46 protein-coding genes are annotated in these 57,543 nt (G+C 64.3%); 18 read left to right on the top strand and 28 right to left on the bottom strand.

The window, feature by feature from the left end; genetic code table 11:
• Nucleotides 1–166: 166 nt before the first annotated feature.
• The 14 genes from KA184_02750 to KA184_02685 form a co-directional block, all read right to left on the bottom strand.
• Entirely contained in the window at nucleotides 167–2,398 is a 2,232-nt protein-coding gene (locus tag KA184_02750; protein MBP8128473.1) for a hypothetical protein, read from the bottom strand.
• Nucleotides 2,395–3,636: a Gfo/Idh/MocA family oxidoreductase gene (locus tag KA184_02745; protein MBP8128472.1), complete on the bottom strand. Its 1,242-nt coding sequence runs from the start codon at nucleotides 3,634–3,636 to the stop codon at nucleotides 2,395–2,397. The genes KA184_02750 and KA184_02745 overlap by 4 nt, the downstream gene beginning before the upstream one ends.
• A gap of 166 nt (nucleotides 3,637–3,802) precedes the next feature.
• Complete coding sequence (locus KA184_02740) at nucleotides 3,803–4,642, bottom strand: TIGR00730 family Rossman fold protein (protein ID MBP8128471.1); 840 nt, start codon at nucleotides 4,640–4,642, stop codon at nucleotides 3,803–3,805.
• 77 nt (nucleotides 4,643–4,719) lie between these two features.
• Nucleotides 4,720–6,675 carry a hypothetical protein gene (locus KA184_02735; GenBank protein MBP8128470.1) on the bottom strand — a complete coding sequence of 652 codons (1,956 nt, stop codon included), beginning with the start codon at nucleotides 6,673–6,675 and terminating at the stop codon, nucleotides 4,720–4,722.
• Nucleotides 6,676–6,767: 92 nt separating this feature from the next.
• The gene (locus KA184_02730; GenBank protein MBP8128469.1) at nucleotides 6,768–7,148 is read right to left on the bottom strand and encodes a hypothetical protein; all 381 of its coding nucleotides are present in this window, start codon (nucleotides 7,146–7,148) and stop codon (nucleotides 6,768–6,770) included.
• Between the two features lie 37 nt (nucleotides 7,149–7,185).
• Nucleotides 7,186–7,707 carry a hypothetical protein gene (locus tag KA184_02725; protein MBP8128468.1) on the bottom strand — a complete coding sequence of 174 codons (522 nt, stop codon included), beginning with the start codon at nucleotides 7,705–7,707 and terminating at the stop codon, nucleotides 7,186–7,188.
• Nucleotides 7,708–7,807: 100 nt separating this feature from the next.
• A complete protein-coding gene (locus KA184_02720; GenBank protein ID MBP8128467.1) occupies nucleotides 7,808–9,547 on the bottom strand; it encodes a thermonuclease family protein in 1,740 nt (579 codons plus the stop codon).
• A gap of 2 nt (nucleotides 9,548–9,549) precedes the next feature.
• Nucleotides 9,550–10,236, bottom strand: a complete 687-nt coding sequence (locus KA184_02715; GenBank protein MBP8128466.1) for a hypothetical protein — start codon at nucleotides 10,234–10,236, stop codon at nucleotides 9,550–9,552.
• A 5-nt stretch (nucleotides 10,237–10,241) separates the two neighbouring features.
• A complete protein-coding gene (locus KA184_02710; GenBank protein MBP8128465.1) occupies nucleotides 10,242–10,658 on the bottom strand; it encodes a hypothetical protein in 417 nt (138 codons plus the stop codon).
• A gap of 85 nt (nucleotides 10,659–10,743) precedes the next feature.
• Complete coding sequence (locus tag KA184_02705; protein MBP8128464.1) at nucleotides 10,744–11,796, bottom strand: hypothetical protein; 1,053 nt, start codon at nucleotides 11,794–11,796, stop codon at nucleotides 10,744–10,746.
• Nucleotides 11,797–11,811: 15 nt separating this feature from the next.
• The gene (locus KA184_02700) at nucleotides 11,812–12,192 is read right to left on the bottom strand and encodes a hypothetical protein (GenBank protein MBP8128463.1); all 381 of its coding nucleotides are present in this window, start codon (nucleotides 12,190–12,192) and stop codon (nucleotides 11,812–11,814) included.
• A 72-nt stretch (nucleotides 12,193–12,264) separates the two neighbouring features.
• Entirely contained in the window at nucleotides 12,265–12,969 is a 705-nt protein-coding gene (locus tag KA184_02695; GenBank protein MBP8128462.1) for a hypothetical protein, read from the bottom strand.
• Between the two features lie 28 nt (nucleotides 12,970–12,997).
• The gene (locus tag KA184_02690) at nucleotides 12,998–13,705 is read right to left on the bottom strand and encodes a hypothetical protein (protein ID MBP8128461.1); all 708 of its coding nucleotides are present in this window, start codon (nucleotides 13,703–13,705) and stop codon (nucleotides 12,998–13,000) included.
• A 28-nt stretch (nucleotides 13,706–13,733) separates the two neighbouring features.
• Nucleotides 13,734–15,029, bottom strand: coding sequence for a hypothetical protein (locus KA184_02685; protein MBP8128460.1), 1,296 nt, complete (start codon nucleotides 15,027–15,029; stop codon nucleotides 13,734–13,736).
• Between the two features lie 333 nt (nucleotides 15,030–15,362).
• Here KA184_02685 and KA184_02680 point away from each other — a divergent pair, with 333 nt between their 5' ends.
• The 6 genes from KA184_02680 (at nucleotide 15,363) to KA184_02655 (ending at nucleotide 24,996) form a co-directional block, all read left to right on the top strand.
• Nucleotides 15,363–16,781, top strand: a complete 1,419-nt coding sequence (locus tag KA184_02680; GenBank protein ID MBP8128459.1) for a glycoside hydrolase family 28 protein — start codon at nucleotides 15,363–15,365, stop codon at nucleotides 16,779–16,781.
• A 205-nt stretch (nucleotides 16,782–16,986) separates the two neighbouring features.
• Entirely contained in the window at nucleotides 16,987–17,868 is an 882-nt protein-coding gene (locus KA184_02675; GenBank protein ID MBP8128458.1) for a DUF115 domain-containing protein, read from the top strand.
• A gap of 4 nt (nucleotides 17,869–17,872) precedes the next feature.
• Entirely contained in the window at nucleotides 17,873–20,272 is a 2,400-nt protein-coding gene (locus KA184_02670) for a glycosyltransferase family 4 protein (GenBank protein MBP8128457.1), read from the top strand.
• Nucleotides 20,269–21,498 (top strand): glycosyltransferase, encoded by a 1,230-nt coding sequence (locus KA184_02665; protein ID MBP8128456.1) that lies wholly within the window; start codon nucleotides 20,269–20,271, stop codon nucleotides 21,496–21,498. Before KA184_02670 ends, KA184_02665 begins: the two co-directional genes overlap by 4 nt.
• Before the next feature lie 84 nt (nucleotides 21,499–21,582).
• Nucleotides 21,583–23,388 (top strand): oligoendopeptidase F, encoded by a 1,806-nt coding sequence (pepF, locus tag KA184_02660; protein MBP8128455.1) that lies wholly within the window; start codon nucleotides 21,583–21,585, stop codon nucleotides 23,386–23,388.
• A 69-nt stretch (nucleotides 23,389–23,457) separates the two neighbouring features.
• On the top strand, nucleotides 23,458–24,996 hold the full coding sequence (locus tag KA184_02655; GenBank protein ID MBP8128454.1) for a DUF2961 domain-containing protein: 1,539 nt from the start codon (nucleotides 23,458–23,460) through the stop codon (nucleotides 24,994–24,996).
• Nucleotides 24,997–25,015: 19 nt separating this feature from the next.
• Here the strand turns inward: KA184_02655 and KA184_02650 are convergent, their stop codons facing one another.
• A complete protein-coding gene (locus KA184_02650) occupies nucleotides 25,016–25,585 on the bottom strand; it encodes a thioredoxin family protein (GenBank protein MBP8128453.1) in 570 nt (189 codons plus the stop codon).
• A 218-nt stretch (nucleotides 25,586–25,803) separates the two neighbouring features.
• Between KA184_02650 and KA184_02645 the strand changes: the two genes are divergently transcribed.
• The 3 genes from KA184_02645 to glgP all read left to right on the top strand — a co-directional run bounded on the left by KA184_02645 (nucleotide 25,804) and on the right by glgP (nucleotide 31,691).
• Entirely contained in the window at nucleotides 25,804–27,657 is a 1,854-nt protein-coding gene (locus KA184_02645; GenBank protein MBP8128452.1) for a hypothetical protein, read from the top strand.
• 53 nt (nucleotides 27,658–27,710) lie between these two features.
• Complete coding sequence (gene ftsA / locus KA184_02640; protein ID MBP8128451.1) at nucleotides 27,711–29,006, top strand: cell division protein FtsA; 1,296 nt, start codon at nucleotides 27,711–27,713, stop codon at nucleotides 29,004–29,006.
• Nucleotides 29,007–29,129: 123 nt separating this feature from the next.
• Nucleotides 29,130–31,691 carry an alpha-glucan family phosphorylase gene (glgP, locus tag KA184_02635; GenBank protein MBP8128450.1) on the top strand — a complete coding sequence of 854 codons (2,562 nt, stop codon included), beginning with the start codon at nucleotides 29,130–29,132 and terminating at the stop codon, nucleotides 31,689–31,691.
• A gap of 12 nt (nucleotides 31,692–31,703) precedes the next feature.
• Here glgP and fliS read toward each other — a convergent pair whose 3' ends face one another.
• On the bottom strand, nucleotides 31,704–32,150 hold the full coding sequence (fliS, locus tag KA184_02630) for a flagellar export chaperone FliS (GenBank protein MBP8128449.1): 447 nt from the start codon (nucleotides 32,148–32,150) through the stop codon (nucleotides 31,704–31,706).
• 17 nt (nucleotides 32,151–32,167) lie between these two features.
• Nucleotides 32,168–33,895, bottom strand: a complete 1,728-nt coding sequence (fliD, locus tag KA184_02625) for a flagellar filament capping protein FliD (GenBank protein MBP8128448.1) — start codon at nucleotides 33,893–33,895, stop codon at nucleotides 32,168–32,170.
• Nucleotides 33,896–34,360: 465 nt separating this feature from the next.
• Here fliD and KA184_02620 point away from each other — a divergent pair, with 465 nt between their 5' ends.
• Entirely contained in the window at nucleotides 34,361–35,722 is a 1,362-nt protein-coding gene (locus tag KA184_02620) for a hypothetical protein (GenBank protein ID MBP8128447.1), read from the top strand.
• Between the two features lie 33 nt (nucleotides 35,723–35,755).
• Here KA184_02620 and KA184_02615 read toward each other — a convergent pair whose 3' ends face one another.
• From KA184_02615 to KA184_02595, 5 genes are all read right to left on the bottom strand, one after another.
• Nucleotides 35,756–36,295: a hypothetical protein gene (locus KA184_02615; GenBank protein ID MBP8128446.1), complete on the bottom strand. Its 540-nt coding sequence runs from the start codon at nucleotides 36,293–36,295 to the stop codon at nucleotides 35,756–35,758.
• Nucleotides 36,296–36,386: 91 nt separating this feature from the next.
• Nucleotides 36,387–36,824: a cyclic nucleotide-binding domain-containing protein gene (locus tag KA184_02610; GenBank protein MBP8128445.1), complete on the bottom strand. Its 438-nt coding sequence runs from the start codon at nucleotides 36,822–36,824 to the stop codon at nucleotides 36,387–36,389.
• Between the two features lie 66 nt (nucleotides 36,825–36,890).
• Nucleotides 36,891–37,721 carry a PTS sugar transporter subunit IIA gene (locus KA184_02605; protein ID MBP8128444.1) on the bottom strand — a complete coding sequence of 277 codons (831 nt, stop codon included), beginning with the start codon at nucleotides 37,719–37,721 and terminating at the stop codon, nucleotides 36,891–36,893.
• 101 nt (nucleotides 37,722–37,822) lie between these two features.
• Nucleotides 37,823–38,044: a hypothetical protein gene (locus KA184_02600; protein MBP8128443.1), complete on the bottom strand. Its 222-nt coding sequence runs from the start codon at nucleotides 38,042–38,044 to the stop codon at nucleotides 37,823–37,825.
• A 30-nt stretch (nucleotides 38,045–38,074) separates the two neighbouring features.
• Nucleotides 38,075–38,935 carry a shikimate dehydrogenase gene (locus KA184_02595; protein MBP8128442.1) on the bottom strand — a complete coding sequence of 287 codons (861 nt, stop codon included), beginning with the start codon at nucleotides 38,933–38,935 and terminating at the stop codon, nucleotides 38,075–38,077.
• A 229-nt stretch (nucleotides 38,936–39,164) separates the two neighbouring features.
• Here KA184_02595 and KA184_02590 point away from each other — a divergent pair, with 229 nt between their 5' ends.
• The 3 genes from KA184_02590 to KA184_02580 all read left to right on the top strand — a co-directional run bounded on the left by KA184_02590 (nucleotide 39,165) and on the right by KA184_02580 (nucleotide 44,415).
• Complete coding sequence (locus tag KA184_02590; protein MBP8128441.1) at nucleotides 39,165–39,893, top strand: ABC transporter ATP-binding protein; 729 nt, start codon at nucleotides 39,165–39,167, stop codon at nucleotides 39,891–39,893.
• Nucleotides 39,887–42,265, top strand: a complete 2,379-nt coding sequence (locus KA184_02585) for an FtsX-like permease family protein (GenBank protein ID MBP8128440.1) — start codon at nucleotides 39,887–39,889, stop codon at nucleotides 42,263–42,265. Before KA184_02590 ends, KA184_02585 begins: the two co-directional genes overlap by 7 nt.
• Nucleotides 42,266–42,519: 254 nt before the next feature.
• Nucleotides 42,520–44,415 (top strand): transketolase, encoded by a 1,896-nt coding sequence (locus KA184_02580; protein MBP8128439.1) that lies wholly within the window; start codon nucleotides 42,520–42,522, stop codon nucleotides 44,413–44,415.
• A gap of 10 nt (nucleotides 44,416–44,425) precedes the next feature.
• Here the strand turns inward: KA184_02580 and KA184_02575 are convergent, their stop codons facing one another.
• Entirely contained in the window at nucleotides 44,426–45,679 is a 1,254-nt protein-coding gene (locus KA184_02575; GenBank protein MBP8128438.1) for an MFS transporter, read from the bottom strand.
• 208 nt (nucleotides 45,680–45,887) lie between these two features.
• Between KA184_02575 and KA184_02570 the strand changes: the two genes are divergently transcribed.
• Both KA184_02570 and KA184_02565 read left to right on the top strand, forming a co-directional pair.
• A complete protein-coding gene (locus tag KA184_02570) occupies nucleotides 45,888–46,562 on the top strand; it encodes a hypothetical protein (GenBank protein ID MBP8128437.1) in 675 nt (224 codons plus the stop codon).
• Nucleotides 46,563–46,577: 15 nt separating this feature from the next.
• Entirely contained in the window at nucleotides 46,578–46,874 is a 297-nt protein-coding gene (locus KA184_02565; protein MBP8128436.1) for a hypothetical protein, read from the top strand.
• A 38-nt stretch (nucleotides 46,875–46,912) separates the two neighbouring features.
• Here KA184_02565 and KA184_02560 read toward each other — a convergent pair whose 3' ends face one another.
• The 4 genes from KA184_02560 to KA184_02545 all read right to left on the bottom strand — a co-directional run bounded on the left by KA184_02560 (nucleotide 46,913) and on the right by KA184_02545 (nucleotide 50,923).
• Nucleotides 46,913–48,217 carry an efflux RND transporter periplasmic adaptor subunit gene (locus tag KA184_02560; GenBank protein MBP8128435.1) on the bottom strand — a complete coding sequence of 435 codons (1,305 nt, stop codon included), beginning with the start codon at nucleotides 48,215–48,217 and terminating at the stop codon, nucleotides 46,913–46,915.
• A 360-nt stretch (nucleotides 48,218–48,577) separates the two neighbouring features.
• Complete coding sequence (locus KA184_02555; GenBank protein MBP8128434.1) at nucleotides 48,578–49,045, bottom strand: PH domain-containing protein; 468 nt, start codon at nucleotides 49,043–49,045, stop codon at nucleotides 48,578–48,580.
• Between the two features lie 127 nt (nucleotides 49,046–49,172).
• Nucleotides 49,173–50,441, bottom strand: a complete 1,269-nt coding sequence (locus tag KA184_02550) for a metallophosphoesterase family protein (protein ID MBP8128433.1) — start codon at nucleotides 50,439–50,441, stop codon at nucleotides 49,173–49,175.
• Nucleotides 50,442–50,548: 107 nt separating this feature from the next.
• Complete coding sequence (locus KA184_02545) at nucleotides 50,549–50,923, bottom strand: hypothetical protein (GenBank protein ID MBP8128432.1); 375 nt, start codon at nucleotides 50,921–50,923, stop codon at nucleotides 50,549–50,551.
• Between the two features lie 397 nt (nucleotides 50,924–51,320).
• On the opposite strand from KA184_02545, the gene KA184_02540 reads away from it, so the two are divergent.
• From KA184_02540 to KA184_02530, 3 genes are all read left to right on the top strand, one after another.
• Entirely contained in the window at nucleotides 51,321–55,016 is a 3,696-nt protein-coding gene (locus KA184_02540; protein MBP8128431.1) for a M4 family metallopeptidase, read from the top strand.
• 87 nt (nucleotides 55,017–55,103) lie between these two features.
• Nucleotides 55,104–56,201: a PD40 domain-containing protein gene (locus KA184_02535; protein MBP8128430.1), complete on the top strand. Its 1,098-nt coding sequence runs from the start codon at nucleotides 55,104–55,106 to the stop codon at nucleotides 56,199–56,201.
• Nucleotides 56,198–57,220, top strand: a complete 1,023-nt coding sequence (locus tag KA184_02530; protein MBP8128429.1) for a metallophosphoesterase — start codon at nucleotides 56,198–56,200, stop codon at nucleotides 57,218–57,220. The genes KA184_02535 and KA184_02530 overlap by 4 nt, the downstream gene beginning before the upstream one ends.
• A gap of 10 nt (nucleotides 57,221–57,230) precedes the next feature.
• Here the strand turns inward: KA184_02530 and KA184_02525 are convergent.
• On the bottom strand, nucleotides 57,231–57,543 hold a 313-nt coding region (locus KA184_02525), incomplete at its 5' end, for a hypothetical protein (GenBank protein MBP8128428.1).

Genomic DNA, 57,543 nt, shown 5'->3' with positions numbered 1-57,543 from the left:
CCGTGGTCGAGCGCATCAAGCAGGGGCCGGTCATGCTCGTAGTCATTGTGCGAATGTGCGCGCGGCAGGGGTACCGGCGCGGCCTCCTGCGCGAGAGCCGGAAAACTCGTTACCGCCAGACAAAGCATCCACTTGAACATTCGTATGCCTCCCGCGAGGCGCGCCGTCATGGCGCGTCTTCCGCTATTACTGGGCGCAAGGTGTCCGCGGTCACGCCGATGCCGGACATCCCGTCGTCGGGCATGGACTGGGCGTCGAGGCCGATGGCATCGCCGCGCCGGTCGACGAGCCGCACGCCAAAGCCCCATGCGCCATTTTCTTGCGTCACACGCACGAGAATACCGTTCCAACCCGGTTGGAGGGTAACCCGGGCAGATTCCGGCGCGGCGTCCAGGGCGCCGGACATAACGGACTCATACGCTTTCTCCCCGTTCACCCACATGGCTATCATGTCGTCGAAAATCAGATGGAGTTCCGCGGGCCGCCATTGCGGCAGAGCGACCCGCGCGAAGGCATATGCCGCGGTCTGCTGGTACGGGCCCAACACGGATTCCAGGTTCACCACCGCCGGGAGCCCCGACGCTCTTGCGTCGCGCCACGTGAACTCGGCGCCCTCATGCGACAGGGAGGCGGGTGGCTGCCCCGGCTTTGCGAGCTGCGCCTCAACGGCGGTCATGGCCGCGTGGTCCCGGGGGAACGGCCCCAGCACTTGCCAGTCGATGAGATATCCCCTCTGTTTGAGCAATGGGATGATATCGACGCCGCGCGCGGCGAGCGCGGTCACGGCCGCGGCGGCCGCGGGTTCATACGGCGTTTCCTGCGCCAGTTGCAGCAGTTGCGCCTGGGTTTCGGCTTGGTCGTCGCCGACGCCGATGACGGCCACGAGCGCGCAGGCAGCGGCCTCGGCGACGTCGGGGTCCTTTGCCCAGCGCTCGATCAAGGGCCGCGCCGCTGGGTCCGCGATGCGTTCGAGTCCGTTCAGGGCCTCACGGCGCGCTTCGGTGGGGAACATTCCCTGAAGCACGAGCGTGAACTGTTCGCGCGCCACGTCTTTTTGACCGGCGGCGGCGCGCTGCCACGCCGCGTCGAGAAAGAGCCGCAGCGCCTCATGACGGATCCACGGCGCGCCGCGCTGCGCGAGTTCCCACAGGTCGCCTTCCGCCGGCATGAGCCCCTGAAGCCGCGCGGCTTCGACGCGCACCTCGGCATGCGCCGCGCTGAGCGCCTGCTGCAGCAGCGGCGCGGCCTGACCGGAGTGGCGGCGCACCAGGATGCGGAGAATGGCCGCCTGCATCGACGGGTCCGTCACGGGATAGGCCTTGACCAGCGTCTCTTCGACGTTGGGTGACCGGTCAGCAGCCAGCACCTCGATCGCGGTCGCCCGCACGCCCGGCGTGCCGATGAACCCGAGCGCGCTGCGCGTGAGTGCCGGCGAGCCGAGCCGGGCCAAGCCCAGCAGCGCGGCGCAAATCTGGTGCTGCCGCGCGTTGAGGTCCGTGAACCCGCGCAGCAGACGCTCTGCTTGAGCATGATCGCCGCGTTCGGCCAGAACCAGCGCGGCGCGCAGGCAATCCGCCGCATAGCGCGCGGCCAGACGCGGCGGCGCGGCCGGGTCAAGCGGCATAACGGCGGTAGCGGGCACGCCCAATGCGCTCAGGACGCCCAACGCGCACCAGCGCACATCGCCCTGCTCCGTGCGCGCGAGCGCGGTCAAGCCCGGCACGGCTTCCGTTGCGCCGCACGAAGACAGCGCGCGGATAACGCTCAAGCGCGTGAGGCCTTGAGCGGAGACCAGCGTATCCAGCAGGGCCCGCTTTGCGGTGTCGCCGCGCATGCGCGCCAGCGCCGCAATCGCGTCTTCGGCAAGCACGGGGTCCGCCACCCATTTCGCCAAGGAGGCGGCATCACTGTCTTCGATAACGAGGCTCAGCCAAAACACGATGTCCCGGCGGGCCTGATCGAGCCGTACACGCGCGGCGGTATTCTGCGCCGCAGCGGGAATTGCATGCAGCCACGCGAAGAAATCCGTTTCTGGTTTCCATGCAGCCGCGGATTCCGTTTCTGCCGGGAGTTCATCGAGTAGTTGTTCCAGCGACTGGGCAAGCGCGGCACGGTCCGTATTCGTTTCAGGAGCGCCGGATTGAAAGACCAGCGTTTCGAGTTCGCGGCGCGCCGCCGCCGCGCGCCCCGGGTCGGCGTCGAGCAGCGCCGCGCCGAATTCCGCCACACGCCCCGATATCCCGGCGGCGGTTTCGGAGGTCTCCGAAGGCGGCATATCCGGCGGCGTGTTTTCCTGCGCGGGTAGGGCAAGGGGGAAGCCGAACAACAACGCTGCAAGCGCGCAGCGCGCCAGCGCGGGTCCGGCATGTGCTCGCGGAACGTGTCTTGTCCGGGTCATAGGCGGTAAGCTCCCCGGCCGGGCGCGCGCAGCAGGCGTTCCGCCTGCAGGTCGCCCACGCACGCGCCCGTCTCGAGGTCGCACGTGATGGGCCGGCCGAAGCGCCATGCAACATTCGTGAGCGCAGCCAGCGACGCGGCGCGGCAGGCCGTTGTCAAGCCACCGCTGGACGCATAGCCGTTCCGCACTGCTTCGAGCCAGACGGCCAGCGGGTCAGCATCTTCGCTTTCTTCCGCCGCCGGTTCCTGCAATGGCGCGTCGAAACGCCATTGGCCGCCGCGCCAACTCACACGCAGCGTGTCCGATGCGCCCTGGACCGCCAAGCCCGCGGGCGCGGCCTCGGCGGGGCCGGGTTGCCGCCAGTGCAAGGTGACTTCAGACGCGGAGAACGACCACGCGGCCTCCAGCGTGGGGGGGCAATCCCACAGGCCCGAGACGGGGCGCGCACCCGTGGCGGATACGGTCGCTGTGCCCGTGACAGGCAGCCCCAGAAGGTCATAAGCCATGTGCAGCAGTTGCGCGCCCTGCTGGCACACGTTGCCGCCGCCGAAGTCTATCAGCCATCGCCAATCCCCGTGGGCGCACTCCGGGTTGTACGGGCGCCAGCGGTTCGGGCCGAGCCACTGGTCCCAGTCGAGAGACTCTGGCGCTATCGCGTTCTTTGCCGGGTCGCCCCCTTCCGGATTGGCCGCGCCCCAGCAATCGATGCGCTGTACCGCGCCGAGTGCGCCGCGCTGCATACCCATGCGCGCCGCGGCTGCCGCGCGCGAAAGGGGTCCCGCCGCGCCCGCGTGCACGACCCGGCCGTACCAGGTGGCGGCCCGGACCATGGCTTGGGCTTCCTCGAAGACACGGCATGCGGGCGTCTCGACGTAGATGTCCTTGCCCGCTTCACAAGCATGAACCGTCTGCAGCGCGTGCCAGTGGTCTGGCGTCGCGATCACGACGGCGTCGATGTCGGGTTGTTCGAGCAGTTCCCGGTAGTCGCGGAAGACGCGCACACCCGCGCCAACGAGGGCCGCGCCGTCCGCCAGATGTTCCTCGTCTACGTCACACACGGCGGCGGCGCTGCCGCGCATCCGCGCGAGCAGCGCGCAGCCCCGCGCGCCAACGCCGATGTGCCCCGTGACGACGCGACCAGGCGGCCCGGGCCGGCTTGGCTGCGCGATTGCGGCCGTGGCCGGCAAGAGCGTCGCGGCCAGAAATGCGCGTCGAGACAGTAGGGAACTTTGAGACATAACTAATACTCAAACGAACATGGGCCGGGTCAGTCGCCCGGCATTTTCTACCATTGTGCCAGTCCAGCTCCCAGAGGGAACCGGATGAGATACGATAACGCAACGGCCCGTGCGCGCGCCAAGCCGCGTTTCAGGGCTTCCGGGATGAACCGCCCGAAATTCCGCGTCAGCTCATATACAGGCGCGTCAATTCCGACTGAAGATACGCGGCTGCTTCGTCCACGGTGTCACAGAAGCGGAAGAGCTTCAGGTCATCGCGCGATATGACGCCCCGCTTCGCCAGCAGGTCGAAATTGAGGATCGACCGCCAGAATTTCCTTCCATAGACGACAACCGGCATTTCCTTTTGCGTTTTGCGCGTCTGGACGAGGGTGAGCACCTCGAACAACTCGTCGAGCGTCCCGAAGCCGCCGGGAAACGCGACCAACGCCTTTGCCAGGTAGACGAACCAGAATTTCCGCACGAAGAAGTAGTGGAATTCGAAGGCCAGCTCGGGTGTCTGGTACGGATTCGGGATTTGCTCGAACGGCAGGCTGATATTGAGGCTCAGCGACTGTCCCCCGGCCTCGCGCGCGCCACGGTTTGCCGCCTCCATGATGCCCGGTCCGCCGCCGGAACACACGACGAAGCGGCGGCCCCGTTTAGGCAGCGACAGGGACCAGCGGGTCATACGCGCCGCGAGTTCCCGCGCGTCCTCGTAATAGCGGGAGAGTTCCCGGTCGCGCAGCGCGGCTTCCCAGGCGGCCTTGCTTACGAGGGAGCGGTTCCTGGAACGCTGCTTGCGCAGCGCATCGAGACGCGCCCGCGCCTGTTCAGCCGAGGGCAGCCGGGCCGACCCGAAGAACACGATGGTGTCACGGATGCGCGCGCGGCGCAGGCGCGCCTGGGGTTCCGTGAATTCGCACATGACGCGGACCAGCCGGGCGTCCGGCGAGTTCAGGAATTCGAGGTTCTTATACGCTTTTACGATCGAGTGTTTTTTGGGACCGGTTTCCGATTGTGCCATAAGACTCCTCTTCTTTACGGGATGCGGCGGTTTGCGCCGCGGACGCCGCGTCATCATAAATGCGCCGCGGAACCCGCTTATTCCACCTCGATGCAATCCAGGGGAAACCGGCCTTGCCGCGCTTCGAGCACCAGCGTGTGACGGCCTTCGGCGAGGTCCGCGCGCGCAAACAGGGGTTGCGATGCCGCGGGTGCGCCGGCGCGGAAATCAACCGTCGCCGCGGGCGCGCCATCGACGAATAGCTGCGCCGCGCCGTAATCGGGCCCGCGCGGCGCATACAGCGTCACAGCCGTTCCCTCAAAGTTCCACTTGGCGCGCGCCGTGTCCGCCTTCGAGACCGCGCCGGCGCCGTAGCGGAACCGCGCGTCCGATACTTCCTCCCAATGTTCGAGAGACTGGGCTGCGCCGAGCAGTCCTTCGGTGTACAAATAGGTCAAGCGCGGCATGCCGGATACGCCGGTCAGCAGGAATTGATCGGCCCGGATGTGACTGTGTTTTCCTGCGTAAATGCCAAAGGCGCCCGGCCCCTGGGCCAACGCGCCGGACCACGCGGCCGCGCCGTCGATTTCCAGCTGAGCCGTGTCTGCTTCCCAGGCTATTTTCAGATGCACGGACGGGTCCGGCCCACGTGTTCCCTCCGCGATAACACTGCGCTTGCCGTGGTCATTGTACTCCACGATTGTCCAGGCGCCGGGGCCCAGTTCCAAGCCGTGAAAGCGCGTTGTCATGAGCGGGTGCAACGTCGCGTTCGAACGGGCGAGGTTTGGGCCCAAGGGCATGGCCGCATTCCATACGATTACGGCCGTGCCGCGAACTTGGAGCGCGGTCTCGAGGCTTCGTGCGGGTCCCGCGCGCCGCAACAGGACCAAGCTCGGGCTTTCATGCCCGCTCACGACGAAGCCGCGCTCGCGCAGCGGCTGCGCCCAGGGGCGCGCCGCGATATTGATAGTCCCGTTGCCGTTTTCGTCGCGGGAGGGGAACATCACGTGGAAAATGCCGTCGCGCGCGACGAAGCCCGAGAAAGTCTGACCCCAAATGCCGTGAAACTCGTTCTCGACCGGCTCGGCGTGCCATACGGAACCCGCCTGATGCAGTTGCCATGCCTCCGGGCGCATCGCGTCCTCGACCGGCACGCGGAACAGCGCCTGATAGTTGCGGTTCATCGCGACGGACGTCGCCGGGGCGTAAATGAACCCTTCATGCACGAAGGCAGGGAAGAATTCGAGTAGTGGGGGATGGTAGCGGTGCGATTCGGGATGGAGCAGCAGCAGCGGTTTCGTGTAGGGGCCTTCCGGCGCTGCGGCGGTCATGCCCAACAGCGCCCAGCCGAAGTACGGCCCCGAATCCGTGAGCGTCAGCACGAGCCAGTCCTGGGCGCGGCGGATGATCGTCGAAGCGTAGAGCCGCCGGTACTTGCCTAACAGCGGTTCCTGATCGCGTGTCGTCGCCAAGGGCCGTGCCGTGATGTGGAACGGTCCTTCCGGGCGCTCCGCCCAGGCGTAGCCGGCGCCGCTGTTCGCGTCCGGCGGGGGATTGGCCGCGTTCGCCCACGTGGTGGTCGCGGTGCACCAGTCGAAACAGAGGTGATAGCGCCCGCCGTCGTATAGCACGGACACGTCCGGCGCATGGTCGACGGGCGAGGTTTCACCCTCGAAGACGTGCGGCTCGGGGTCGAAGACCGGGCCTTGGTGTTCCCACGAAACGCCGTGATCGCGCGACCGGAATACGGTGCATTTGCTGGGCGCTTCTTCTTTGAACGCGTAGCCCGTGCAGTAATGCCCCACATAGAGGAACCAGTCGCCGCTGACGGGGTCTTCGAAGAGAAAACCGTTCACAGGCCATTCGTAGGGCGCGGCCCCGCGGTGCACCGGGTTGCCCGCGGCGTGTTCAAAGCCGTCGAACGACGCGTCACCGTAGACGGGATGGCGCAACCAGCTTTCCCACTGCGACACGTGGGCGAAGTCCGCCGTGTCTTCCGCGCCGGACACGTCCATGCCCAGGATGCACGATGCCAAAAGCGTGGCGAATGTCATCGGAACCTCCCGCCGGGAGCGGCGGTCGCGCCCCCGGCCCTATGCATGCGCAGACACTATACCGGTTCCGGCGCGGCGGTCCAAGAAGACAATTACGAAGGCTTGGCGCGCCGCTTCAGCCGCTTCACGGACCGGGCGATCCAGAGGTCGAGGTAGTCCCGGCCCAGTTCGGCGAGGACATCGATGCCTTGGTCGCGGCCCAGAACGAGGGCGCGTTCGCGGGCGAGTTCCCGTGCGTGGCGGCGTTCTTCCGGCGTGAGCCGGCCATCGGCTCGCGCGGCCTTGATCGTTTCGACGTAAACGCGGTAGGTCTCGTCGACGGCGGCTTCGAGCACGTGAAGCACCTTGGCGAAACGGCGCCGCTGCAGGCGCTCGAACCACGCGGTGCCCTTGAAGAATGCCCAGGCCGCGCCGAGGCCGGCTGCGGCCAGCGTTAGCGCCACGTCCGGCACGGCGAGCGTATCGATTTGCATGGCAAAAATCTCCTCTATTTTGCGCGGCGGGCCTGGCTCACAGGAACGTACGCGCGTCGATGATGTAGCCGTTGGTCGAGTCGTCGGAGTTCTTGATAACGGTCATGCCCGGGCGCAGGTACAAGTGCGCCAGTGCAATGCAGCCGGTGTCAGGGGCGGGCGCGCTCGGCGAAGCGGCTTCCGCACCTTGTTTGGTCTTGATGCTCCACGATTCGAGGCTCGCCTCGACGAGGTCGATGCGGTTCTGGGAGACGGGCGGCGTCACTTCGACGGTCTCCGTTGTCGCGGCCAGCTTGAACGGGAATGCATCGATGATCGCGTAGCCGGGCTTGACCTCGACAGAGAATCCCGGCGTGGTCTTGGCGACGGTCTTGAGGTCGTCGGTCGCGGCCCCGCGCAGCACGCCGCTGCCGCCGCCCCAGGCGAGGCTCAGCAGCAGGCACACGAGTTCGAGCGCGGCCTCGATGCGGTCGTCCCAAGTGTTCAGTTTAGAGGAAGCGACAGGACGCTCCTCGAAACTCCAGGTCGTCTTTAAGTAGGCGGGTCCTTTGAACGCCATGGCGTCCTCCAATCGGTGTAGCTGGGGAAACGCGGCCGGGACAGAGGGGAGGGGTGAAGGCAATGCAACAACAGGCGTCCCGGCCGCGTTCCCCAAAGACTCAGTCCAGGTGAAATCCCATGTCCAATCCGACGCGCGCATCGTCGAGCCGGAATCCGAACAACGTCGACGCGGCGGGCTGACTGCGCACGATGAAACTCAGCGGGCGCGCGACGGACCGCAGCGGCGACCCGAGATGCAGCGTCGTGCTTGCCCGACGACCGGAGAACTTGTGGCTTACACGGCGCACGCGCGCGACGATCTTGTCCGGGTAACGTCCGTCCCATTCGTCGTCGAGTGCGGGTTCGATGCGGCGCACGGGCGCCCCGCGTAGTTCGACGAGGTCCCCGACGCGCGCCTCGTGGTTCCCGTCGAAGAAGGTGACGGTCCCGGACGGCTCGGGATACGCGATATCGGCCAGCAGCCCCGCAGCGATGCGATCCGCGTCTTCGACGCGCGAAATGCTGAAGTAGTCGAACTTGCGCGCCGCGACTCCGTAGGCGTCAATGCTCGACGCGCGGCTGTATGTCTTGTTGAGCGCGCCCGTGAACGGATTGCCCCGTAACGCGATGTAATTTGCGAGGTCGCGGGCATCCGCGCCAAAACGCACGCTCATCCGCAGCGGATCGTAGAAGAACACGTGGTCCGGCGCTTCAACCGGTCCGAATGCAACGGCCTTGTCCGCATTTACCGTGAAGACATGGCCGTGCGCGGCGTAGGCAAGCGCGGCGAGCACTTCAAGCACGCCGCCTGAAGCGTCGAATTCTGCCAGGGAGGCGCCCGTATGTTGTACCGAGTCTCCGTGGGCGCCCCGATAGGAATAGAACTCCTTCAGGGCCATTTCCGGCACGTGGTAGCGGCCTTCCTCGTAGAGGTAGACGTCGGCGTGGCCTGTTTCGACAAGCGCGGCGTTGAGACACTCGCCTCCGCCGAAGACGAGGCCGATATAGCGCCCATATGCGTCGATCCGGTCGTCGTACGCGCCGGAGGCGTCTTTATGCGGATTCAACTCGACGTAATCGATGCCTTTCTGACCGAGCAGGTCTTGCAGGAACGCCCGGGCCGCGTCGGCGGCGCGCTTGTAGCCACTCGCGTCATACCGCGCATCGGTCCACGCCGCCGTTTCGGGATGGCGCTTGACGGCGTGACTGTTCCGGCTCGTTTCCTCCGCGTCCACCATCATCAGGCGCAGGTCCGGCCATGCCGCGCCGTCCACGGCCAGCCCGGCAATGGTGTCGCCGTCCTTGGCGTAGGCGTTGCTTGCGTCGAGGCGCGGCGCGCCGGCCCACTGACCAGCCGCGATGCCGCCGACCTCGAGTTCGTTGTCGAGCGACTTGCGCGCAAGAAACTTCGCGTATTCCCGCTGTGCGCCATCCGGGTATGCCGCATGCGCGACCGTATAGTGCACGGGCCCGAGCGCGCCATTGATGACGCTCTTGACAATGGCGCTGATTTCCTGGTTGGTATGCGCCTGCGATACAGGCCTGTTAATCACGTCCGGCGGCTGTTCCGCGCCAACTTCAAGCACCGTGTGGAATGGCACATAGCGATCCAGGATCAACTTGCGTGTATCGCCCCATTGCGGGCCGATGCCGGCTACCGGCGCCTCGCAGAACAGCGCGCCCTCGACCAACACGCGGACGCGGAACGCCGTGCCCAACGCCGCGGCCTCCGCGGGCAGCAGGCCGCGCACGGCGTCGGGCTCATCCGGCGCGGTGCGTGTGGCTTCGAGCAATGGCACGTCGTCGAATGCGCCGACGCGGCGGCCCCAGGTATCGTAGACTTCGATGCGGTATTCCATGATTACCACCAACGGTCCCGGTACGCGATCGTGACGGCGCACACGTGCGTGCTGTCCGGATCGTCCGTGTATGTGAGCATCGTGCTTGCGGGCGAGACCCGCGGAAACACGCCGTCCGTGTAGGGCGTGACGTCCTCGCCTTCGAGCGTGACGCGGCCCGCGGCGCCGTCGAAAACGAGTGCCTCGCCGCTCGCAACGGCGCCGGAATATGCAATGGCGCGCACCCCGTCGCTGAACCGGGGCGCAATGACGCTGCCGGAAGCGGCGAGGGTGATGCGCAGCGGCGCGGGCGCATTGCCGCCAGCCGTGAGCGTCCGCGTTACGCCTGAGGCTGAGATGTTCCAGTTCACTTCGGTTTCGTCGACGGCTTCTTCGAAGGAGGACGGCGCTTCGAGCTGCACGGTGAATGCGCCGACGAGCGGTTTGCGGCTCACCTCGCGCGTGAAGCCGGTGCGCCGCACCAGTAACCGGCGGCCTTCGCGCAGGACGAGCGGCGTGTCCGCGGTGTCCGCCGAAGCGGCGGCCAGCACGGCGTCGAGCGCAGCTTCGAGTTCGGCCAGGGTGCGCTTGCCGAGTATCGCGCCCGACAGCCGGACCTGGCGGGCGTCGCGGCCGCCGACTTCCGCGTATTTCTCCGCGATGGCCGTGCGCGTCTCGTCAAAGACGTAATTGCCCAAGGTAATCGCCACGGGCTTCACTCCCCGCCGAGCACGGGCGTGCTGTCCGAGACGTCCAGCTCCCGTTGCGCGAGCGTGGACAGGAGATAGGGCTCGAGCATCTCCCAGGCCCGCGCCTCTGCCTGGTCCGCCATGGCCAGGAGCGCCGCGAACCGGCTGCCCGCCTCGAAACGCTGTCCACCGATGCTGAGGTGCTGCTGCTCGATGGCGTCGGCCGAGGCCAGCGCTTGCAGGAGGCGCGCGCCCGCCAGCAGCGCTTCGCCCGCGACGAGTCCCGCGGGGAGGGGCGTTTCTTCGTACGCAAGATCGAACCGGCGCAGCACTTCCTCGTGCGCGTCCTCGAGCATGGCTGTAACAAGACCGGACGGAATCGTCTCGGTGTCATGGGCCTGGAGACGTTCGCGGACGTCGTCTTCGGTAGCGAAGGTAGCCATGATGCAGGTTCCTTATGGCCGGCGCGGGGAGAAGGGAGCAGTCTCCCCGCGCCGGCATGTGCGGGTGGGGTCGGACAAGGTTCGGTTACGGGGTCCAGTCGCTGTTCAGGACGACGCGCGCCTTGTCATAGAGGATCGCGAAGTCCGTGACCACGGTCAGGTACGTGCGGTCCCACTGCTGGTTGATGAGCTTGTCGCTTTCGACGAGGAGGTCCTGCTCGGTGAGCTTCTGAACGGCATAGCCCGCGTCGAGGATGGTCAGTTTCTTCTCGGGGTGGCCAGCCATGGGTGCGAGCTTCACGCCGAGCGGCGTGGGCAGGTTGCCCGTCTTCGCGAAGTCGAACCACTGGCTGTCCTTGATCTCGGCGAGGTTCAGGATCGCCTCGCAGGTCTCGGGGTCGGCCAGCATGTGCGTGGGCGTGAAGTAGTGGCCCGCGGTCAACGTCAGAAAACCGGTCACGAGGTCCGCGTAGGCCCACGTGTTGCCCGTCGCCGTGTTGAGGACCAGCGGCGCGGTGCCCGGGCCGGACGCGTCCCCCTCGACCAGCACCATCGCGAGCCGGGCATCAAGCGTGCGCCCCAGCCGCTCGCCGATGCGCCGCAGGTGCACACGGAGCATGTCGACGGACATGCGGCGCACGACCTCATACGACGCGACCACGCCGCGGCCCAGCTTGTCCAGGCGCACGATGCGGTCGCCGTAGGCGATCTCGGACTCGGGGATTGCCGCGCCCTCCGCCACCGTGCGCAGTTCCTCCTCCGCCTCGTTCTCGGTGACGTAGGGCAGGTCGTAGGCGGTGCCGTTGACCGCCTCGTCGCGCACGATCAACTCAGGATACAGCGGCTTGCGCCGGAGTCCGTCAAGCACGGCCTCGCGCACGATGTCCGGGAACAGCCATTTCGCGTTCGGGTCTGACTGGAAGAATCGCTCGACCGTGATCCGGCCCACGTCGATGCCGAACTCCCGGGCGCAGTAGTCCTGCACGTTCGTGCCTAGCGCCTGGAAGTAGTGCCGGTGGGTCAATCCGAGGGATTGCAGCGTTTCGTACAACTGCTGGCCGCGGACCGCGTGCAGCTTCTCCGCGGGCTGGCCGAGAAACGCGACGCGGTCGCGGATTAAACCGTCGTGGTAGTTCATGGTGATGCGCGCCTCCTACAGCAACACGTAGACCGTCGTGGCGGCCGTGTCGACTTTGACGTTGATTCCTTTGCCGTTGCCCGATGCCGGAGTCTTGACCTTGCCCGCGGTATCGGAGGCCGTGATGCCCGCCGCGCCGTCCACGGCCGGGGCCGAGCCCGTGTATTGGAATTCGCAGACGCCGCGAACCTTCACCGGGATGGCCACGCTGTTTTCCGCGGCGTCGGCGAGCGCCTGGCCGAAGACGGCGTCTTCCGCGCTGGTCGCGTTGGTTACGGTGTAATTGCCGGTCAGTTTTACGGCGTCGCCCTTGCCGATCGCCACGCTGCCAGACGCGGGCGTCGCGCACGTGAGGATCAACTCGGTGACAACGCCGCCGATATCGCCAAATGCCATGATGCTTCCTCCTGTCTGTCTTGTTTGGGTTTTGGCTCCCGCGGGGAGCGCGTTTGTGTCCCCCAGTACGGCTTATCCGTTCTGCACGATTTCCAGAGCGCGGTTGCGTCCGCCGCACGGCGGCGCATCCGCGAGCGGCACGGGCCGCGACACGGGCTGCGGCGGATATTTCGTGTCGAAACGCACCTCGAAGGCCCGCAGATGCGCGTAGATTTCATCGAGGCTGCACGATTCGAGCGTGCGCCGCCAGACCGTCTCGTCGAACGCGCTGCCGTCCAGTTCGCGGCCCAAGCCGCAGAGCCGCGCAATGGCCCGCCGCCGCGCCGCAACGCCGTCGCGCACGAGCCTGCCCGCATGGTCCGCAGGCGCGGCGCATTCCCGCAGCGCCTCGCACACGCCGCGCATTGCCGCCGTGGGTAACCTGGATACGCGGCGCACACGCAGCACGCGGTCCCCTTGCGCCCCGCGAAGGATGAGCGTACCGCTGGCCGCGTCGCGTTCCAGCCAGGCGTACAGCCCGGCGTCCTCGCGCATGGCGTCGCCGTTCTGTTCGAGCCATGCCACCGGGTGCGGCCCCTTCTCGCGCGCCCAGAGTCCGCCTTCGAGCTTCGTGCTCTCGATGCGCCAGCCGACAAGATAACCGTCCTGTTCAAGGCGCAAATCGAGGTGGGGACCCTCCGCATCGTGATGCCGGTGCAGTACGAAACGCCCGGCAAACCGTTCCGCGTCCGTCTCTCGCGCAGGCGCGGCCTGCTCACAATCCAGTTTCCAGAACATCTTGTTTCCTCGCGTTGGTGGGACCAGGTCATTCGGCGGCCCAGAACCGGCGCGGCTGCAATTCGATGGGCGCGTGCCACAGGTCGCGCGCAATCGCGAGCGCGTCCGGGGCGGGCACGCATCGCGCCTCGCTCGGCACGAATCGCGTGCCCTGCGAACCTGACGCAACAACTGAACCCTCGATCACTTCCAGCACGTCGCGCATGATGAAGTGGCAGAGCTTGCCGCTATAGGTGCGGCCGGGCACGTGGTCGCAGGCGCGCAGGTCGCGCCCACAAACCGAGCACTCGGGTGTGCGGAAGGAAAAGCCGATCGACGTCTCGCGATAGACGCCGCCCTCGATGTTGAGAATGAAGTCGCGATTGTCCCCCGTGCGCAGGACGTACACGTCGGGCCGCACGGAAAGGCGCTCGCCGTCGCGGTGCAACTGCGAGCGGAAGAACGTGCCGCGCGGCAGCGACCCGCGCAGGTCGTGGCGCTCCATCAACGGGCGGCCCGGCGTCAGCCGGTCGATCTTGTCGAGTTCCTCGTCGGGGAACCGGCTGAAATGCCGGTCGATCTGGTTATGACAGAGGTCGAGGGTGAAAACGGCGAATTCCTCGCGCGCGAGCGGGCGCAGCGTGTAGCGGTTCACCGTGTCGAGCAGCTTCTGTGCCTCAGCGTTCGCGCCGGATTCCTCCGCGCGCATGCCGAGCAGCGCGCCGTCGCGCCGAAAGACAAAGGGTTCCAGTTCCATGCGGATGCCTCCGATGATGTGGCGGGATTCAGCGGGATTCGGGAAGGCGCAGCAGCGCGGCGGCCTGGTCGCGCCCGACCAAGCCGCGGTCCAACAGCGTCAGCGCATTGGCAATGTCGCGGCTGCGCGCCTGTGCTTCTTTGAGCACGTCCACGGTGCGGTTCTGTCGCATGTGCACCTTCGCGCGCGCCTCGCCCCACATCAGCGCCAGTTCGAAGTTGTAGAGCCGTTCGAGGATGCGCTTGACGCTGCGGTTGATGCCTTCGACCTGCCGCGTGATGATCTCGAATTGCGCCGTGCCGTAGGTTTCGGTCGTGCCGTAGTTGCGCCCCAGCAGGATTGGCATCAGATGCATGCCCGTGATCACCTGTTCTTCGACCGCCTTGTGATTGTCGTAGAAGACCTGCGCGTGCTGATCGGCGCGGACCACCGAAATCTTCACGTTGTCGTACGTGACGAGGTTCTGGTCCACTTCAAGCCCGCTGAGCCTGTCGCGCAGATCCTTGAAGTTCGCGCCGATGCGCGCCTGGTACGCCTCGGGGCTTTCCCCGCGCTGCCGTTCGTCCGGCGCGTACTGCACGTGCAGCTTGGCCCAGCCCGCGTTGTGCGTCGCCTTCGCCATGTCCTCGAGCAGGCGCTGCTGAATCTTTACCACGAACGGGATTGAGCGCAGCATCGAGCGCCCGTACGGGTTGGTGCCGTCGCGGTCCATGCCGACGTAAATGAACCGCTCCGTCGGCAGCGGGATTTCCGCGCCGTTCCAGACCTGATACGCCTCGAGCGCGCCCTCTTCGCGTTTGAACCGGACCGTCCAGACGTCCACCGGGACCACGTCCCAGATGGATTCGCGGCCCTGCGACAATACGATCTCGAGCGCCGCCGCCCCGTATGTGAACAGGGACGTGTAGAAGACATCGAGCAGGCCGTCCATGCCGCGATCGCCGCTGTTGACACGGTGGTTCAGGTCGTCGATCAGCCGCTGGGCGCGCCGCCGGGCCGTGTCCGAACTTGCATCAGCGATTTCGACCTCGTAGCCCGTCTGGCACAGCCGCTTCCACGTCCATACCGCGTCCGAGATGTCCGGTATCGCGTCGCGCAGGAAGCGGTAGACCTGCAGCATCTCGAAAGGCGTCTCGTTCGGCAGCGGCACGAAATGGTCCCAGTGCACGCCGAACCGGCTCACGTCCTCCGGCACCGACGCCGTCTTGAACACGCCCGCGGGCGGCAGCGGCACGGGGCGCAAGCCCCGGCCCTTGCCTTCGCCGGCGCGCCGGCCCAAACCCCGTTTTTCGCGCCAGAAGGGCATCGGCCACCAACGTGCCATCCACAGTTCCCTTTCTGTTCTCCCCTCACACCCATCCCCCTATGCAGGTGCATTGCACTGGGAAAGAACAGAAGGCCGCGCGCGGCGTCTTGCCGCCTAACGCGCGGAATGCGCACGAACGCGGGCAGAGGCCGGTATATACCGCTTCACCTTGATTTCATCCGCGCGGTGGCGCGCCTTCGCGGTATCGTAGGCCGTCTGCATGCGCAGCAGTGTGTCCATCTTCGGCCCGAACGCCTTCTCGATGCGCAGGGCCATCTCCGGCGAAAGCGACGCCCCTTGGCGGCGGCATAGCGCGCGAACTACGCTTGACATGCGCCGGAAAAGACTGGAATGGTAGGCCGCAAAGCGGGAAAGGGCATGACGATGCACAACAAAATGATGCTGAAACTCGGTATCTGCCTTTGTCTGGCGGTGTCGCCGGCCTTTGCGGCGGAAACGGGGCCGTGCGGCTACGATGTCCGCGCCTTCGGGGCCGTCGCGGACGGCGCGACGCTCGATACACCCGCCATTCAGGCCGCAATCGACGCCTGCGCGGCGGCGGGTGGCGGCGTGGTGCGCGTGCCGCCGGGGCGCTACCTCACCGGCACGGTCTTCTTGAAAAGCGGCGTGACGCTGCATCTCGAAAGCGGCGTAACGCTGCTTGGCAGCACGAATCTCGACGACTACCCCGCGCGCACGGTGGCCTACCGCTCCTACACGGACCGGTACACGGACCGCGCGCTGCTTTTCGCGGAGGATCAGGAAGGCGTGGCCGTCACAGGCGGGGGCGTGATCGACGGGCAGGGCGCGGCGTTTTCCGGCGAGTACAAGAAACGGCCCTACATGCTGCGGTTTGTCTCCTGCCGCGACGTGGCGCTCGAAGACGTTGGACTGCGCGACGGCGCCATGTGGACCGTGCACTTCCTGGCCTGCGAGGGCGTGCGCGTCTCCGGCGTGGTCATCCGCAGCCGCTGCAACAAGAACAACGACGGTCTCGACATCGACAGCAGCGCGAACGTGGTCATCAGCAACTGCGACATCAGCAGCGGCGACGACGCGATCGTGCTGAAGAGCACGTCCGCGCAGCCCTGCCGCAATGTCGTGGTGACGAACTGCGTGCTGAGCACGGCCTGCAACGCGCTCAAGATGGGCACGGAATCCAACGGCGGCTTCCAGAACATCGCGATTAGCAATTGCGCGATATACGACACGCGCCTCTCGGGCTTGGCCCTCGAGATCGTGGACGGCGGCGTCATGGACGGCGTGGTCGTGTCCAATCTCGCCATGCAGAACGTCGGCTGCCCCATTTTCATCCGGCTCGGCAACCGGGCGCGGCCCTTCATCGACGGCGGCGAGAAACCCGGCGTCGGCGCGCTGCGCAACGTGAGCATCAGCCACATCCGCGCGACCGGCGCGGACCAGACCGGCTGCGCCATCGCGGGTCTGCCGGGCCATCCCGTCGAGAACGTCAGCATCAGCGACGTGCGCCTCGATTTCGCGGGTGGCGGCACGGCGGAAGACGCCGCGCGCGTGCCGCCCAAACAGGAAGCGGAATATCCCGAATACAAGATGTTCGGGGTGCTGCCTGCCTACGGTTTCTACTGCCGCCACGCGCGCGGCTTGGCATTCAACGATATTGCGGTGACCACCATGACGCCCGACGCGCGGCCGGCATTTGTCTGCGACGACGTTGCGGACCTGCACGTATCGCACTTGACCGGCAACGGCACATCCGCGGAACCCGTGATGGGCGGGCCCACGCGGAAATGATGTCCCTTTGGAGCGGGGGAGCTTGCTCCCGCTCCTGTTCCGGGCAGCTTGCCGCCCGGAAGAAGACGGGCGTGCGGCAAGCCGCGCGCGGTGAAGACGAGAGCAAGCTCTCGCAGTCCCAAGCGGTCTTGTCCGGCCGCGGGACCGTGTGGCATTATCTTCAGGAGATTGCGGGGCGTGAGACGATCGTGGTGATACGCGCTGGATGATTGCCTGGACTCCACAAATCCCCTGGTGGGAAAAGCCGGTAGGCTATTGGCGCCTGCTCAGGGCGCGCCGCCGGTTCTATGACCGCATCGGCGTCACATGGGGCGGCTGGCGGCCCAAACTGGCGATGGTCCCAGGCTATCAGCAGCGGCTGGCCGTCATGCGCGACCGGTACAAGGGCAAGCGCTGTTTCGTGCTGGCGAACGGTCCGAGCCTCAAGCAGCTGGACCTCTCGAAATTGCGCAAGGAAATCACCATCGGCTGCAACGGCATTTATCAGCTCTACCCAGAGTGGGGATTTACGACCACGTATCTCGTCTTCGAGGACATCGAGCAGATCGAGCTGCGCCGCAAGGACATCGCGGCGGTAAAAGGGCCGAAAAAGCTCGCCGCAATCTACAACGCCTACTGCTTCCGCGCCGATCAGGACACGATCTTCTTCCACGCGCCCCGTTATCGCGGCGGCAAGTATTACTGGACCGAACTATATCCTCAGTTCTCGACCGATTTCGCCGGGATCGTGCATCTCGGCTCGACGGTTACGCACATCATGCTGCAACTCGCCTATCATCTCGGCTGCGACCCGGTCTACGTCATCGGGCTCGACCACGACTACGGCGATCTGCCGAAGCGCTTCCCGCCGGGCAAGATCACGATCACGGAAGAGAACATCGACCTGATCCGCGGCCTGCATTTCAGCCACCAGTACTACAAAGTCGGCGACCAGATCGGGGTGCCGGACGTCGAGCGCCAGGAACAGGCCTACGCCCTCGCCCGCGACACGTTCGTGCGCGCGGGCCGCCGTGTTTACAATGCGAGCGCCCACACCGCTCTCGACGTCTTCGAGCGATGCGATTACGCAGCGCTGTTCCCGGCGTGACGCGATGAACGCGCAACGGCGCATCCCCGTATTGATTGCCCTCGGCGATTTCGCGTCGGGCGTCGTCTCGTGGGGGTTCCGTTTGCGCGATGCCTTTGCCGTGCATCCCCGTTACGAAATCCTGCTTGTGAACTGCCGCGTCACCGGCAACAACATCGGGCGCTTTGACGTCGCCGCGCCTTCGGACGCCGCGGTGCGCGCGGTATGCGCGGACCGCGCCCCGGCTGTCGTCGTGCCGAATTTCGTCTGGGATATCTTCCCGATCGCCGCTGAACTCGCGGAAACCGGCGCGGAATTGCGGACCATCGGCTTCTGCCGCGCCGATAGCGAGGAAGAATACTATGCGCCCCTGGCGTGGTTTGACCCCGTCATTGCGCAGTTCGTCGCGGTGAGCCCCGAGTGCGGCCGGCGCCTCGGTGAGCGGCTGCCGCACCGTGCGGGCGACATCACGGTGCTGCCCACGGGCGTGTGGGTCCCGGAACGCCTCGAGCGCGTGTGGTCCGCGCGCCCCATCCGCCTCGTGTACGGCGGCCGCATCGTGCAGCAGCAGAAACGCGTGATGGATTTTGTGCCTCTCGCCGAAAAACTCCTGGAACGGCGCGTTGATTTCGTTTTCGACATCATCGGCGCGGGCAGGCAGCTTGCGGAACTGCGAACGGCGCTGGAGCAGGTCCCGCACGGCGGGCGCGTGCGCCTGCTCGACCGCGTTCCGCCCGAGGCGATGCCGCGGGTCTGGGCGGAACACGACATCTTCATTCAGACCTCCGATTTCGAGGGCACGAGCAACAGCATGCTTGAATCCATGGCTTGCGGCACGGTCCCGGTCATCACGCGCACGGAAAGCGGTGTCGCGGGCGTCATCGAGGAGAACGCGAACGGGATGCTCGTGCCCATCGGTGAGATGGACGTCATGGCCGACGTGATTGCCGCGCTGGCGCAGCAGCCGGAACGCATCGCGGTGATGGGCCGCGCCGCGCACGAGACCGCGCGTCTTTATTCCATGGAGAGTTACGTCGCGCGTTTTTCGGAAGTGCTGGACCGTGCGCTGGCCATGCCCGGGCCGCGCCGGCCCGCGGACCGTCCGCTCGAGCCGTCGCGGCCGTTCGAGGGCATCGGGCTCTTCCGTGAGGACACGGCTCAGACTCTTGCACCGGCGGGAGTTCCGTGCCGGGAGGAGGACAGGCATCTTGCTCATGCTACCGAACCACGCCCGGGAATCTCTTCCCCCGCGGCTCCGGCTGACGCAAAGCGCCTGCTGATTGCATTTCCGTCGCCGGTCCGAGGCGGCGCGGAGGACTACACGCTTACCATTGCCCGTGCTGCGCGCGCACGGGGTTGGGAGGTGACCGCGGGCTTCCCTTACCGGCACACAACCGATTCGCTCGTGCGTGATTTCCGCTCGCTCGGCGCGCACTATCACCCGCTTGAAATCTGCGAACTGGGCAACAAGCGCGGCCAAGCAAAACCGCGCAAGCGCATCACACGCACGCTGCGCTATCTGCGGCGCTTCAAGCCTGGCGCGGTCCTGCTCGAACTGCCCGGCGCGCAGTTCGGTTTCGGGCCGCTGCTCGCCTGCGCGGTCACGAAAACACCCGTGGTGGCCGTCTACCAACTGGTCCGCGACGACATCGTTTACGGCCCGTTGCGGCGGAGTCTGTACCGGATGCTACTGCGCCGCAGGCTGCGCTGCGTCGCCGTATCGGAGCACAACCGCGACCTTTTGTGCCGGCTGTTCGGCGTCGGGGCGTCGGGCATTCATGTCGTGCCGAACGGCGTGAACCTGGATCGTTTCAAGCACGCGGAAGCCGAGCGCGCGAAGGCGCGCCAGCGCGTGCGCGAGGAACTCGGCTTTCCGGCGGAAACGCGACTGCTGCTGACCGTGGGCCGTCTTGCGGGGCAGAAAGGTTACGATGTGCTGATTCCCGCGGTTGCGCATATTGCCGCGACGTTCCCGGATGTGCGCTTCATCTGGGCCGGAGATGGCCCGTGGGAGAAGCGGCTCCGGGAAATGGCCGCGGCCTATCGCGTCGAGGAGTATGTGCGCTTCCTGGGCGTGCGCGGCGACATCCCGGACCTGCTCGCCGCTTGTGATCTCTTTGTGCATCCCTCGCGCCATGAGGGCCAGCCGTTTTCGCTGCTGGAGTCGATGGCCGCAGGCCTGCCGATTGTCGCGACGCGCGCCAGCGGCATTCCCGAGATCATCGAGCACGAACGGCACGGCCTGCTGTGCGCCGTGGACGACATCGCGAGCCTGCGCGACGCCGTAATCGACGCGTTGCGCCGCCCCGGGGCCATGCAGGAGATGGCCGCGGCTGCGCGCGAACGGGTGCAGGCCTTCACGGAAGCCGCCATGATCGAGATGACCTTCGCGTTGATCGAAGAAGCGCGGGAGCGTCAATCATGAGCGCCGCGGGTTCCCCCACGGTGCTGATTGTGCATCCTGGCGGGCTGATGCCGGTCCGGGGCGGCGGCGCGGCGCGCGTGTGGGCGCTGATCGATTTCCTGCGCAGCCGAGGTTTGCGCGTTGACCTCATTACGGGCAATCACGGCGAGTACGACGCCGCGATCGCGCGGCGCGTGGACCGGCTCTGGCAGCCGCCGCAAGGCGTGGCAGACAACGGCATGGCCGCGGTCTCCCTTCGCACGCGCGTCCGCCGCCGCATGGAGCGTCTGCGCGACGCTGCGTCGCGCCGGCTCTGGTCCGGCGTGGCGCCGCCCGGGTCGCGTCTCGCGACATGGCTTGAAGAGAACCGGCGGCCCAGCCTCGAACTCCTGACGGGACAGGCGGCGTATGCCGAGCCGCCATTGGCCGTGATCGCCGTATACGCCGGATTGGCGCGCGCCTTGGACCACGCGCCGCCGGGGGTTTTGCGCGTGCTCGACACGATCGACGTGCAGCACAAGCGCTCGGCGGTGGCGCGTGCGGCGGGCGGCGACCTGTCGCATATCGCATGTGGGCGCGAGGAGGAAGCGCGCGAACTGCGGCGCGCGGACCTCCTTCTTGCCATTCAGGCAGAAGAAGCGGACGAACTGCGGGCGATGTGTCCCGGGGTCTCCGTGTTGCTCGTGCAGCACGCGCAGGCCATGCCGGAATACGCGCCAAGCCCGGACGCGTCGCGCGAGGTATTATGCGTGGGCAATCTGTACGACCCCAACGTGCGCGGCCTGCTCGCCTTCCTGGAGCAAGCGTGGCCGCATGTGATCGAGGCGGTTCCCGATGCGAGGCTGGTGGTCGCCGGGCGGGTGGGCGAGGCCGTGCCGCGAGGGACGCGAGGCGTGCGCGTCGAAGGTGTCGTCGCGGATATTGCGCCGCTGTATGCGCGCGCGGCCGCGGTGATCAATCCCGTACCCTACGGCACGGGGTTGAAGATCAAATCCGTCGAGGCGCTGACGCACGGCCGCTGTCTCGTCTGCACCCCGGCGGGCCTGCAGGGTCTTGGCGCGCCGGAGGAATTGCCGGTGCTCTGCGCCGAAACGGCGAATGGCATGGCTGCGCCGCTTATCCGCATGTTGACGGATTCGGCAGCGCGGCGCGAACTCGAAGCGCGCGCACGCGCTTTCGCAAAGGCCCGGTACAGCCCCGAGGCCGTCTACGGCCCGTTCGTGGACCTGCTCCGCGCGCGGGCATAGTATTCGCGGCGCGTAACGCGCCGCGTGCATGAATGGCGCGCGTTCGTTACAATTCTCCCGCAACAACGGAAGGATACCCGCTGCATGGCCAAGACGAAACGCATTCCCGAGCGCAAAGAGTTGCACCTGGAGGACACGTGGGACCTGACGAGGCTTTTCCGGTCGGACGCGGCATGGGGAAAGGGTTATGAACGGCTCGCGGATATGGTGCCCGCGTTCGCAAAGTTCCGCGGCAGACTGGGCCGCTCGGCGAAGATGCTGCGCGATTGCTGCGAATTCGAAGTGGCGTTTAACCGGCTTGCGGAGAACCTTGGCGTCTACGCGTACCTGAAGTCGACCGAGGACGTTACCGTCGACCGGTATCAGGGCATGCTCGCGCGGTACACGTACCTGGCCACGAAAGCGGGGGAGGCGGCCAGCTTCATCGCGCCGGAAATCCGGGCCATCCCGAAGAAGAAGATGGAGGTGTTTCTCAAGAGCCCCGTACTGAAACCTTTCCGGTTCCAGTTGGAGAGACTGCTGCGCTACCGGCCGCACATTCTTTCGGAGAAGGAAGAGCGCGTACTGGCTATGCAGGGCGAAGTGGCGGGCACGCCCGGCAAGGTCTTTGGCCAGCTGAACGACGCGGACCTCAAGTTCGGCTTCGTAACGAACGAAAAGGGCGTGCGCGTGGAGCTGACGCAGGGGACATTCCGCAGCCTGCTCGAATCGCCGAAACGGCCGGTCCGCAAGAGGGCGTTTGACCTGTTCTACGCCCAGTATGACGCGCACAAGAACACGCTCGCGGCAACCTTGAGCGGTTCGGTATTGCAGGACGTCTACCACGCGCGCGTGCGGAACTATCCCTCCGCGCTGGAGGCCGCGCTCTTCGACGACAAGGTGCCTGCTGCCGTGTATGAGAGCCTGATTGCGGCGGTGCGCGCGAACCTCGAGACGTTGTACCGCTATCTCGAACTGCGCCGCCGCGTGTTCCGGCTGCCGGACATACACATGTACGACACCTACGCGCCGCTCGTAAGGGCGGGCAAGACGCGCATTTCGTACGCAGTCGCGGTGGACCATATCTGCGCCGCACTCGGGCCGCTCGGGCCGGACTATCTCAAGACGCTCCGAGAAGGTCTGTTGACGGGGCGCTGGGTAGACCGCTACGAGAACCGCAACAAGCGCAGCGGTGCGTTCTCGTACGGGACCTACGATTCACCACCGTACATCATGATGAACTACAAGGAAGACGTGCTGGACAGCATGTTCACGCTCGCGCACGAAGCGGGGCACTCGATGCACTCGTACTACAGCCGGAAACGGCAGCCGTATCAGGATTCGCATTACAGCATCTTCGTCGCCGAAGTTGCCTCGACCTTCAATGAGCAATTGCTCAGTCATCATCTTCTTGAAAAGGCGCGGGACCGGAAGATGCGTGCGCGGCTGGTCAGCCGCGAGATCGACGAGTTGCGCGGCACCATTGTGCGCCAGACCATGTTCGCGGAATATGAGAAGATACTGCACGCTGCCGCCGAGGCCGGCGAGCCGCTGACCGTCGAGCGCCTGCGCGAGGAATATGGCAAGCTATTGCGGGCGTATTTCGGCCCTGATTTCGCGCTCGATCCCGCGCTGGAATTGGAGGGGTTGCGCATTCCCCATTTCTACAGCGGATTCTACGTATACAAGTACGCCACCGGCCTGTCCGCCGCCATCGCGCTGTCCCGCGCCGTGCTGCACGGCGGCGCGCGGGAACGCGACCGCTATCTCGAATTTCTGGCGAGCGGCGGCTCGGCCTATCCGCTCGACCAGTTGCGCGCCGCGGGCGTCGACCTCGAAAAACCCGATGCCGTCGCCGCGGCCATGACGCACTTCCGCGAATGCGTGGAGGAACTCGAAAAGCTGATTTGACGCGGCGCGGACCCCCGGGCCGCCGGGATATATGGCAAGCAGTCGCGAGGCAATGCGGGGAGTCTGAACATGCGTAGCTATCGTCTCATCATTCTGTTCTTGGTGGCGGCGGGCGTCAGCGGGATTGCCGCTGCGAGTCCGGATGCAAGCGCGCTCGATGCGCTAACGCGCCAGCAACAGTTCGAAGCGCGGCGGTCGAGCAGTTCGCATGAGGATGTCACGCGCAACGGGGACGCGCGCGGCATCGGCGCGGGCGAAACGCTCGTGCTCCTGGACGAAAAAGGCCCCGGCATGGTCACGCATATCTGGCACACCATTGCGAGCTACGACATCTTCCACGGCCGCTCGCTGTCGCTGCGCGTTTACTACGATGGAAGCGAACAGCCGAGCGTGCAGACGCCGCTGGGCGATTTTTTCGGCATCGGGCACGCCGCGTGGCGCAACCTGAATTCCGCGCCGGTTACGGTGACTTCCTACGGACGCAGCCGGTCCTGTTACTGGCGGATGCCCTTCCACGATTCCATCAAGATCGCCGTCACCAATGATTCCGAGACGCAGGAAGTGGATTCGTTCTATTATTATGTGGATTGGCAAAAGCTCGACAGCCTGCCCGAAGACACGGCCTATTTCCACGCGCGCTATCGCCAGGAATTCCCGGCACAACCCGGCAATTACACCCTGCTGGAAACGACGGGCCGCGGCCATTACGCCGGGACGGTCTATTCGGTCCAGCAGATGGAATCAGGCTGGTTCGGCGAGGGCGACGACTTCTTCTACATCGATGGAGCGGACACGCCGCAACTGCGCGGCACGGGCACGGAAGACTATTTCAATGACGCATGGGGCTTTCGCGAATTCTGCGCCCCCTATTTCGGCGTGCCGATTTACGAAGGTGTGCTCACGGGTGACCGCGTCACCGCGTACCGTTGGCACATTCTCGACCCCGTTCCGTTCCAGGAATCGCTGCGCGTCGTGATCGAGCATCGCGGCAGCGTTTTCAACGACCGCGCCAGTCTCACCGAACTGGAACTGGGCAATTTCGAGGAGCGCGCGGACTGGCTCAGTTCGGTGGCGTTCTGGTACCAGTACCCGCCGGCCCGCATCGAAGAACCGCTGCCGCCCGCCGCGCAACGCATCCCGCCATATCGCGTCATCAAAGGCTCGGATTTGACCTATCGCGCGGACCCGCCGTTCCTCGTCCTGCCCATGGACCCGTTTCTGGCTTATCTGCCCAGTGTGTCCGACGCTAAGATCGAGTTTGACGTTCAAATTGAACAGGACGGGCGCTATCAAATCAGCGGCGTCTTTCTGTACGGTATTCCGTGCGGCGTCTATCAGCCTTATCTCGACGCAAAGCCCTTGGGCGGAGCGCGGGACTTCGTGCAGGGTCAATACGACCCATGCTGGATTTCACTCGACACCCACGACCTGAAGGCCGGCACGCACACGCTGCGTTTCGAGGGAACGGGCCGTCCGTCGCCAAACGCCCGCCCGCTCATGCCGAACATGAACGGACTCGGCATCGCCGCGCTGGTGTTGTTGCGGCTGGACGACATGGAAGGTTACCTGACGGTTCGGAACCGGCTACTCGAACAGAAGGGCAAGTAAGAGCATTCGTCTGGCCGCCTCAAGGCGCGCTGGCGGATGCGGTATCAATAAGCTGCAACAGTTCGCGCATCACCACGCGCCGCTCGGGATCGGCCTCGTAGAGTGCGCCGACTTTCTTGCGCGCCGTCGCGACGTCGCCGCAGGCTTTTCCGCGGGCGATCACTTCGCGGCATGCGTTGGGCATCGGCCCCCAATTGCCGCACTCGACAAAGCGGTCATTCAGAAAGATGAATTTAGGGATCGCCTCGCCGCCGTTGGTCAGGAATCGAGCGAAGACCTCCTTGTGTTGCCCGCGCGCAATGTAGTGCACGCGCAATTGGTCCGTTGCGCGCGCCATGCGTTCGAGCACCGGAACATGCCGCACCACGTCGCCGCACCAGTCCTCCGCGATGGCCACGACATGCACGGGCCGCGCGAGCGCGCCGAGCAGGGCCGCCGCGTGTGGTTCAAGCACCTGGGCTGCTTCCCGCTCCCGCATGGTGGCCCGGTTCTCCGCTGATTCGCCCGCGGCGATCCATTTGTCAAACGGCGCGCCCGATTCAAACACAAGTCTCCAGTCAATTGCCGGCAAGACAGGCGGCCTTGGCATGAGTTCATTCTCCTCGCTGATGGGTGCCCGCGCCCGTTTCGGTCCATGAAGAAGAAACGCCAATCTGTCGCTTGGGATTCCAGGGGCAGGCGGACAGTGCCTTTCGGGCCTGTTTCCCGCATAACAACCCCTTGAGGTGTTTGACGTTATGCACCACAACATGTATTGCCCCGCAACGCCGCCTATGATACAATAAACCGCACGGAGGAGTACTCACGGTGCGATTTGCAAAGCGAAATCGTGGCTGGCTTGCAGGCCGTCGTCTGTTTGGCAGCGAATACGGCGGGGAATCGAGCGGGGTCGCATCAGAAGAACGCAGTGCGCTGCTCGACAACGATGCAGACGTGGGCGAGGGCGTTATTGGTGAACCGGCGCCCGCTTCGATGGGGGACCCCACCCACCGCTTGCTCACGGCGCTGGGCCGGTTTCAGCGCCAGGTGTCTCGTGCGGAAAGCGGCGCGCTGCAGTCCCAGTGGTGCGACGAGTGCATGAACCAGATCATCGCGGGCATCGAGTTGTCCATGACGCAAGGGTGGAATGACGTCACGCAGGCGTTGACGGACACGGCGCGCGTGTTGCATTCCTATGAGCGGGTGGAGAGGGCGCAGCAATGCGTCTCCTTCCTGCAGGACAGCTATGAGATCCTGTGCCTGATGGTGGGCGACTTGATTGTCGACAATGTGCGTTCGGGCGTGATGCAGAAATGGCGGGAACGGTTTCGGCGCGCCGTCGAGGACATGCAGCACTTGGGGATTTCCCTGGTCGAGGACGACGGCGACGCAGAAGAGGAAATAGAAACGGCGGTCGAAATGAGGGGGGCGGCCCCGGCCGTGGCCGCGCAGGAGCCTGAGGAGCAGGGTTCCTTGTTTGAATTGACGGACTCCAATGCGGAGGACGAAGAAGAAGCTGAGGCCGTTGCGAACGCGCCGGCGGCCGACCCCGTCATGGCCCCGGCTTTTGTCGAGCCCGGCCTGACCCCCGCATCAGCCGAAGATTCGGGCAATCTGCCAGCCTTGGGCGACTTGCTCGAAGAAGAACAAGAAGAAGAGGAAGAGGAAACGGAAGAAACGCAGGAAGAGCCAGAGCCCGGCGAAGAAGAGCCGGTTCTCGAGGACACCGGCGTGTTCGAGCCAGCCGGAGAGACGCGGGAAGAAGGTGATGGGGAGGAGATAGAAGAAGAAATCGTCGAGGAGGCCGACCTCCTGTCGCTCGCGGAGTCTCCGGAAGAAGTGACGCCCTTCGAGGAGCCCGCGGCCATTGTGGCGAGCGCGGAGACTGCCGTCGAAGAAGGCCCGCCTCCGTTGGGGTCCCCCGCGCACCCCGTGGCGAAGCCGGCTGCCATCCCCGTGGCGGCGCCAGCGGCGCCGCGGACCGGGGCGGCGGCGGCCGAAACGTTGTTGCAGCACACGCGCCAAGCCATCAGCAGCGGCAACGTGGCCGATGCGAAATTGCTCGCGCTCGAATTGGCGATCAACATGGCCCGGCTGGAAGCCCAGCGCGTCGAGGAGCAAGTGGGCCGCGCGGAAGCGTTGCTGACGCAGAACGAGACGTCCATTGCCGAGGCGGAGGAGGCCGTTCGTCAGGAGGAGCAGGAGGTAACGGCCGCCGAGGAGCGGGTGACGGGACGGGAACGCGAATTGGGCGAGTGCCGCGCGCAGCTATCGCGCCTGCATGAACAAGTGGCCGCGATACAGGGGGTGATCGAGGGGATTGACGAGGAGATCCGCAAGCTCGAAGAGCGCCGCCAGGCCGAGGTCGAGCGCCTTGCCGCCGTGCGCGACGAGCAGGAAGAAGCGCTTGCGCATGAAAGCCGGATCCAGACGGAAATTGAACATCTGAACGACACGGCGCAGGCCGCGCACGAAACGCTCGAAGAGAGCCGCAATCGCGTTTCGCGTCTGCGCAAGGAGCGCACGGAACACGATTCCGACCTGCAGAGCGCGCTGGTGGCGTTGGAGCAGCGGAAGCAAGCGGTCAGCCAGATCGCGCAAACCATTGAGAGCATTCGCGTGGTTATGGGCGGCGCGCCCGTGGGGCCCGTTCCGGCGGAACCACGCGATGAGTTGTTCTGAGACTACAGGAAGGCGGGCCTGACCCGTCCACGTTTGGGAGGTCGTGTAAGAGGGTGAGCAAACGGGGCGAGATAATCGGCGCGGTAGACTTCGGTTCCCGCGACGTACGGGTGCTGATAGCGCGGCGCGACTACGACGGTTCGCTCCACGTATTGGGCCACGGCACGGCGCCCGGCAAGGGGTGTGTATCCCAAGGCGTGATTCAAGACCTTAACGCGGCTCAGATCGCGTTGAAACAGGCCCTCGGGCGTGCGGAGAAGGAGTCTCGCGTCAAGACGATGTCGCTATTTTGCGGCGTGAACGGACGCAACGTCGAGACATTCATCCGGGAGGGCAACGTCAAGCTCGAAAAAGAAGTGGTCGAGTACCGCCACATGGAAGAGGCGCTGGACATCGCCTCGCGCGATATCCTGTCGCCGGGCCGGCACGTGGTCAGTTCCATTACTTCGCAGGAATGGTACGTCGACGAGTTGCGCGTCATCGATCCCATTGGCATCCGGGGCGGCGTGCTTAAGGCGCGCGTGCATTTTGCGCGGATGCCGGCCGCGATCGAGGAAAACCTTGCCACGTGCATCGAATCGCTCAACCGCGAACTCGAAGACGTGGTATTTCTGCCGCTGGCCTCGGCGCTGGGTTGCCTGACCATGGAAGACATGGAGCTTGGCGTGGGCGTGATGGACATGGGCCGCAGCACGACCGGCGTTGCCGTCTACCGCGATTACCGTATCCTGGGCGCTTCCTGCTTCGAGTGGGGCGGCTACCATATCACGCGGGACGTGGCCGCCGGCCTTCAGGTCTCGTTTGAGGAAGCGCAGGACCTGATCCTAGAGTACGGCGTGTCTGAGACGCTGGTCCGCCGCTACGATGACGATGAAGGCGCCGAGGACAGGGGGCGTTCCAGTATCACGCTGGAGGAACCGCGATCGCCGCTCAAATTGAAAAGCGCGGTTCATGGAGCGCCGTCCATCGTCGAACGCAACGAACTCGACATGATTATCTTCGAGCGCTCGAGAGAACTCATGACCAAGGTCCGGCAGCATCTGCAGTCCCGCGGCCTCATGAAGCACCTGGTCCGGGGCATGGTGCTCACCGGCGGCGCCAGCACGATCCGCAATCAGGCGGCATTGGCGGAAGCGGTGTTTCAAGTGCCCGCGCGCATGGGATTGCCCGAGGGAATTCCTGGCCTGCCGGGCCCCATCAATTCGGCGGAGTTCTCGGCGGTCGTGGGGGTGCTGCGGCACGGCGCGGCCTATCGCACGGCCGCGCAGAATGGCCGCATGCATGCTCGCGGACCGCTGGCCGCCCTCTGGCGGCGCGTGAAGAATGCCGTCGCCCGTTACTTCATCTGAGCGAGATAGAAACCCGGTGCGCGGCGGTTCTTGTCTGACTCAGAACGCGGTGGTATCTTACGCGCGCACAGCATGGGCGTGCCGCGTCCCGGGGGGACGGACGCCTCGAGGAGAACGAGCCCTATGGCCACGGTAATGCGGTACACGGTGGTCCCGAAGCTGCCCGATCGCGTCGCGAAACTGGCGGATATCGCGAACAACATGTGGTGGTGCTGGGACCCGGACGCCATTGAATTGTTTCTGCGCATCGACCGCCACAAGATGTGGGTGGCGATGCATCAGAACCCGAAACGCATGCTTGGCGAGGTCAGTCAAATCCGCTTCGAAGAGCTTGTTCGGGACGAATCCTTCCTCGCGCATTTCGATCGTGTCGTGCGAAAACTCGAGGACTATATGCGGGGCAGCCGCTGGGCAGAAAAGCACCCCGCCGCGCCGGAAGGATTCGAAATCGCCTATTTCTCCGCCGAATACGGCATTCACGAGTGCCTGACAGTCTATTCGGGCGGCTTGGGCGTGCTCGCTGGGGACCATCTCAAGGCGTCCAGCGACCTTGGCATTCCCCTTGTCGCCATTGGGTTGCTTTACCGGTCCGGTTACTTCCGCCAGTACCTGAATGCCGACGGCTGGCAGCAGGAAGAATACCCGCGCAACGATTTCTACAACATGCCGATCGAGCTGGTCTACGACGCGGACGGCGCGCCGCTGCACGTCGAAGTTCCGTATCCGGGGCGCACCGTGAAGGGGCGGGTCTGGCAGTGTCACGTCGGGCGCGTGCCGCTCTATCTGCTGGATACGGACTACGAAGAGAACACGCCGGAAGACCGGCGCATCACGGGCGAGTTGTACGGCGGCGACCGCGACACGCGCATCCGCCAGGAGATCATGCTGGGCATGGGCGGCGTGATGGCGCTGCACAAGCTGGGCCACCGCCCCACGTGCTTCCACATGAACGAAGGGCATTCGGCGTTCATGACGCTGCAGCGCATCAAGGAACTCGTGCAGTTCGAGGGACAGCAGTTTCACGAAGCGCTCGAGACCATCAAGGCCGGCAGTTTCTTCACCACGCATACGCCCGTGCCCGCGGGCAACGACATGTTCGACCCGCAAATGGTCGAATACTATTTTTCCAAGTACTGCGAAGAGGTCGGCATCACCACGGACCAGCTGCTGGCGCTGGGCCGGCAGAACCCGGCCGACAAGCGCGAGCCCTTCTGCATGACCGTGCTCGCCATCAAGCTCTCCGCGGGCGCGAACGGCGTCAGCCGGCTGCACGGCGAAGTGGCGCGAAACATGTGGCGCAACACGTGGAAGGGCATACCGGAAAACGAAATCCCCATTACGCACATCACCAATGGCATCCACACCCGGTTCTGGATCTCGCGCGACCTGGCCGACCTGTACGACCGTTACCTCGGGCCGGGCTGGATCAACAGCCCCGATGACCAGTCCATTTGGGAGCATATCGACGAAGTGCCCGATACGGAACTGTGGCGCACGCACGAGCGCCGCCGTGAGCGGCTCGTCACGTTTGCGCGGCGCCGGCTGCACACCCAGCTTACCAACCGTGGCGCGCCCAGCACCGAACTGAGGCTGGCCATGGAGGTGCTCGACCCGGAATCGCTGACCATCGGTTTCGCGCGCCGGTTTGCCACGTACAAACGCGCTACGCTCATATTGCGCGACGCCGAGCGTCTGCGCCGGATTCTGCTGCACGCCGACACGCCCGTCCAGTTTATTATTGCGGGCAAGGCGCACCCGGCCGACCACCAGGCGAAGCACCTGATCCGCGACCTCGTCCACTTCGCCCGGGACCCGGATATCCGAATGCACTTCGTCTTTATTGAGAACTATGACATCAACGTGGCGCGGTATCTCGTGCAGGGGGTGGACTGCTGGCTGAACACGCCGCGCCGGCCCATGGAGGCAAGCGGCACCAGTGGCATGAAAGCCGCGGCCAACGGCGCGCTGAACATCTCCGTGCCCGATGGCTGGTGGTGTGAAGCGGCGATCCCCGGCGTGAACGGATGGAACATAGGACTGGGCGAGACCTACGACACCATCGAGGAACAGGACAACGTGGAGTCGCAGGCTCTGTACGAAATCCTCGAACAGGAAGTGGTGCCGACCTTCTACGACCGTGGCCGCGACGGGCTGCCGCGCGAGTGGATCGCGCGCATGAAAGCCGCCATTCGCACCATCTCCCCCGTCTTCAACACGCATCGCATGGTGCAGGAGTATACCGATCGCTTTTACCTGCCCTGTTCGACCCGGCGCAGCGAGTTCAAGCAAGACAATCGGCTGCGCGCCCGGACTCTCGCGGCCTGGAAACAACTCATGCACAAGCATTGGCCCAAGGTGGCTGTCCGGAACGTGCAGTGCGGCGACCGCGACAGGTTGCCGTGCGGAGCGCAGCTTCCGGTCAGCGCCGAGGTCGTGCTCGAAGGGTTGACTCCCGACGACGTGACCGTGGAAATCTACTACGGCGACCTCGACCCGGAGGGTCAAGTAACCCTCGGGCGCGCCGTGGAGATGGCCTGCACGGGACCGGCAGGCAAGGATGTGTACCGTTTTGAAGGCGCGGTTGTCTGCGAGAAGACAGGACAACAAGGCTTCACCGTCCGGGCCATTCCCAACCACTCCGACTTGGCGGAAAAACACGAGACGGCGCTGATTGTCTGGGCGTAGGCGGGGTGGCGGTTACCCTTGCACGTTCAGCACGGTGTTGCCGTGCGTGTTGATGGCCGGCGCCGCGGCCGTGGCCTGGTCGCGGGCGACCATGTCGAAGACCTCACGCCAAGTGTCCCGGATCGAGGTGAGAAAGCCTATGCACTGGTCAATGGGCGCGACATCTTTGCGTATGTTGGCCGTGATAAGCAGGTGCTGCAGGTATTCGTAAATGCGGTCGAGGTTTTCCGCGATCTCTCCGGCTTTCATGTTGAGCGCGCCGCGCAATTCCCCCAGGATCTCCTGGGCGCGAATGAGGTTCCGGTGCGCTTCGGGGATGTTTCGTTTTTCGAGCTGGCGTCTGGCCTCTTCGGCGCGTTTGATGGCGCCGTTGAACAGCATGACGATCAGTTTGCCCTGGGAAGCGGTCTCGATGTCTACCTGCTGATATGCGCCCACACGTGGATTTGCCGCGGCCATGGGTTGTTCTCCCCTGCCTAAAAGTTGCCGATCTGCAAAGAAAGGTTGCTTAACGCGGTACCCTGATTCTGGAACTGCGCCAGCATCTGTTCCATGCGCAAGAACTGCCGTCGCAGACGTTCTTCCTTCTGCGTCAGACGTTCTTCGATACGGTCAATCTGACCGTTAAGTCCCTGGACTTGCTGGTCCAGGATTCCGTTTGCGCGCGCCCGTTGGTTCAGGAACCCCGAAAAACCCGCCACCTCGTCCAGATAGTCAAAGAATATGTCGGCAATGCCGTTCTCCGCGTCGTTCGCGAAAAGGGCCGCGACATTGCTCGCGTCGTCGCGCAACGCGGCCCGGAAATCCTCTTCGTCCAGCTGGAGGGCCGGCGTTGCGCTGGAATCGAATTCTTCGCCGGTTGAGATACCGATATCCAGCAGCGTCGAGAATTCCCCGGCGATGCCGGTCACCTGGCTGAAGATGTTGCCGAACAAGTAGTTTTCGATCTGGCGCAGCGTCGAGTCGCCGCGCAATGTCCCCTCATTCGCCGTCAACTGGCGCAGTTCGCTGATGGCCGCGTTGAATTCATCGAGGAATCCGCGCACGTCTTCAATAATGGCCTCATCATCCACCGCAACCGTCACCGTGCTCGTGCCCGTGCTCAGCAGCGTGACCGTAACGCCGCCGATGACATCCGCGATCTCGTTGGTGCTGCGCGTCTGCACGGCCCCGCCATTCACCGTGAACTGGGCGTCGTTGCCCGCGGTCTGGACCGCCGTATCGAGCCCGGCCACCGTGAGGAAATTGCTCGTGTCGCCGGCCGCCCCGAAGCGAATGGTGCGGCTGCCCAGTGTGTTTGACACGACCCGAAGGGTATCGGTGGCTGTGTCGTAACTGGCCGTCACGTTCGCGTCAGACGCATTGATCCGCGCTACGATGTCCAGCATGGAATCGTTGGCGGGGTCCACCGCGATCGCGACACCATTGATGGAGAACGCGCCGGCCGTTACGGCGCCGCCCGCAAAGTTTGTGTTTCCCAGCGCCTCGGAAGGCTCAATGGCGCCCAGGTGCCGGGTGCCCGTGACTTCCGTCGAGCCGCTGCCGTTGGTGTACTGGGTCGCCCCTGTCGCGCCGAGTACCGAAAGAAAGTTGCTCGTGTCACCGGACGCGCCGAAGTTGATGACACCGGTGTCGCCCGGGGCCGTGTTCGCGATAGCGATGGTGTCGGTGCCGGCGTTGTACGTGGCGGTCACGCCGGCCGCGCTCGCGTTGATCTGCGAAATAATGTCATCGAGGCTCTGTGTCGCCGGGTCCACGGTGAACTGCACGCCGTTGATGGAGAAGGCGCCGCCCGTGATCTCCTGATTGATCCCGCTGGTATCCAACGAGGCTGCGGTGTTGATCGAGGCGCCGAGCACGCTGCTGCCCTGCGCCGTTGTGGCGCTCGCCAGTTGGGTCACGTTGACCGAGAACGAGCCGGAGACGGGGTTTTCCCCGGAGACTTGGCTCGTAAGGACCTTCTCCTCGCTGGAAGCCGCGGCAAACTGGCTGAACACGCTGTTCAGCCGGAAATCCTGCATGCGGTTGCGCAGCGTCGTAAGTGTCGTGCGCAGGCCGCGGATCGCGTCGCGCTGTAGCTCCAGATTGCTGATGCGGTCTTCAATCCGTACAATCGGTTGCCTCTCCAACTGCATCAGCTGCGCTATCAGGGTGTTCGTGTCCAGGCCGCTTACCAGTCCGCCCACGCTGATCAAACCGCTCACAATGCATTCTCCGCTGCTGCCGGGTCGGCGCTTACACAACACGCACTACTGTCAAGACTTCGTCATGTCCAGTATCGGCAATACAGGTTATTGACTTTAACATTGGCCGTCATTTCTCACCGGGCCAGGGGTAGCCCGGGTGGGCCTCTTGACAAAATAGCGAAAACTGGTATATTCTTGCAGAATGTGAATTATGAAAATGTTGTCGAGGGCCACGTGATACGCGCGTAACCTCCTCGTCAGGAATACCTGTGATATCCTCTCAGATTGTACACGGTTGTTCCAGGACTTGCCAGGTGCGTGCTTTCGAGGATTTCCGGCAGCGTTTTGCAGTTGCCGTGCGGCCCGGTGTCGCGGATTGACCACGCAGGGCCGCAAGTAGGGCCGCCTGACTTAAGGCGTTCAGTACGTGAGGGGGGCGCGACTGGTGAGCGGTTTTGGGCGGAGTGAAGGAGTACAAGAGGCATGACGGGTGAGGGTCTGACAGCACCATCGGCGGATAGCACGGATTCACTGCCAGAAGTGTCCGATATACCCGGCATTGTGAACACGGCGGGCGAGGAAGAACGCGAAGCCTTTTCGCGGCGCTTCAACGCGGTTGAAGGGCTCGTCGTGATGACGTTTATCCTGATTCTGTTGTGGCCGGCCGCTTATCATTTCGGAGTGCTCCGCGGATACGACATCGTAAACGTGGTTACGAACGTGTTTCTTGTTCTTGGCGGCGCGTACCTGCTCTTTGTGGCGCCCGTCCTCCATCGGGATACGCCCGAATCCTGGGGGCTGGGCAATCCGAGAACGCTGTGGCGGCTCTTGCGCACGGGTACGCTGATGCGGCGCGGCGGTTTGTTCCTTGTGCTGCTGGCCGTCTTCCTGGGCCTCAACTACGCCAATTATGTCAATTGGCATCACGTGCTCGATTTCTTCGGGGTGCAGGGGAGCGTGCTCCAAAGCTTCACCAACGACTACCCGGGCCGCCTGTTGGTCTTTTTGTTCGGAAGTGCCGGCGCGGCGGTGATACTGCTCTTCGCCATCCGGTATGACAACTTCCTGACGGCCTTTCGCACCGCTCTGGTGATCGCCGCGCCGCTCCTGTGCCTTGTGCTGCTCGCGGCGTGGGTCCAGCGGGGGGGCGCGGCATTCGCGCGCCTTCGGTTCGTCCCGTGGGTGCTCGACGTGTTCGGTTACGTGTTCTGGGGATTTGTGCAGCAGCTGCTCTTCAGCGCGTATTTCGGCACCCGTTTCCGCAAGGCGTTCGCGCCCGGGGCGCCGCCGGCCGCGCCGCGCTCGCGGCGCAGGGTGGTGTTCAAGTCTCTCCTCGTGGGTGCGAACGCCGGCTTGGGCGCGTACATCCTGTCGCTTATCGGATTAAGTTCGGCGTACAGCACGGCGAGCGTCCCCGCCGCCATTCCGATGGGTATTGGCCTTGTGATGTTCTTTTTCGGCATCGTCTACGGTTACTACTTGTGCCGCGACGCGAAACGCCTGCTGGTTGCCACGCTTACCGGCGCCTGTTTCGGCTTGATCCACATCGACTCGTACTTCCTTGTTGCGGTGACGTTCGGTCTTGGCATTCCTCTCAGTTACGTATTCATGGAAGACCGGAAACGGAACCTGGTGGCGCTGGGTTTTGTGCACGGCCTGCTGGGGAGCACTTTTGGCAAGTTGTTCAGCAAAGGGGATTCGGGCCTGCTGGAAGTCGATTACAGCGTCGGCCCCTGGAACATCGAACATCCCACCTATGCGACGCTGGTGATACCGCTCCTCTGCATCGGGGTATTGCTGGTGTTTATTGTCTGGTGCGCCCGGAACATCGATGAGGGCGACTGACGGCGCCCTCATCGGTTCCTGCGGGTCAGGGCGTCACAGCGGTTCTACGGCTGACACATCGAATGTGCCGGTGATGCCGAACGGCGGCACGCCAGCCAAGAGCACCAGGTACGCCCAGCTGCCCGCATAGCGGTCCATCTCAGCGTCATTGTCAAGGTTTTCCCCTTGACCCGCCAGCGTCAGGACCACGCACATGCCTGGCGCACAGCCGCCCGAAAGCAAGGTAAGCTGGCCGCCGTCGCCCAGCAGACCGCTAACGGTGACGGTGCTTGGCGGGGTTTCCTCAACCCAATCGGGCAAGTCGATACACGAATAATCGACCGTAACGGCGCCCGACACGCTGTGGTCTCCCGGATAGGGCCTGGTCAGGTCCTGGACGAGCTTGAGGCTCAGTGGACAATCTTCAATAATCTGTTGACGTTCCGCCTCTTCATTGCTGCGTCCGGACCAGACACCCAGGTAGCTGCCTGTGGTATCAAAGGGAGGTTTGGGCCAACCTTCCGGCGGCGGGCAACCGGCCAGTAGTGCGGACACCGCCAGCAGGAGGCATGCTTGTGAGATTCGCGGGCTCATGCAAGGTTCTCCTCTTGGTTGCGCCGGTCTTTCGTTAACACTACCCGTCAGGGCGCAATTCGTCACCAGGAGAACGGTGGGAGACAGCGGGCTATTGCCGCAGACGAGCGTTGGCTTCCTTGAGACGGTGGGAGAGCGTGCGCACCATGTTGAGGAGGATTTGGATCGCCACCTTCTTGGTGAGCAGGCGATAGAAGGTAATCTCGTTCAGCACGAAGACATAGCCGTCTTCAAGGCCTTTGACGGTAGCGCTGCGGCGTTCATGCGTTACGAGCGCCATTTCGCCGAACATGTCCCCCGTGGTCAGGGTGGCCAGACACGTGTCCCCGTCCCCGAAGACGCCCACTCTGCCGCCGAGCACGACGTACATCTGATTGCCGACCGTGTCCCTGTAAAACAGCACGTCGCCCTTCTTGAACGCCATGGTCAACCCATGCGCGAAGATTTTCTCGACCTCCTCCGGAATCAGACCCTGAAAGAGGGAGACACGTTGAATCAGGGACTCGAGTTGAGCGCGCGTCATGGCCATACCGCACCTCTCCTCACGCTGGGGGCGTACCATACGCCTCCGTGGTTGTCTTGACGGAATCGCGCATTACACCATGTAGATGAAGCGGCTGCAGTTGCTGCACGTGTGGATGTGCTCGGCATCCTGCCGGACCTTCTGCGCGAACTGCGACGGCAGCTTCATGAAGCACCCTTGGCAGGTGTCGCCTTCCACCGGCACGAGCGCGGGTGCCCGGCTCTTCATCAGGCGGTCGAAATGCTTGAGAATCCGCGGGTCCACCAGACTGCGGATGTTTTCAATACGCTCGCGAATCTGCGTCTTGCCCGTCTTGGCCGAGTCCAGCATTTCCTGGCAGAGCTGCAGGCGAGCCAGGAGGATGAGGTCCGCGTGCGCGTCGCGGGCCTTGAGTACTTCCGGGTCGGCCTTGAGTTGTTTGGCATAGTGGTTTTCCGGCGCCACGAGATTTTCGGACATCTCCTCGAGCACGCCGTATATCTCATCGGCGGTTTCCGCGCGCAGCAACGCGTTCAGGCGGTCGGGTTCACGCAACATCCGTGCAATCGTCGCGATGAAATTCAAGTAGGTGGTCTGTTGCGTAGGCGGATAACAGATCAAGAACACCAGATGGACCGGCTTGCGGTCCACCGCCATGAAATCGATGCCGACCGTACTGCGCCCGACGGCGCACATCAGCGTCTTCAGCCCGGATACGCGGGCGTGCGGCACGGCAATGCCTTGGCCGATGCCCGTGCTCTCCGTCGTTTCGCGCGCGATGATCTGGTCCAAGGCGGGCCCCATACCCTTGACCTTCTTCCGGTCGAAAAGCAGGTGTGTCAATTCCTTCAATGTATCCGGCTTCGTGGACGCTTCTATTTCCGGAACAATACAGTTCTTCGAGATGAATTTCGTAAGCAACATGCCAAACCTTTCGTGTGAGACCATCATTGCTGACTCCGGAAGTACACGGACGGAAGCCGCGTCCGGTCGCGCGCCGCCATGGTATCACAGCGCTTTCGCAGTCACAATATGGTCGCGGACCCCGGCTCCGCACCGTCGTCGTACCACACGCTTATGAGCAGCACAGGCTCCTCGTGCCGCCCGTCATGGTGCTTGTGCATCCCGAACGACTGGCGGATATCGGAGATCTTGGGATTGTGTTCCGCCAGCCAATCGTTGATATGCGTATCCAGTTGGTGCAGCCCGTCAATGCTGACCTTGCCCAAAAAGGTGTGTACTTTCATCGCTCTCCCTTCCATTTTCCGGCGCCGGGGTCACGTTTGCCGCAACGCGGCCATGAGCGTGTCGCGCATGACGGACCGCGGCGCCGCCACGCCTGTCCACGTCTCGAACTGCAAAACGGCCTGGTTTACCAGCATTTCCAATCCCGGAATAATCGTGCAGCCGGCCGCGTCCGCGTCCGCCAGGAGGCGCGTTCGCAACGGGCGGTACACCATGTCGAACACCACCTGTCCTGCGCGCAGCAAGGCGGCCGGCACGCAGGTTTCACCGACGGAGTGAGGAAACATGCCCACCGGAGTGCCGTGTACGATGATGTCATGGGCGGGCACGGCATTACCCACGTCTTCGGCAATACTCCCGCTTTCCACGGGGACCCGGCCGTGGGAGCGCAGATCGCCCACCAACTTGGCCAGCCGTTCCGGGTTCCGCCCCAGAACGGTCATGCTTCCCACGCCGCCGTGCTCGAGGAACGCAAACGCTACGGCCCGCACAGCGCCGCCGGAGCCCAGGAACAACACGCGTCTCCCTGCGAGCGCGACGCCCGCCTCCTCGAAAGCGCGCAACGTGCCCAGACCGTCCGTCACGGTTCCGGCGAGGCGCCCGTTCACATTCGTGATCGTGTTCACGCACCCAACACGCACCGCCATGGCGTCGACTTCGTCGAGATGCGGCATCACGGCGACCTTGTGCGGTATGGTGACGCTCAACCCGCGCAGGCCCGGCAGGGCGCGCATGCCCTGCAGACACCCCGTCACGTCCTCTACCCGGAACGCCACGTACACATAATTGAGCCCCGTGGCCTCGAACGCCGCGTTGTGTATCAACGGCGACAGCGAGTGTTCTACGGGATTGCCGATGACGGCGCATACCTGTGTCGCGGTATCGATCTTCACGCAGTGTTACCCCTTCCGTCGCCATTATCTGACCTTGAGTATAGCGTAGTATTCGCAGAGCTGCAATGGTTTTTCCTCCGCCGTTTTTCGACGATTGCCCGCCAATCCGCGCGCGCAATGTCCGTTGCGGGGACGAGCGCCAACGCAAGAGGGCCTTCTTGGGCGCGCGGTGGTCTCTCCCTTGCCGCGGCCGTACAATAGACGCCGTCAAACAAGGAGTCTCGGTTTCATGTCGCACGACAACGGAGAGAAGCGGGATGTCGTGTTTCGCGTACGCGAGCTGCGCAAAGACTACCGCATGGGCGAGGTTACCGTATCCGCGCTGCGCGGGGTCACCCTCGACGTTGCCGCGGGCGAGTTTCTCGTGATTCTCGGCCCCAGCGGCTCAGGGAAAAGCACGCTGCTGAACATCATCGGCGGCCTGGACGCGCCCTCCGCGGGCGAGGTCTATTTCCGCGACGAGGTACTGACGAACTACACCGATGCGCAGCGCACGCGTTACCGGCGGTCACGCATCGGCTTCGTGTTCCAGTTCTACAATCTCATGCCGAATTTGACCGCGGAAGAGAATGTTGCCCTTGCCACGGAGATCGCCCCGGACCCGATGGACCCCGTCGAAGCGTTGCGCCTGGTTGGACTCGAGGCGCGTCGCACGCATTTTCCTTCGCAGATGTCGGGCGGCGAACAGCAGCGCGTGGCTATCGCGCGGGCCGTGGCCAAGCGGCCCGAAATCCTGCTGTGCGACGAACCCACGGGCGCCCTGGATTTTTCGACCGGCAAGGTCGTACTCGAAGCGCTGAGCGACATCAACGTGTGTCTGGGCGCGACCCTTATCATCATCACGCACAACGCGGCCATCGGCGGCATGGGCGACCGGGTAATACGCATGTCGGACGGCCACGTGCGCGACATCCTCGTGAACGCGCGGCGCAAGTCCCCGGAAGAACTGGAATGGTAATGCGCATCCTGCACAGGAAGCTCCTGCGCACCCTGCTCAAGACGCCTGGGCAGTCGCTCGCGGTAGTAATGGTTGTGCTGTGCGGCACGGCCTGTTATATCTGTATTGCGTCGGCATACCGCAATCTTCTGCTCACGCGCGACACCTACTACGCACAGCACCGTTTCGCCGATTTCGAGATCCACCTGGAGCGCGCGCCCGTGACCGCCACCGCCAAGCTGTCGGCCATTACGGGAGTGCGCCGTGTGCGGGGCCGCATCGTCCAGGATGTCAAGGTGGACGTGCCTGGTGAACGGGAGTCGCGCATCGGGCGACTCATCTCGATGCCCGACCCGCGCGAGCCCGTGCTCAACGACATCTGTCTGCGCCGCGGCCGCTATTTCTCCGAGGGCGCGCAGAACGAAGTTATCCTCAGCGAGCGATTCGCGGTCAAGAATGGTCTGGAACTCGGAGGCCAAGTCGAGGTGTCCGTCGAGAGCCGCCGCTACCCTCTGCGCATAGTCGGACTCGCGCTGTCACCCGAATATGTCTACATGATACGCAACGTGCAGGAACTCGTGCCCAGTTTCGAGCGTTTCGGCATCCTGTGGGTGCCGCAGGCCTTCGCCGAGACCGCGCTGGACATGCGCGAGGCCTGCAATAACATCGTGGGCGTCGTCGACGAAATCGAAACGCTGGACGGCGTGCTCGAGCGCGCGGAGGAGATACTCGAGCCCTACGGCGTCTTCGCCAAGACCAAGCGGGAAAACCAGATTTCGAACCGTTTTCTCTCGGACGAGATCAAGGGCCTTGGCGTTTCCGCGCGGATTATCCCCGCGATTTTCCAGGGGGTAGCCGCACTAATCCTGCTTGTGCTGCTCAACCGCATGGTGCGCACGGAGCGCACGCAGATCGGGCTGCTCAAGGCCTACGGTTACAGCAACATTCAGGTGGCCGGGCATTACCTTCAATTCGCGCTGATCCTGGCCGTACTTGGCGCCGTCGGCGCGTTTGGGGTGGGCCAGTGGCTTGCCTACGGCATGATCCAGATGTATGTCGAGGTCTATCAGTTTCCCCTGCTCGAATCCCGCGTGTACCCCGATGTGATTTCCCGATCCATCGGCATCGCCATGGTTTTCGCCGTGCTTGGCGCGCTCAGCGCCGCCATCCGCGCCGCGCGCATCCATCCCGCCGAGTCCATGCGGCCGGAAGCACCCCGCTACGCTCACCGCGTCTGGCTCGAACGCTTCACGCGGCTCTGGCGGCGCCTCAGTTTCACCGGGAAGATGATCTGCCGAAACATCTCGCGCAACGCCTTTCGTGCGGGAATCAATGCTTTCGGCGTCATGGTGTCCGCCGCGATCCTGATCGTGGGTTTCTTCACCATGGATGCCCTGCACTATGGCCTCGACATGCAGTTCCACCAGATGCAGCGCCAGGACCTCAAGATCAGTTTTCAACTCGAACAGGGCAGGCAGACCTATTACGATGTGCTGCGTTTCGACCATGTGCGCGACGCCGAGCCCGTGCTTGAGTACCCCTTCGAAATCCGCAATGGATGGCGCAAGAAGGACATTATCGTGACCGGCCTGCCCCGCGGCGCGGATATGCAGCGTCTGCTCGATGAAAACGGCACGCGCGTCGATGTTGGGGAGGATGGCCTCAGCATTGACGAACACCTCGCGCTGACGCTTGGCATTTCCGTGGGCGACCGCGTGGTGCTCAAACCGCTCATGGGTCGCGTTACGCAAGAAAGCGAGGTCGTGGTGCGCCGTATCTACCGCCAGTTTCTGGGGGTGGGCGCGTACATGAACATCGGCGCGCTCAGCCATCTTCTCAACGAGCCGTTCGTCATGAACGCGGCGCTGCTTCGCACCGAACCGGGCCGTGAACCGGACGTCAACTTCGCGCTGCGCGACGTCGCCGCCGTGGCGTCCATCGTTTCGCGCGAACGAGCGTACCAGGCGGTACTGGATACGCTCGCGCAGAGCATGCGCGTTATGAACGTCATGCTGGTCTTGTTCGCGGGCGTGATCGCTTTTGCGGTCATTTACAACGTTACTTCCGTATCCTTGGCCGAACGGCAGCGCGAACTTGCCTCGCTTCGCGTCATGGGGCTTACCGTCTCCGAAGTCGGCCGCATCATGTACATCGAGAACTTCGTTCTGGGCGTACTGGGCCTGCTGGCCGGTTTTCCGAGCGGGTTTGCGCTCTGCCGGCTGCTCATTCACGCGTACGACTCCGACCTCTACCGGCTTCCCTTCCACATCTCCGCGCGCACTCTCGGCATCACCACCGCGCTCACCTTGGCCTTTATCATCGCAGCCAATCTGGCCGTCAGTGTCAAGGTCAGGCGTCTCGACCTCGTGGAGGTGCTCAAGGAACGTGAGTAGACGGTTCCGGCCTGGCGGGGTTCCGCGCGCTGCACGCAGTCGCGCAGGCATGCGATAGGAATTCGTTGGCCTTTTTTTGCTATACTGGTTCTTGTTCCGTGGTGGTGCTCGATGCCCGCCAAATCCATTTCATGACGCAGGCGCACGCGGCGGGCGTTTTCGTGTATGCGCTAATCTTCTTCGGGGTGTGTTCGGGTAGTCTGTTTGGCGCGGGTTGCGCTCCCGGAACAGGAAGGCAACGGAGGTCTGAAGCGATGAGTTTTCCGATTGACGTAAGCGGCTACAAAGCGGTGGCAATTGACCCGTTCGGCGGCCAGATCTCAGCGGACCAACGCGTGCAGCTGCTGGCGAACATTCAGGTCGTGCGCGACGTTATCATCTTTTTCACCAGCGTTGCGGGCGCGAAGGGACTTGGCGGCCACACGGGCGGCGCGTACAGCATCGTGCCGGAGGCGCTCATTGCGGACGCGTTCATGAAAGGGAACAAGAAGGTCTACCCGGTCTACTTCGACGAAGGTGGGCACCGCGTGGCGCTTCAGTACGCGATGGCCGCGTTCAACGGCGAGATGCCGTTTGAGAAACTGCTGCAATACCGCGCAGCGAACGAGGGCCTTTACGGCCATCCTGAGATCGACCGCGAACTGGGCATCAAGTTCGCCTCGGGCCGGCTCGGGCACCTCTGGCCGTTTGTCAACGGCGTGTCCAAGGCGCATCCGGACAAGGTCGTGTTCCTCTTCGGGTCGGACGGCTCGCAGCAGGAAGGCGACGATGCCGAAGCGGCGCGCCTGGCCGTCGCGCAGCAACTTAACGTGAAGCTGTGCATCGATGACAACGACGTGACGATTTCCGGGCATCCTTCGAAATACCTGCCGGGCTACGACATCGCGCGGACGCTCCGGGGCCACGGCCTGACGGTTGACGTTGGCGACGGCGAAGACCTGGACGCGCTGTTCGCGCGCATGCTCATGGCGGTGCGGACGGAAGGGCCCGTGGCGTTGATCAACAAGCGGGTCATGGCGCCCGGAGTGCCGGGCATCGAAGGCACGCACGCGGGCCACGACGTCATCGGCAAGGAGAACGCGGCAGCTTACCTGGCGCGGCGCGGACTTACCGAAGCGGTGACGTATCTGAACGCGGTCAAGAAAGTGGGGGGTGGCGGCGCGCTGAGGGGTTCGTCGGAGGATTCCGCAAGCAACCGCACGGAATTCGGCAAGATCGTGAACGAAATCCTGGATGGCATGCCGGAATCCGAGCGGGCCGCGAAGGTGCTCGTGGTCGATTCCGACCTGGAAGGCTCGACGGGCCTCAAGGGCATCCGCGAGAGGCATCCCGAAGTGTTCATCAACGGCGGCGTGCAGGAGCGGGGCAATTTCTCGGCGGCGGCGGGGTTTGGCTTCGAGCCGGGCCGCCAGGGCATCTTCAGCACCTTCTCCGCGTTTCTCGAGATGATCGTCTCGGAACTCACCATGGCGCGGCTGAACGGCGCGAACGTGATCTGCCATTTCTCGCACGCGGGCGTGGACGACATGGCCGACAACACGTGCCACTATGGGATCAACATCTTCTACGGCGATAACGGTCTGCCCGAAGACGACGTGACGCGCCTGTATTTCGCCGCGGATGCGCTGCAGCTCAAGAGCCTCGTGCGCGCGGTGTGGAACGACGGCGGGGTCCGGTTCATCTTCTCGACGCGCAGCAAAGTCCCCTTCATTCTGAAAGAAGACGGCTCGAAGTATTACGAGGGTGGCTACCAGTTCGTGCCGGGCAAGGACGAGATCATCCGTAACGGGTCGCGCGGCTTTGTCGTTTCCTACGGCGACATGCTGTACCGCGCGCTGGACGCGGTGGAGCGCGCGCGGGACGCGGGTATCGACGTGGGCTTGATCAACAAGCCGACACTGAACGTTGTGGACGAGGACATGATGCAGACGCTGGGCTCGGCGCCGTTCGTCATGGTCGCGGAAACGCAGAACGTGAAGACGGGACTGGGCAGCCGGTTCGGGACTTGGCTGCTCGAGCGGGGCTACGCGCCGCGCCTGGCGGTCCTTGGCGTGGGCAAGGCGGGGCGGGGTGGTCTCGGCGAACATATCTTCCATCAAGGGCTCGACCCCGACAGTCTCCTCGCGAAGATCCGGCAGTTGGCGGGGTAGCCGGCCCGGCCTACCGATCATTTTCAGCAGACGCGGCGGGCGACGCCTCTACGCGGCGCCTGCCGTGGGCGATCAAGAGGCGTTGCAGGAACAGGGCGGCGGCGATGAAGAGGGGCGTGCAGAGGAAGGGCAGAGCGAGATTGCCCGAGCGCCCGATGACGTAGCCGAATACGACGCTGCCCGCGAATCCGCCCATACCTACCGCGGCCTCGTTGATAGTCGCGCGCCGGTGCTTGTGCGCGGCGTCGGTCACGCTGTAATACACGCTCGAGAAGAAGGCCACCCCCAGGGCTGCGCCGACCACCGCAAAGCATGGGGCCATCAGCAAGAGGCTCGACGTCCGGCCCAGCAGCCAGAATGCCCCCGCGCATCCGGCCTGCAGCCAGATGACCAGCCGGAAATCGTGCCGCCAGCAGCGGGAACGTCCCAGCAGCATGAAGGCGGCGGCGGTGAGCAGGCTGAGCGCGGAAGCCAGGAGGGCGTAGGTGGTCGCGGGCGCGGCGTGCAGGAACCCGGGCAGCGGCCAGCCAGCGGCCATGCATAATTCGCCGGAGCCAAGCAGGTCCTGGATCCGTTTCGGGTATACGGTGCGCAGCACACCGACGAGCACGTTGACCACAAACGTCGCGAACCACGCCGCGTACAAGTATACCTCGCTTGCGCGGTCGTGAGCCGCGCGCTCCTCTGATACCTGGTCATGTCCCGGACCGAACAGGTCGCGCTCGTGCGGCAGCGAGAGGAGCAGCGCGAAACAGACACTGCCCAGCAGCAGCAGGACAAGAAAGGGCAGGCGGAAATCGAGGTCGTAGAGCGGCCCGGCAAGCATTGGGCTGACGGCAAAGCCGAAACTCCACGCCACGTTGAACCAGCCGAGTTGCCGCGCGCGTTTTGCCGGGTTTGGCTCCGCGCCGACCCAGGAATGGAGCGCCGGCCAGACAAAGGCCAGAGCGCCGAATGCGACCACGGTCAGCGCGCCGCACACGATCGGGCTGCGCGTCAGCGGAAAAGGCGCATAGACCAGCGAGAACACGGCGATGCCGCCCATGGCGTACCAAAGCCCGTTGCGCACGCGCGAGACGATGCCCGACACCGCGATACAAGCGAACGCGTAGGCGGCCATTTGCAGGCCGCCGATATAGCCGGACATGCGCTCGTCGCCATGCAGCACATCGTAGAGAAAGAAAGGCGTTCCTGTAATTCCAGCCATTATGGCGAAATCGAGCACGAATCCAACAAGGTACATGCGGCGGAGAGGGGTGAACATAGCGGCGGGAGTCTAGGCATTTCACGCGCAGGAGTCAAGAGGGCTGATTGCGCCGGAGTTGGACGTCGCCGTACCCGTTTTCCCAGTCTCTTTTGCCCTCTCCGTCCTGCAAGCTTTCTACCGTGCTATTCCTGCCTCGGGCGGGTGCAACGGCCCCGCGTGGAAGGGTGGGGCCGGGTTTCGCCGGCCGCAATCGCGGAGATACGACATGACCTTGCCGGCTATGGGCGCGAAGCCCCGGTACCTTGAAGAACTGCGCATCGGCGGCGGCTACGGGTCCACCCCGGACGGCGGCGCGGATATGGATAAGCAGGGCAACGTCGCCCTCGACGGCGACCTGACGGTTGACGGCGACGCGGACATCGGGGGCAACCTCGAGGTGTCGGGCGTCGACGGAACCTGGAGTGCTTTCCGCACGGCCAAAGAGGGATGGCCCGCATACAGCAATCCCTGCGGCGGCCCCACGCTGATGGGGTTCTCGGGTTCTTGGCGGTTGAGCTGGCATACGCTCGATTTCGACAAAGACACGGATGAATATGGCGCATTCAACTTCGTCCTGCCGCCGGATTATGACGGCCGCGAATTGCGCGTAACGCTGTACTGGACCGCCACGTCCGGCACGGGCGGCAACGTGCGCTGGCGCATTTACTTGCGCTGCAGTGGCGACGGCGACGGGCTCGACAACACGGTTATCGAGAATTTTGCGCTGTCTGACGGTCTTATTGCGTTGAAGGACCTGCACGCCGTCGCGGGGACGCGCACCCCCGCGAATGCAGCCGCGGGCAATGTGCTCGTGGTCACCGTGCAGCGCGAAGCGTCGCATGCGGACGACACGCTCGACGCGGACGCGCGCCTGATTGGCGTGCGCCTCAGCTACGTCTGAAGAAAGAGGTGCCCCATGATTTCCTGTTTGCTCACATGCTGTCTGTCGCTGGGGTTCGCCGCCGTAATCGCCGGCTGGCCCCGCAATGGCGCGGCTCAAACGCCGGAACCGCCTTCGGCCGCGCCCTTCCCGGAATGGCATCCGGATGAACAGTCCGCCTGGGTGCGGGAGCGGCTGATGTTCTGGCGGCGGGTGCGACACCTGCTGCGCGGCCGCCGCACCGCGCGCACGGCCGAAGAGCGCGCCGCCCTCGGGTTGGAACTGGCGCAATTGACGGAATCCCTGGACCAAACGCACCCCGATGGCGCCTGAACGCAATACGAAGGGTCAGGCACAGGCGCGGCTGACGGTTACGAGGGGTCTTTCTCTTTCACGCGCGCGCCGTCCGCCAAGTCGTTGGGCGGCTCGGCAACAAACGTATCCTCCGGGCCGAGGCCCGCAGTGACCTCGGCCCAATCCTCGTTCTTGAGCCCCACAGTTACCGGCGTCAGCCACGCGGTCCCGCCATCGGTCTTGAATACGTGCCACGCGCCCTCATGCTGGAACACCGCACGGTCCGGAACGGCGAGCGTGTCCGCGCTTTCGGCGGTGATAATCTTGACGTCGAGACTGGTGCCCGGGCGCAGCGTGACCGCCTGCGTATCGTAATCAATCAGGACGCGCACGCGTTGCTGTTCGATGCCGAGCGCGGATATCTTCTTGAATGCGGCCGGGTGTATGCGCTTGACGGTGCCCAGGGCCGTCTCGCCGTCCAGCGCCTTGCCCGTGATCTCGACCGCGTCGCCCGGCGCGACGCGCACTACCTCCTCCGAAAGCACGTCGCACAGGATTTCGCTCGACGCCGGGTCGCCCATCTGCAACAGCGGCGTGCCGGCGAGCAAGGTGCGCCGGTTCTCGACGAATTTCATGAGAATCGGACCGGTCACGGGCGCGCGAATCGTCGTCTTCTCGAGGTCATCGCGGAGAATCTCCAGTTGTGCCTCGAAGTTCGCGATTTGGGCCTGATGCGCCTCGCGCATGAATTCGTTGTCGTCCACCGAATCCGCTAGCTGCCGTGACGCCAGGGTCGCGATTTCGAGCCCTTTTCCGGCGGCCTGCTCGGCGAGGCGCGCCCTTGCCAAATCCTGTTCGAGCGCGCGAAAGGCGCTCTCCGCCTCGTCATAGGAACGCTGGCTCATGACCCCCTCGGCCCGAAGCCGCTGCGCGCGCTCATAGTCTTTCCGCGCCTGTTCCAGGTTGATCTCGACGATGGCGCGGGCCTTGCGCGCCATTTCGAGCGACGCCGTAGCTTCCTTCACGCGCTCTTCGGCTGCCGCAAGCGCTTCCGGCTTGGGTTTCGAGACATCCACGCCGGTTATCTGCGCGCGCGTCTGCGCGACCAGCGCCTCCAGACCCTTGATCTGCTGTTCAATAGGCAGGGACTCGACCCGCGTCAGGGCTTCGCCCTGCTGCACAATGTCGCCTACTTCCCATTCGATCCGCGACACGGTGCCCGAGACGGGCATGTCGACCGTATACGTGCGCGCCAACTGGGTCTCCGCATCTTCCGCGATGTACTCGCGCACCGTCATGCGGACCGGCCGTCCGTATGCGACCAGCACGGGCCGCGGGCGCAATGCCACCACCGCGCCCGCTGCAAGGGCCAGTATTACCATTCCCCAGAACGCCTTGCGTTTCATCGCACCCTCGCCGTTCGGCGTGAACCTCGCTGCTTTGCATCTCAGAATGCCGTGTCACAGTAACAAAGTGCGCCATGCTTGCTCCACTTTCGCAAGAGCCGCCTCCGCCGGGACAGGCATATAGCTTTGACGGAAAGAAGCGGGTTAAGCGCGAAAGGAGACACCGTTCATAAACAGGACCGGCGTGCTATCTGCCTGCATGGGCAACCCGTGCCGGTTGCCGATGGCGCAACGAGTCTTTAGACAGACGGTCAGGCAACATGGCCATTGAAGCCGCGTGGCGGCCGGCCCCCCTGCTGGTACTGAGCACAGGGAAAGCGTGGCGGTGTGGGAGCCCTATTCGCCGTCGTGTTGAGCGCCCTGCCGTTTCTCGACCTGGATGCGCTTCTGTTTGAGCACAAGGTCTTTGATGCCGCTGGGGTCAGGCACGCCGAACACCTCTTCTTCCCAGCCTTCCGTCCCCGCCGTGCCGATGCGTACCGAGCCGATGTTCACGACGCGTTGAATAAGCGACTGGAACGTCTCGATGGCGCGAACGTCCGCGCACGAAATGTGGTTCTCGGTCTTGCTGAGCACGCCGCGGCTGGATACGACCTTGTCCTCGTAAACAACGATCCGCATGCCGGCGCGCTTCCAGAGCACGACGACCAGGGGCACAAGAAGCAGGCAAAGGAGGAACCACGCGTCAGGGAAGTGCCTGCCCAGGAGGATAGCCGAGGCGGCGATAATTACGGACAACAGATACCACCCGATGTAATTCCACCAAGACGGCCGCACTTCCAGCAGCTTTTTACCCTCGAGCATGGCTAGACCCTCCCGTGACTCTCCGATGGATCGGCATCATAGTCCGGTTTCCGTGAGGCAATCAAGTACCGCGCGCAAAAGCAAGCGGGACTATCGTGTCATGCGGGGCCCCCGGCGCTCCTCCGCGTCACTTTTCGATAATTACCTCGTCCCGCACGTTTCCATTCGCGTCATAGGCGCGATAGGTCAGTGTGTTGCCGCCGCTGGTTTCGATGTCGATCAACTGATAGGTGGGGATGTCGGTAAACGCGACCGCGGCGTATTCATGCGATTCCTGCTCGTAGTGTTTCAAGCCGGAATTCGCCACGACGTAGTACGTGCCTTGCGCGGCGGACGCGACAGCCTGCCCGGCGCGCATCGGCGGCGTGCGCAGGTACGCGTGATCGTGGCCCGTGAACACCATGTCCACGTGGTATTCGTCGAAGACCGCGCCCCAGTGCTCACGGATCTCAGGGTTGTCCCTGCGCGGCGCCGACGAATACACCGGGTGGTGGAACAGGGCAAAATTCCATGTGGCGTTCGATGCGGCCAGTTGCTCTGCCAGCCAGGCTCGTTGTGCGTCTGCGGGCTGGTTCGAGTCCAGAACCAGGAACAGCGCGTTCCGGTAGGCAAAACGGTAGGTCCGCTCCGGGGGGATGCCCGCCGGCCCGTTCTTCGGCAACGTGAACATGTCCAGAAACAAACGCGGATTCTCTTCTCTCGTGTATTCGTGATTGCCTATCGCGGGCATGACGGGCCGCCGGTTGTATACGCCCTGCGCCGCATGGAACAGCGCGTCCCAGTCTTCCCGGTCGTTGCCGCGATTAGCGAGGTCGCCCGCCATCAGATAGAACGCCGGGCCGGGTCTCTGTTCCGCCGCGCGGTGCAGCAGACGCCCCCATTCCTCATAGCCCAATTGCGCATCGCCCAAATAAGCAAAAGAGAATGGCCCGGCGTCAAGCGGGGCAGTCGTGAACTCCGTCCACTCGGTCCAGACATTGGCCGCGGGATTTCCCACGCGATAGATGTACGCAGTGTTGGGCGTCAACTCCGTGATCGTGGCCGTGAACCGGTGATTTGCGGGGTCATTCACGAGGAGCGGGTCTTCGAGGACCTGCAAGCCGGCCTTGACCTCGGTGACCTCCCCGGCATCGCCCCCGCTGAGGCGGTATTGAACCGCGCTTTGCGCGACTGCGGGGGATGTGCGCCACTGCACGGTTTGCGTGGTTGCCGGGTCGCCGCTCCAGGTCAGACAAAGTTGGTCCGGTACGGCCGTAGCCGGCACGGCGGTCGTTCGCTCATGGGCGTCCGCGCGCGCGAGGCAAAACCGTTCCGCAACGCTTTGCGTCGCCGGGAATAACCCATAACTGACAGCGAAGAGCAAGAGGGCAAGCAGCGGCAAGCGGTGCTTAGTCAATGGGCGAACTCCTCTGCCGTGCTCGTGACCGCGCGCCTGCAACCGCGGCGCAACTCGGGCCCTGGCGCGGCGATAACACACAAGCGCCGGGGACACTATGTTGGGCTTCAGACGCGTATGTCAAGGTGCGGGAGAGGGAGAGGGAGAGGGATGGAACGCCGGTCGCGCCACGGGGGTGCGTCACGCAGCTTCGGGTCGGCGACCCGTTCGGGCAGGTAACTGACATAAGGTTCGCCGCGCACGTTCAGGACCTCGGTGCCGACGACCCCTTGCCGGAGCAGGTCCGCCGTAATCCGCAGGAACTCCTGAAGCTGTTCCTTGTCCAGAGCATAGACCGCGCCGAGTACGTCGCGGCCGCCCCGGGACAACTGGAACACGACATCCACAGCGTCTATAGCCGACGACGGTGCGACATCCCGCGCCGAAGACGCGCCTGTGGCCACGCAGGGCCGCGCCCGTTCCGAAGGTTTCAACGGGAACATGGGGGTAATTCCCGCAGATGTGACTGCCGCAATGCGCACGTACGCCATCCTTGGCTCGGTCCGCGAGGGACATCGTTGAGGTCGCTCTGGAAATCTTATCGTCGCGCGGTCAGTTCAGCTTTAGCGGCATGGCTCAGATATAATTCGCTGTTTTCACATAATGCTTCCTGTCCGTCGAAGGTTTTCCTTGACTTGCATTCTGGGCTTAGTGTACAAAGATAAAGCCAACATACGCTTATGCGATAACAGGCCTGCCCCGTGGTCTCGTATGGGTCATGAGGCGGTATGTGTGTTGTGTCTGTGATGGCCTGCGCTGGCTGCGGATGGCGGCGCGGTGCAGGCAAGAGAGAGGTATACGATGCTGCGGGCTGCGAAGTGCTTCGGAAGGAGGCCGTTTATGCGGAGTAATATCCTGGCCGTCTTGGCGCTTGTCGGGGTGCTTATCGGCGTGACAGTTCCCGCGAGTGCGCTGGAAGCGGACCCTCAAGACCTGGAAGCCGTCATGGGGGCGTTGCGCGCACCGGGCGCCACCGAGCGGCCGCTGGTATTCCAGACGGACGAAGGTTTCCTTCGTTTTCTGGGCGCGCCGCCGGGCGGTCATTATGTGGTAGATACGCCGGCGAAGAACGCGGCCCCCGAACAAGCGGCCAGGACATTTCTGGAGACACACGGCAAGGCGTTCGGGCTGGTCAGCGACCGCGTCGGGCTGCGCCGGACCAGAACCGTGCCGCTCGGGGTGCGCACGGTGGTGCGGATGGAGCAGACGTACAATGGGCTGCGCGTGTTCGGTGCGGAGGTGGTGGTGCAGGTCAACGCTGCGGGTGACGTGCTTAGCGTGGCGAGCGACATAGCGCGTGACCTGCGCGGTTTGGACAGCGGCGCGATTCCGCTTGCGCCCAGAGTGGACGCCGCCACGGCGTCGGCGAAGGCGAAGACGGGCGTTGCGGGGCGCTCGGAGAACGTCACCGAGGCGGACTTGCGGGTCAGCGAAGGGCCGGAGTTGATGATATACCAGCCGACGGTGCTGGGGCTGTCCGGGGCTGCGCGCCTGGTGTGGTCGATGGAGGTGGTGAGCACGAAACAGCCGCCGGTCAAGGAGGCGGTGCTGATTGACGCCCAATCGGGCGAAGAAGCCCTGCATTTCTCCCTTATCATGGATGGCCGGCTGCGCATCATCTATGACCTGAACAACACGAATTACATCCCCGCGACGCCCGCACGCGTCGAAACGCAGGGGCCAACGGGTATCGCCGATGTCGACAACGCGTATGATTTCCTCGGAGATACGTATAGCTTTTTCCTGACGCATCACGACTGGGACAACTTCGACAACGGTCAGGAAACGCCATTGGGCGGCTATAGTTTCATGCCGATTACCGCCTACGTGCGGCTGCCGCTGGTGAATGCGTTTTTCATGTCCGCGGGACCCTATTCGGCCTTCTACTTCGGCACGGATTTCGTTGTGGATGACGTGACGGCGCATGAATTCACGCACGGTGTCACGCAATATGCTTCGAATCTTGAGTATCAGGGATTCTCCGGGGCTATCAGTGAATCCTTTTCGGATATCTGGGGCGAGTTCGTGGACCTGACCAACGGCCGCGGCGACGACTCGGATGCGGTGCGCTGGTTGTGCGGCGAAGATATCCCCGAGTACTTGCTTGAGTTGATGGTTCCGGGAGCGTTGGAGCGCGGCATACGCGACATGAAAGACCCGACGGTGTTCGGCGACCCGGACCGTCTCAACAGTCCGCTGGTGATTCCGCCAAACAGCGGCTATGACAATGGCGGCGTGCACATCAACAGCGGCATCGGCAACAAGCTGTGCTATTTGCTCACGGACGGCGATGAGTTCAACAACCGGAAGGTCGAAGGTCTCGGGATCGACACCACGGCGGACCTGTTCTGGGAGTGCCAGATGACGCTGCCGAAGACGGCGGATTACCACGACCTCTACTTCGCGCTCATGCAGGGCGCCGTCAATCTGGACCTGGCTTTTGAGCAACGGCTCAATGTATTGGCGGGCTGCCAGGCGGTAGAAATCGTGCCGCCGGGAGAATCGGCCGTCTTCCAGGCCACGGCGACGGAAACGCTCGAAGGCCAACCGGCCGTCTCTCTGTATTGGGAAGTGCCCAATCCCAGTCTGCTGGCCAATACCATCATTGTCCGGAGCACGACCGGGTACACGACGGAGGCCGGCGAAGGCCTGGTCATCGAACCCGGACTCGAGAGCAAGTACCTTGATTTGGACGTGCTGCCCGGTGTCGAGTATTTCTACACACTCGTCCAGGACCATCTGGACGGCAGCCTGCTTATTTCACAGGCGAACGCTATCGCGGGGACAGGGCAGCTGAACTATCTTACGGAAGCGTTCGGCCGCGCGCACGGGATTGACCTGGCCAATTCACAATTGACCTTCACGCCCGTTGGCGCGCCGGCGGGAGCCATCGACAGCCCGATGCAAACAGGCTACGAGCGATACGAGGTTACTCGCGCGCACAACGTGTTCCGCCTGCCCGTGCCACGGTCCGACGCGCAGGGCAGCGCGTACAGCCTCACATTCCTCCAGAACGACGCGGTGTCGTTCTACACGGGCGGGCGGCCGTTCTATTTCTTCGGCATCTATTATCCCTACATCTACCTGTATGAGAACGGCTATATCGTATTCAGCCCCATAGCCACCTGGGACTTCGACAATTTCCCCTCGCTGGCCGCGCACTTCGATGTGCCGCGCATTTCCTTCCTGTTCGCGGATCTTGCCGTGAATATTGGCGGCACGGCTTGGGCACGGCGCCTGGATGACCGTCTTGTCTTCACATTCGAGCAGGTGCCCGAGAATCAAGGGCGCTCATTCCCCGCGCCGGACACGAACACGATGCAAGTCGAACTGTTCGACAACGGGCAAATCCGGTTCACGTACTTGCAGTTGTCGGTTGAAAACGCGGTGGTGGGACTCTCCAATGGCCAGGGCCGTCCCGTGGACCCGGCGGACCTGTTCGACAACGTGGCCGGGAGAACGACCGAGACCGATTTGTCGCAGAGCCCGCTTTCGCCTTCGCGCCTGCGCATCGAGCCCATTGCAATGCCGATTGTGGACGCCGGCGAACGTGTTACGTTCCCTGTGCAGGCAACGGCGCCCGCGGGCGCGGCCACACCGCAACTTACGGCAACCTGGGACCTTGCGCAGCCGATTCCGTTCGCGGATAACGGCAACGGTACCGCCCGCTTTGACTGGCAGACGACCCTTTCGGACGCGGGGACCTATGCGTTGCGGATTATGGCAACGTCGGGCGTGGAGGTCGCGTACCAGGATGTCCGCATCGTCGTGGGCGAAGTGTATGAAGCGCCCGAGGCAAGCGGTCTGCGGCTATCGACCGGTCTCCCGCTTGAGAATCCGTCCCTGAGCCGCGATATCCCGCCGGGCGTGCCGCTCTCTGCCGCGTATACCTATTCGCAGCCTCAAGGCCATGCCGAAGGTCCGTCGCAACTGTATTGGTACCGGAACAGCGCGCTGGTGCCGGGGCTGACGAACCGGTGGAATGTCCCGGCGACGCAGGTGCAGGGCGGTGAATCCTGGTCGTTCTCGATTCTTCCTTTCTCGCAGTACTACGTGATGGGCGCGGAGGCGTTTTCGCCCGTGGTCCACGTATTGGCCGTTCCGCAGATCGACTCCGTTACGCCGAACTTCGGCGAGATCGCGGGCGGCGACCGCGTCATCGTACAGGGCAGATGGCTGAACATGCCGATGCAGGTTACCTTCGGCGGCATAAAGGCCGACCAGGTCTTCTCGCTGGGCGATGAGCAGCTCGAAGTAGTGACGCCGCTGCATCTGGCCGGCACGGTGGACGTGGTGGTCAAGACGCCTTCCGGCACGGGCGTGCTCCAACAGGCCTTCACTTTCACGCCGGACGCGTCGAAGGTTCCCAACCCGGATGTGAACGGCGACGGTGCCGTGGATGCCTTGGACCTGCAAATCGTGGTCAACGCCATCCTCTCGCAAGCGAAGTCGCAGTTGAATGCCGATGCCAACCGGGACGGATACGTGAATGCGCTTGACATGCAGACGGTCGTGAACGCGGCGTTGTATCGTTAACTTGAAATGGACAAACCCCAGTCGCCGCCACGTCGCTGACGCGGCGGCGAATCTGCATCAGGGGCCGGCAAGCGGGAGTTAGCGCGGGTGATACTGGGCCTTTATTTGCTGGCCGCCGCGTACAGCGGCGCACCCGGGGGTCAAATCGCGTTTGTCGCCGGGACCGGTCAGGGTACGCGTTGCGCGTGTGTGCTGGACCTCCGCTCGAAGTCGGTCCGGCGCGTGGGGCCCGGCGGGCACGATGGCGCACCCCGATGGTCGCCCGACGGTGTGTGGCTCGCGTTTCCCTCGAAGTACGGCGAGGGCATGGGCATCTATGTCGCGCGCGCGGACAGCGCCGAGGGCTGTTTCTTGAACACCAGCCGCCGCTGGAACCACCGGCCCGTCTGGTCGCCGGACGGCAAGCGGCTCGTGTTCGCCGCTTCGCAGGAGGGGACCTTGGCGCAGCGCCTGGTGGTGTACGACCTCGCGTCGCATACGGAGGCGGAATGGGGCGGCGGCCGCGAGGGCCTGCTCGATGCGGTATGGGCGCCGAACCTCGACCTGATGCGGGCGCTTGACCCCGAGGAAAAAGTGACTTGGGAAGGGCTGGACACGGGCGTCTTCCTTGCGGAAGCCGCCGCCGAAGGCGCGCTCGTGGCCGCGGGCCTGACCGGGACGCCGGGACGCCTGTCGACCGAACTCTATCTCGTTACCCGCACCCAGGTTGCGCCGTTGCTTGCGTTTCTGTTGCCGCCTGGCGCTTCGTACGCCGAATGGGCGCCGCGGCCCGACCCCGACGGCGAACGGTTTGCCTTCGAGTCGAATGACGGCGGCGACCGCGAGATCTTCGTGCTGGGGAAACGCGGTATCGGCGACGTGTCGAACCACCGCGAGGCGGACTGGTCCCCGGTCTGGTCGCCAGACGGCGGCTACCTTGCCTTCGAGTCGTTTCGCGGCGGCCGCCGCGGCATCTACGCCGTGTATCCTGAAACCGCGCGCGTTTTTGCCGTTGCCGCGGGCGCCAACTATGACTGTTGGGCTCCCGACTGGTCCCCGGACGAGGAGTGGCTGGTTTATGTCTCGGACCGGGGGGGCAATCCAGATTTGTACGTGGCGCGGCGGGACGGGTCGGAGACGCTGCGCCTGACTGAGACAACCGAGGCGGAGTACGCGCCCGCATGGCGGCCGGAGCAGGCGGAATGAACCGTTGCGCAATCCTATGCGGGTCTTTCCTGTATGCGTGCTGCGCCGTGGCGTTCGCGCGCGAGGCGGACGGCGCTCTGGGGCTCATCCACGCGCCGCATAACGGCGCGCCCGCGATCTCGGAGCCGGGCGGCTCGTTCGAGGCGGTGCTCGAACACGAAGCCGGCCTGGCGCTTGTAGGAGATACCGGCCCGTTGCCGCTCGAGGTAATCTGGAGTGACCTCCCTGGCGGATGGAAGCGCGCGTTCTGCGCCGTGCCCGAAAGCGCGGCCGCGGGTACCTACGCGCTCGAAGCGCGCACGCCCGATGGCACGGACCGCCATGCCCGCGCCGTCTTCCTCTACGCGCACTTCCCCGACTACTACGTCATCGCGCACCTGACGGACGCGCACGTGGGTTCGACACGCCACGCCCGCGCCGCGGAGGTCATTTTCGCCGACCTTTTGCGCGTCGTGAACGATTCCGACGCGACGCTTGCAGTGATTACCGGCGACCTGACGGACAGCGGGTCGCCGGAGCAGTTCCGCGCGTTTCTGCGCGTGCTCGATACGTGCCGGCTGCCGACTTTCGTGCAACCGGGCAACCACGACCGCGAGGGCACGCATTACGAGACATTTTTCGGCCCGCTGACCTACATGTTCCGATTCGGTTACGACGGCTTTCTCGCGTTTGACACGAAAGACTACGTAATGGCGGACGAGTTGGGGCGTCAGGACGCGGACCTGCAGGTGTTCCGCCGCGCGCTCAAGCCCTGCCGCTGGACCGTCGGCCTCACGCATCGCTACGAGCAGATGATGGGTTTGCGCAGCCAGTTGATCCTGTTTGTCGATGAGCCGCTCGACGCGCTCGCGTTCGGCCATTTCCACCGCGAGAACACACAGGAAGAGGCCGTCGCGCCTTGGGGCAAGACGCAGCTGATCATGACGCCCGCGGCGGTTGACGGCTGGCTGCGTTTCATCGACATGACGATCTCCGGCGTGCTCGCGCGCGCCCCGGAACAGCGCGTGCCAATCGATTAGCGAAAGTGGCTCAGGGGCCGACGGGAATGCCCGCGCTGGTGCCGTCATTAACGATGGCAAGGCCGTCCGTGACCGCGCGATACGCGGCGTCCACGACTGCGGACGAAGGCGGAACATAGCCCGGCCCGCGCTGCACGTCGAAAACGAAGATACACGCCATCCCCGCCCAGAACGCGCGCCGCGTATAGGGCAGGCTGCGCTTCATAAGATACCCGCCGACGCGTTCCGCGAAGTCCACGTTGCCGAAGCCGCCCACCCAGACCACCCAGACGCGCTCATGCTGCGCCAGCGCGGCGTCGGCGCACGCGCACACATGGTACAGG

This window comes from Candidatus Hydrogenedentota bacterium, from assembly GCA_018005585.1.
Classification (GTDB): Bacteria; Hydrogenedentota; Hydrogenedentia; order Hydrogenedentales; family JAGMZX01; genus JAGMZX01.
This window is presented reverse-complemented; position numbering and strand designations above follow the sequence as displayed.

Bases quoted from the DNA above. Each gene is read 5' to 3' on its own strand.
- KA184_02600 (MBP8128443.1), bottom strand. From the start codon at position 38,044: ATGAAAGTACACACCTTTTTGGGCAAGGTCAGCATTGACGGGCTGCAC.
- KA184_02685 (MBP8128460.1), bottom strand. From the start codon at position 15,029: ATGGCACGTTGGTGGCCGATGCCCTTCTGGCGCGAAAAACGGGGTTTG.
- KA184_02555 (MBP8128434.1), bottom strand. From the start codon at position 49,045: ATGCTCGAGGGTAAAAAGCTGCTGGAAGTGCGGCCGTCTTGGTGGAAT.
- KA184_02615 (MBP8128446.1), bottom strand. From the start codon at position 36,295: ATGAGCCCGCGAATCTCACAAGCATGCCTCCTGCTGGCGGTGTCCGCA.
- pepF (MBP8128455.1), top strand. From the start codon at position 21,583: ATGGCCAAGACGAAACGCATTCCCGAGCGCAAAGAGTTGCACCTGGAG.
- KA184_02540 (MBP8128431.1), top strand. From the start codon at position 51,321: ATGCGGAGTAATATCCTGGCCGTCTTGGCGCTTGTCGGGGTGCTTATC.
- KA184_02605 (MBP8128444.1), bottom strand. From the start codon at position 37,721: ATGTTGCTTACGAAATTCATCTCGAAGAACTGTATTGTTCCGGAAATA.
- KA184_02575 (MBP8128438.1), bottom strand. From the start codon at position 45,679: ATGTTCACCCCTCTCCGCCGCATGTACCTTGTTGGATTCGTGCTCGAT.
- KA184_02700 (MBP8128463.1), bottom strand. From the start codon at position 12,192: ATGGCATTTGGCGATATCGGCGGCGTTGTCACCGAGTTGATCCTCACG.
- glgP (MBP8128450.1), top strand. From the start codon at position 29,130: ATGGCCACGGTAATGCGGTACACGGTGGTCCCGAAGCTGCCCGATCGC.
- KA184_02565 (MBP8128436.1), top strand. From the start codon at position 46,578: ATGATTTCCTGTTTGCTCACATGCTGTCTGTCGCTGGGGTTCGCCGCC.
- fliS (MBP8128449.1), bottom strand. From the start codon at position 32,150: ATGGCCGCGGCAAATCCACGTGTGGGCGCATATCAGCAGGTAGACATC.
- KA184_02590 (MBP8128441.1), top strand. From the start codon at position 39,165: ATGTCGCACGACAACGGAGAGAAGCGGGATGTCGTGTTTCGCGTACGC.
- KA184_02655 (MBP8128454.1), top strand. From the start codon at position 23,458: ATGCGTAGCTATCGTCTCATCATTCTGTTCTTGGTGGCGGCGGGCGTC.
- KA184_02545 (MBP8128432.1), bottom strand. From the start codon at position 50,923: ATGTTCCCGTTGAAACCTTCGGAACGGGCGCGGCCCTGCGTGGCCACA.
- KA184_02560 (MBP8128435.1), bottom strand. From the start codon at position 48,217: ATGGTAATACTGGCCCTTGCAGCGGGCGCGGTGGTGGCATTGCGCCCG.
- KA184_02650 (MBP8128453.1), bottom strand. From the start codon at position 25,585: ATGCCAAGGCCGCCTGTCTTGCCGGCAATTGACTGGAGACTTGTGTTT.
- KA184_02610 (MBP8128445.1), bottom strand. From the start codon at position 36,824: ATGGCCATGACGCGCGCTCAACTCGAGTCCCTGATTCAACGTGTCTCC.
- KA184_02570 (MBP8128437.1), top strand. From the start codon at position 45,888: ATGACCTTGCCGGCTATGGGCGCGAAGCCCCGGTACCTTGAAGAACTG.
- KA184_02735 (MBP8128470.1), bottom strand. From the start codon at position 6,675: ATGACATTCGCCACGCTTTTGGCATCGTGCATCCTGGGCATGGACGTG.
- KA184_02690 (MBP8128461.1), bottom strand. From the start codon at position 13,705: ATGGAACTGGAACCCTTTGTCTTTCGGCGCGACGGCGCGCTGCTCGGC.
- KA184_02720 (MBP8128467.1), bottom strand. From the start codon at position 9,547: ATGGAATACCGCATCGAAGTCTACGATACCTGGGGCCGCCGCGTCGGC.
- KA184_02585 (MBP8128440.1), top strand. From the start codon at position 39,887: ATGGTAATGCGCATCCTGCACAGGAAGCTCCTGCGCACCCTGCTCAAG.
- KA184_02620 (MBP8128447.1), top strand. From the start codon at position 34,361: ATGACGGGTGAGGGTCTGACAGCACCATCGGCGGATAGCACGGATTCA.
- KA184_02740 (MBP8128471.1), bottom strand. From the start codon at position 4,642: ATGGCACAATCGGAAACCGGTCCCAAAAAACACTCGATCGTAAAAGCG.
- KA184_02530 (MBP8128429.1), top strand. From the start codon at position 56,198: ATGAACCGTTGCGCAATCCTATGCGGGTCTTTCCTGTATGCGTGCTGC.
- KA184_02745 (MBP8128472.1), bottom strand. From the start codon at position 3,636: ATGTCTCAAAGTTCCCTACTGTCTCGACGCGCATTTCTGGCCGCGACG.
- KA184_02580 (MBP8128439.1), top strand. From the start codon at position 42,520: ATGAGTTTTCCGATTGACGTAAGCGGCTACAAAGCGGTGGCAATTGAC.
- KA184_02710 (MBP8128465.1), bottom strand. From the start codon at position 10,658: ATGGCTACCTTCGCTACCGAAGACGACGTCCGCGAACGTCTCCAGGCC.
- KA184_02725 (MBP8128468.1), bottom strand. From the start codon at position 7,707: ATGGCGTTCAAAGGACCCGCCTACTTAAAGACGACCTGGAGTTTCGAG.
- KA184_02705 (MBP8128464.1), bottom strand. From the start codon at position 11,796: ATGAACTACCACGACGGTTTAATCCGCGACCGCGTCGCGTTTCTCGGC.
- KA184_02750 (MBP8128473.1), bottom strand. From the start codon at position 2,398: ATGACCCGGACAAGACACGTTCCGCGAGCACATGCCGGACCCGCGCTG.
- KA184_02665 (MBP8128456.1), top strand. From the start codon at position 20,269: ATGAGCGCCGCGGGTTCCCCCACGGTGCTGATTGTGCATCCTGGCGGG.
- KA184_02675 (MBP8128458.1), top strand. From the start codon at position 16,987: ATGATTGCCTGGACTCCACAAATCCCCTGGTGGGAAAAGCCGGTAGGC.
- KA184_02695 (MBP8128462.1), bottom strand. From the start codon at position 12,969: ATGTTCTGGAAACTGGATTGTGAGCAGGCCGCGCCTGCGCGAGAGACG.
- KA184_02730 (MBP8128469.1), bottom strand. From the start codon at position 7,148: ATGCAAATCGATACGCTCGCCGTGCCGGACGTGGCGCTAACGCTGGCC.
- KA184_02680 (MBP8128459.1), top strand. From the start codon at position 15,363: ATGGTAGGCCGCAAAGCGGGAAAGGGCATGACGATGCACAACAAAATG.
- KA184_02670 (MBP8128457.1), top strand. From the start codon at position 17,873: ATGAACGCGCAACGGCGCATCCCCGTATTGATTGCCCTCGGCGATTTC.